Annotated in this window: 55 protein-coding genes, 1 tRNA gene and 1 riboswitch (1 of these 57 running past the window's edge); of the genes, 25 read left to right on the forward strand and 31 right to left on the reverse strand. The window is 70.5% G+C overall.

What is annotated here, in order from left to right:
* Positions 1-129: 129 nt before the first annotated feature.
* The 4 genes from ACYVF3_RS31430 to ACYVF3_RS31445 all read right to left on the reverse strand — a co-directional run bounded on the left by ACYVF3_RS31430 (position 130) and on the right by ACYVF3_RS31445 (position 4,560).
* Positions 130-825 (reverse strand): class I SAM-dependent DNA methyltransferase, encoded by a 696-nt coding sequence (locus ACYVF3_RS31430; RefSeq protein WP_461157912.1) that lies wholly within the window; start codon positions 823-825, stop codon positions 130-132.
* 45 nt (positions 826-870) lie between these two features.
* Positions 871-2,043 (reverse strand): 4-hydroxybenzoate 3-monooxygenase, encoded by a 1,173-nt coding sequence (pobA, locus tag ACYVF3_RS31435; protein ID WP_461157913.1) that lies wholly within the window; start codon positions 2,041-2,043, stop codon positions 871-873.
* A gap of 178 nt (positions 2,044-2,221) precedes the next feature.
* Positions 2,222-2,428 (reverse strand): YbdD/YjiX family protein, encoded by a 207-nt coding sequence (locus ACYVF3_RS31440; protein ID WP_461157914.1) that lies wholly within the window; start codon positions 2,426-2,428, stop codon positions 2,222-2,224.
* Positions 2,425-4,560, reverse strand: coding sequence for a carbon starvation CstA family protein (locus ACYVF3_RS31445; protein WP_461157915.1), 2,136 nt, complete (start codon positions 4,558-4,560; stop codon positions 2,425-2,427). Before ACYVF3_RS31445 ends, ACYVF3_RS31440 begins: the two co-directional genes overlap by 4 nt.
* A 422-nt stretch (positions 4,561-4,982) precedes the next feature.
* Between ACYVF3_RS31445 and ACYVF3_RS31450 the strand changes: the two genes are divergently transcribed.
* From ACYVF3_RS31450 to ACYVF3_RS31460, 3 genes are all read left to right on the forward strand, one after another.
* Complete coding sequence (locus ACYVF3_RS31450) at positions 4,983-5,474, forward strand: SigE family RNA polymerase sigma factor (RefSeq protein WP_461157916.1); 492 nt, start codon at positions 4,983-4,985, stop codon at positions 5,472-5,474.
* Positions 5,471-6,475 carry a hypothetical protein gene (locus ACYVF3_RS31455; protein ID WP_461157917.1) on the forward strand — a complete coding sequence of 335 codons (1,005 nt, stop codon included), beginning with the start codon at positions 5,471-5,473 and terminating at the stop codon, positions 6,473-6,475. Before ACYVF3_RS31450 ends, ACYVF3_RS31455 begins: the two co-directional genes overlap by 4 nt.
* 123 nt (positions 6,476-6,598) lie before the next feature.
* Positions 6,599-7,201 (forward strand): hypothetical protein, encoded by a 603-nt coding sequence (locus ACYVF3_RS31460; RefSeq protein ID WP_461157977.1) that lies wholly within the window; start codon positions 6,599-6,601, stop codon positions 7,199-7,201.
* Positions 7,202-7,378: 177 nt separating this feature from the next.
* Here the strand turns inward: ACYVF3_RS31460 and ACYVF3_RS31465 are convergent, their stop codons facing one another.
* Positions 7,379-8,623 (reverse strand): hypothetical protein, encoded by a 1,245-nt coding sequence (locus tag ACYVF3_RS31465; protein WP_461157918.1) that lies wholly within the window; start codon positions 8,621-8,623, stop codon positions 7,379-7,381.
* A 420-nt stretch (positions 8,624-9,043) separates the two neighbouring features.
* Between ACYVF3_RS31465 and ACYVF3_RS31470 the strand changes: the two genes are divergently transcribed.
* Positions 9,044-9,520, forward strand: coding sequence for a DUF3145 domain-containing protein (locus tag ACYVF3_RS31470; RefSeq protein WP_425474199.1), 477 nt, complete (start codon positions 9,044-9,046; stop codon positions 9,518-9,520).
* 60 nt (positions 9,521-9,580) lie between these two features.
* Positions 9,581-10,156: a hypothetical protein gene (locus ACYVF3_RS31475; RefSeq protein ID WP_461157919.1), complete on the forward strand. Its 576-nt coding sequence runs from the start codon at positions 9,581-9,583 to the stop codon at positions 10,154-10,156.
* Between the two features lie 173 nt (positions 10,157-10,329).
* On the opposite strand, the gene ACYVF3_RS31480 is transcribed toward ACYVF3_RS31475, so the two are convergent.
* From ACYVF3_RS31480 to ACYVF3_RS31505, 6 genes are all read right to left on the reverse strand, one after another.
* On the reverse strand, positions 10,330-11,769 hold the full coding sequence (locus ACYVF3_RS31480) for an acyl-CoA carboxylase subunit beta (protein WP_461157920.1): 1,440 nt from the start codon (positions 11,767-11,769) through the stop codon (positions 10,330-10,332).
* A gap of 292 nt (positions 11,770-12,061) precedes the next feature.
* Entirely contained in the window at positions 12,062-13,306 is a 1,245-nt protein-coding gene (locus ACYVF3_RS31485) for a beta-ketoacyl-[acyl-carrier-protein] synthase family protein (protein WP_461157921.1), read from the reverse strand.
* Positions 13,303-13,542 (reverse strand): acyl carrier protein, encoded by a 240-nt coding sequence (locus tag ACYVF3_RS31490; protein WP_145745623.1) that lies wholly within the window; start codon positions 13,540-13,542, stop codon positions 13,303-13,305. The genes ACYVF3_RS31485 and ACYVF3_RS31490 overlap by 4 nt, the downstream gene beginning before the upstream one ends.
* A gap of 80 nt (positions 13,543-13,622) precedes the next feature.
* Positions 13,623-14,603, reverse strand: a complete 981-nt coding sequence (locus tag ACYVF3_RS31495) for a beta-ketoacyl-ACP synthase III (RefSeq protein ID WP_461157922.1) — start codon at positions 14,601-14,603, stop codon at positions 13,623-13,625.
* Entirely contained in the window at positions 14,600-15,520 is a 921-nt protein-coding gene (locus ACYVF3_RS31500) for an ACP S-malonyltransferase (RefSeq protein WP_461157923.1), read from the reverse strand. Before ACYVF3_RS31500 ends, ACYVF3_RS31495 begins: the two co-directional genes overlap by 4 nt.
* A gap of 214 nt (positions 15,521-15,734) precedes the next feature.
* Positions 15,735-16,949, reverse strand: a complete 1,215-nt coding sequence (locus tag ACYVF3_RS31505) for a PucR family transcriptional regulator (protein ID WP_461157924.1) — start codon at positions 16,947-16,949, stop codon at positions 15,735-15,737.
* 244 nt (positions 16,950-17,193) lie between these two features.
* Between ACYVF3_RS31505 and ACYVF3_RS31510 the strand changes: the two genes are divergently transcribed.
* Both ACYVF3_RS31510 and ACYVF3_RS31515 read left to right on the forward strand, forming a co-directional pair.
* Complete coding sequence (locus tag ACYVF3_RS31510) at positions 17,194-17,946, forward strand: mechanosensitive ion channel family protein (protein WP_461157925.1); 753 nt, start codon at positions 17,194-17,196, stop codon at positions 17,944-17,946.
* A 124-nt stretch (positions 17,947-18,070) separates the two neighbouring features.
* A complete protein-coding gene (locus ACYVF3_RS31515; RefSeq protein WP_461157926.1) occupies positions 18,071-18,925 on the forward strand; it encodes a peptidoglycan recognition protein family protein in 855 nt (284 codons plus the stop codon).
* An 80-nt stretch (positions 18,926-19,005) separates the two neighbouring features.
* Here the strand turns inward: ACYVF3_RS31515 and ACYVF3_RS31520 are convergent, their stop codons facing one another.
* Positions 19,006-19,233, reverse strand: a complete 228-nt coding sequence (locus ACYVF3_RS31520; protein ID WP_093420858.1) for a DUF3263 domain-containing protein — start codon at positions 19,231-19,233, stop codon at positions 19,006-19,008.
* Between the two features lie 163 nt (positions 19,234-19,396).
* A riboswitch (FMN riboswitch) is annotated at positions 19,397-19,524 on the forward strand.
* A gap of 99 nt (positions 19,525-19,623) precedes the next feature.
* Between ACYVF3_RS31520 and ACYVF3_RS31525 the strand changes: the two genes are divergently transcribed.
* Positions 19,624-20,274, forward strand: a complete 651-nt coding sequence (locus ACYVF3_RS31525; RefSeq protein ID WP_461157927.1) for a nicotinamide mononucleotide transporter family protein — start codon at positions 19,624-19,626, stop codon at positions 20,272-20,274.
* Here ACYVF3_RS31525 and ACYVF3_RS31530 read toward each other — a convergent pair.
* Together ACYVF3_RS31530 and aceE are read right to left on the reverse strand one after the other, a co-directional pair.
* Complete coding sequence (locus tag ACYVF3_RS31530; RefSeq protein ID WP_461157928.1) at positions 20,258-21,259, reverse strand: isocitrate/isopropylmalate dehydrogenase family protein; 1,002 nt, start codon at positions 21,257-21,259, stop codon at positions 20,258-20,260. The genes ACYVF3_RS31525 and ACYVF3_RS31530 overlap by 17 nt on opposite strands.
* Positions 21,260-21,422: 163 nt before the next feature.
* Positions 21,423-24,197 carry a pyruvate dehydrogenase (acetyl-transferring), homodimeric type gene (gene aceE, locus ACYVF3_RS31535; protein ID WP_461157929.1) on the reverse strand — a complete coding sequence of 925 codons (2,775 nt, stop codon included), beginning with the start codon at positions 24,195-24,197 and terminating at the stop codon, positions 21,423-21,425.
* Positions 24,198-24,497: 300 nt separating this feature from the next.
* On the opposite strand from aceE, the gene ACYVF3_RS31540 reads away from it, so the two are divergent.
* From ACYVF3_RS31540 to ACYVF3_RS31550, 3 genes are all read left to right on the forward strand, one after another.
* The gene (locus ACYVF3_RS31540; protein ID WP_145742553.1) at positions 24,498-24,932 is read left to right on the forward strand and encodes a DUF3052 domain-containing protein; all 435 of its coding nucleotides are present in this window, start codon (positions 24,498-24,500) and stop codon (positions 24,930-24,932) included.
* Between the two features lie 109 nt (positions 24,933-25,041).
* The gene (locus ACYVF3_RS31545; protein ID WP_461157930.1) at positions 25,042-25,506 is read left to right on the forward strand and encodes a peroxiredoxin; all 465 of its coding nucleotides are present in this window, start codon (positions 25,042-25,044) and stop codon (positions 25,504-25,506) included.
* Positions 25,507-25,599: 93 nt separating this feature from the next.
* Positions 25,600-25,671 (forward strand) — tRNA-Val (locus ACYVF3_RS31550).
* 32 nt (positions 25,672-25,703) lie between these two features.
* On the opposite strand, the gene ACYVF3_RS31555 is transcribed toward ACYVF3_RS31550, so the two are convergent.
* A complete protein-coding gene (locus ACYVF3_RS31555; protein ID WP_461157931.1) occupies positions 25,704-26,225 on the reverse strand; it encodes a DUF2165 domain-containing protein in 522 nt (173 codons plus the stop codon).
* Between the two features lie 105 nt (positions 26,226-26,330).
* On the opposite strand from ACYVF3_RS31555, the gene ACYVF3_RS31560 reads away from it, so the two are divergent.
* The gene (locus ACYVF3_RS31560; protein WP_461157932.1) at positions 26,331-26,864 is read left to right on the forward strand and encodes a putative immunity protein; all 534 of its coding nucleotides are present in this window, start codon (positions 26,331-26,333) and stop codon (positions 26,862-26,864) included.
* Between the two features lies 1 nt (position 26,865).
* Here the strand turns inward: ACYVF3_RS31560 and ACYVF3_RS31565 are convergent, their stop codons facing one another.
* The 3 genes from ACYVF3_RS31565 to ACYVF3_RS31575 all read right to left on the reverse strand — a co-directional run bounded on the left by ACYVF3_RS31565 (position 26,866) and on the right by ACYVF3_RS31575 (position 28,410).
* The gene (locus tag ACYVF3_RS31565) at positions 26,866-27,450 is read right to left on the reverse strand and encodes a dihydrofolate reductase family protein (protein ID WP_461157933.1); all 585 of its coding nucleotides are present in this window, start codon (positions 27,448-27,450) and stop codon (positions 26,866-26,868) included.
* Between the two features lie 83 nt (positions 27,451-27,533).
* Positions 27,534-28,166 (reverse strand): LysE family translocator, encoded by a 633-nt coding sequence (locus ACYVF3_RS31570; RefSeq protein WP_461157934.1) that lies wholly within the window; start codon positions 28,164-28,166, stop codon positions 27,534-27,536.
* Positions 28,167-28,182: 16 nt separating this feature from the next.
* Complete coding sequence (locus tag ACYVF3_RS31575; protein WP_461157984.1) at positions 28,183-28,410, reverse strand: MerR family transcriptional regulator; 228 nt, start codon at positions 28,408-28,410, stop codon at positions 28,183-28,185.
* On the opposite strand from ACYVF3_RS31575, the gene ACYVF3_RS31580 reads away from it, so the two are divergent.
* Positions 28,357-28,998 carry an SDR family oxidoreductase gene (locus ACYVF3_RS31580; RefSeq protein WP_461157978.1) on the forward strand — a complete coding sequence of 214 codons (642 nt, stop codon included), beginning with the start codon at positions 28,357-28,359 and terminating at the stop codon, positions 28,996-28,998. The genes ACYVF3_RS31575 and ACYVF3_RS31580 overlap by 54 nt on opposite strands.
* A 54-nt stretch (positions 28,999-29,052) precedes the next feature.
* Here the strand turns inward: ACYVF3_RS31580 and ACYVF3_RS31585 are convergent, their stop codons facing one another.
* The 3 genes from ACYVF3_RS31585 to ACYVF3_RS31595 are packed head-to-tail and all read right to left on the reverse strand — an operon-like array spanning position 29,053 to position 31,057.
* Positions 29,053-29,550, reverse strand: a complete 498-nt coding sequence (locus tag ACYVF3_RS31585; RefSeq protein WP_461157935.1) for a DUF1059 domain-containing protein — start codon at positions 29,548-29,550, stop codon at positions 29,053-29,055.
* On the reverse strand, positions 29,547-30,062 hold the full coding sequence (locus ACYVF3_RS31590; protein ID WP_461157936.1) for a class I SAM-dependent methyltransferase: 516 nt from the start codon (positions 30,060-30,062) through the stop codon (positions 29,547-29,549). The genes ACYVF3_RS31585 and ACYVF3_RS31590 overlap by 4 nt, the downstream gene beginning before the upstream one ends.
* Positions 30,059-31,057 (reverse strand): DMT family transporter, encoded by a 999-nt coding sequence (locus ACYVF3_RS31595; RefSeq protein WP_461157937.1) that lies wholly within the window; start codon positions 31,055-31,057, stop codon positions 30,059-30,061. The genes ACYVF3_RS31590 and ACYVF3_RS31595 overlap by 4 nt, the downstream gene beginning before the upstream one ends.
* A 59-nt stretch (positions 31,058-31,116) precedes the next feature.
* Here ACYVF3_RS31595 and ACYVF3_RS31600 point away from each other — a divergent pair, with 59 nt between their 5' ends.
* The 3 genes from ACYVF3_RS31600 (at position 31,117) to ACYVF3_RS31610 (ending at position 33,769) form a co-directional block, all read left to right on the forward strand.
* Positions 31,117-31,692: a TetR/AcrR family transcriptional regulator gene (locus ACYVF3_RS31600; protein ID WP_461157938.1), complete on the forward strand. Its 576-nt coding sequence runs from the start codon at positions 31,117-31,119 to the stop codon at positions 31,690-31,692.
* A gap of 333 nt (positions 31,693-32,025) precedes the next feature.
* The gene (locus ACYVF3_RS31605) at positions 32,026-32,829 is read left to right on the forward strand and encodes a thioesterase family protein (RefSeq protein ID WP_461157939.1); all 804 of its coding nucleotides are present in this window, start codon (positions 32,026-32,028) and stop codon (positions 32,827-32,829) included.
* Between the two features lie 193 nt (positions 32,830-33,022).
* The gene (locus ACYVF3_RS31610) at positions 33,023-33,769 is read left to right on the forward strand and encodes a D-Ala-D-Ala carboxypeptidase family metallohydrolase (RefSeq protein WP_461157940.1); all 747 of its coding nucleotides are present in this window, start codon (positions 33,023-33,025) and stop codon (positions 33,767-33,769) included.
* Positions 33,770-34,463: 694 nt separating this feature from the next.
* On the opposite strand, the gene ACYVF3_RS31615 is transcribed toward ACYVF3_RS31610, so the two are convergent.
* Positions 34,464-34,679 carry a hypothetical protein gene (locus tag ACYVF3_RS31615; protein WP_461157941.1) on the reverse strand — a complete coding sequence of 72 codons (216 nt, stop codon included), beginning with the start codon at positions 34,677-34,679 and terminating at the stop codon, positions 34,464-34,466.
* A 289-nt stretch (positions 34,680-34,968) separates the two neighbouring features.
* Between ACYVF3_RS31615 and ACYVF3_RS31620 the strand changes: the two genes are divergently transcribed.
* The 3 genes from ACYVF3_RS31620 to mshB all read left to right on the forward strand — a co-directional run bounded on the left by ACYVF3_RS31620 (position 34,969) and on the right by mshB (position 37,681).
* Positions 34,969-35,697, forward strand: coding sequence for a Clp protease N-terminal domain-containing protein (locus tag ACYVF3_RS31620; RefSeq protein WP_461157942.1), 729 nt, complete (start codon positions 34,969-34,971; stop codon positions 35,695-35,697).
* Positions 35,698-35,803: 106 nt separating this feature from the next.
* The gene (locus tag ACYVF3_RS31625) at positions 35,804-36,760 is read left to right on the forward strand and encodes a DUF3048 domain-containing protein (protein ID WP_461157943.1); all 957 of its coding nucleotides are present in this window, start codon (positions 35,804-35,806) and stop codon (positions 36,758-36,760) included.
* Positions 36,761-36,838: 78 nt separating this feature from the next.
* On the forward strand, positions 36,839-37,681 hold the full coding sequence (gene mshB / locus ACYVF3_RS31630; protein WP_461157979.1) for an N-acetyl-1-D-myo-inositol-2-amino-2-deoxy-alpha-D-glucopyranoside deacetylase: 843 nt from the start codon (positions 36,839-36,841) through the stop codon (positions 37,679-37,681).
* A gap of 77 nt (positions 37,682-37,758) precedes the next feature.
* On the opposite strand, the gene ACYVF3_RS31635 is transcribed toward mshB, so the two are convergent.
* Positions 37,759-38,472, reverse strand: coding sequence for a maleylpyruvate isomerase family mycothiol-dependent enzyme (locus tag ACYVF3_RS31635; RefSeq protein ID WP_461157944.1), 714 nt, complete (start codon positions 38,470-38,472; stop codon positions 37,759-37,761).
* 209 nt (positions 38,473-38,681) lie between these two features.
* Here ACYVF3_RS31635 and ACYVF3_RS31640 point away from each other — a divergent pair, with 209 nt between their 5' ends.
* The 3 genes from ACYVF3_RS31640 to ACYVF3_RS31650 all read left to right on the forward strand — a co-directional run bounded on the left by ACYVF3_RS31640 (position 38,682) and on the right by ACYVF3_RS31650 (position 42,424).
* A complete protein-coding gene (locus tag ACYVF3_RS31640) occupies positions 38,682-40,250 on the forward strand; it encodes an alpha/beta hydrolase (protein ID WP_461157980.1) in 1,569 nt (522 codons plus the stop codon).
* A 469-nt stretch (positions 40,251-40,719) separates the two neighbouring features.
* Positions 40,720-41,301 (forward strand): TMEM165/GDT1 family protein, encoded by a 582-nt coding sequence (locus ACYVF3_RS31645; protein ID WP_461157945.1) that lies wholly within the window; start codon positions 40,720-40,722, stop codon positions 41,299-41,301.
* A gap of 76 nt (positions 41,302-41,377) precedes the next feature.
* A complete protein-coding gene (locus tag ACYVF3_RS31650) occupies positions 41,378-42,424 on the forward strand; it encodes a saccharopine dehydrogenase family protein (protein WP_461157946.1) in 1,047 nt (348 codons plus the stop codon).
* A 4-nt stretch (positions 42,425-42,428) separates the two neighbouring features.
* Here ACYVF3_RS31650 and ACYVF3_RS31655 read toward each other — a convergent pair whose 3' ends face one another.
* A complete protein-coding gene (locus ACYVF3_RS31655; RefSeq protein WP_461157947.1) occupies positions 42,429-42,980 on the reverse strand; it encodes a VOC family protein in 552 nt (183 codons plus the stop codon).
* Between the two features lie 84 nt (positions 42,981-43,064).
* On the opposite strand from ACYVF3_RS31655, the gene ACYVF3_RS31660 reads away from it, so the two are divergent.
* Positions 43,065-43,550 carry a GNAT family N-acetyltransferase gene (locus ACYVF3_RS31660; protein ID WP_461157948.1) on the forward strand — a complete coding sequence of 162 codons (486 nt, stop codon included), beginning with the start codon at positions 43,065-43,067 and terminating at the stop codon, positions 43,548-43,550.
* 42 nt (positions 43,551-43,592) lie between these two features.
* On the opposite strand, the gene ACYVF3_RS31665 is transcribed toward ACYVF3_RS31660, so the two are convergent.
* Genes ACYVF3_RS31665 through ACYVF3_RS31680 form a run of 4 tightly spaced genes read right to left on the reverse strand, consistent with a single transcriptional unit; the run spans position 43,593 to position 51,798 of the window.
* On the reverse strand, positions 43,593-44,816 hold the full coding sequence (locus tag ACYVF3_RS31665) for a DUF2399 domain-containing protein (RefSeq protein ID WP_461157949.1): 1,224 nt from the start codon (positions 44,814-44,816) through the stop codon (positions 43,593-43,595).
* A gap of 27 nt (positions 44,817-44,843) precedes the next feature.
* Entirely contained in the window at positions 44,844-48,959 is a 4,116-nt protein-coding gene (locus tag ACYVF3_RS31670) for a TIGR02680 family protein (protein WP_461157950.1), read from the reverse strand.
* The gene (locus ACYVF3_RS31675) at positions 48,956-50,155 is read right to left on the reverse strand and encodes a TIGR02678 family protein (RefSeq protein ID WP_461157951.1); all 1,200 of its coding nucleotides are present in this window, start codon (positions 50,153-50,155) and stop codon (positions 48,956-48,958) included. The genes ACYVF3_RS31670 and ACYVF3_RS31675 overlap by 4 nt, the downstream gene beginning before the upstream one ends.
* Entirely contained in the window at positions 50,152-51,798 is a 1,647-nt protein-coding gene (locus ACYVF3_RS31680; protein ID WP_461157952.1) for a TIGR02677 family protein, read from the reverse strand. Before ACYVF3_RS31680 ends, ACYVF3_RS31675 begins: the two co-directional genes overlap by 4 nt.
* Positions 51,799-51,935: 137 nt before the next feature.
* Here ACYVF3_RS31680 and ACYVF3_RS31685 point away from each other — a divergent pair, with 137 nt between their 5' ends.
* The gene (locus tag ACYVF3_RS31685; protein WP_461157953.1) at positions 51,936-52,871 is read left to right on the forward strand and encodes a cobalamin biosynthesis protein; all 936 of its coding nucleotides are present in this window, start codon (positions 51,936-51,938) and stop codon (positions 52,869-52,871) included.
* Between the two features lie 128 nt (positions 52,872-52,999).
* Here ACYVF3_RS31685 and ACYVF3_RS31690 read toward each other — a convergent pair whose 3' ends face one another.
* The 3 genes from ACYVF3_RS31690 to ACYVF3_RS31700 form a co-directional block, all read right to left on the reverse strand.
* Positions 53,000-53,908 (reverse strand): SURF1 family cytochrome oxidase biogenesis protein, encoded by a 909-nt coding sequence (locus tag ACYVF3_RS31690; RefSeq protein WP_461157954.1) that lies wholly within the window; start codon positions 53,906-53,908, stop codon positions 53,000-53,002.
* A 70-nt stretch (positions 53,909-53,978) separates the two neighbouring features.
* Positions 53,979-54,842, reverse strand: a complete 864-nt coding sequence (locus ACYVF3_RS31695; protein ID WP_461157955.1) for a fructosamine kinase family protein — start codon at positions 54,840-54,842, stop codon at positions 53,979-53,981.
* A complete protein-coding gene (locus ACYVF3_RS31700; RefSeq protein WP_461157956.1) occupies positions 54,839-55,294 on the reverse strand; it encodes a low molecular weight protein-tyrosine-phosphatase in 456 nt (151 codons plus the stop codon). Before ACYVF3_RS31700 ends, ACYVF3_RS31695 begins: the two co-directional genes overlap by 4 nt.
* Before the next feature lie 70 nt (positions 55,295-55,364).
* On the opposite strand from ACYVF3_RS31700, the gene cobC reads away from it, so the two are divergent.
* Positions 55,365-55,493, forward strand: the beginning of a protein-coding gene (gene cobC, locus ACYVF3_RS31705; protein WP_461157957.1) for an Rv2231c family pyridoxal phosphate-dependent protein CobC. 918 nt of this gene lie beyond the right edge of the window; the window shows 129 of its 1,047 coding nt (coding positions 1-129); it begins with the start codon at positions 55,365-55,367; its stop codon lies off the right edge, out of view.

The following is a 55,493-nucleotide window of genomic DNA, read 5'->3' on the forward strand; positions in this document are numbered from 1 at the left end:
CAACCGATACGCTTCCCACCGAGGTCTCCGGATAGATGTCGATCTTCTTGGTCGTTGACCCATCTACCGGAGACCTCACTACGTCCAACCACCCGCCAACCGCGTACCTAACCTCGCAGGTCAGTACACCTAGTCCTTGCGCCAGGTGTAGGCCGCGGAGAACGGGTGGTTGCGGAAGCGCTCCCACTTGGGCTTGATCTTCAGCCAGGTGTCGTCGACGACGTTCTCGTGGAGCTCCGCCAGGCGCCAGCCCGCGCCCAGTCCCGCAGCCACGTGGTCGCTGATCAGGTGCACGGTGGTGGCGATGGCGACCGGTTCACCGTCGGCGTTGGTGTAGTGGGTGGGCATCCCGGAGGTCATGATGAAGTGCGGGTGGTAGGTGACGAGCACGAACGCCGCCCCGGGGGCAGCGAGCCGGTGCGCCTCGGTGTAGAGCGGGCGCAGGTCGTCGAGGTGCTCGTCGATCAGCGAGCAGATCACCAGGTCGTACGCGCCGCCGGGCAGCCCGGTCGTCGACGCGTCGGCGACCTCCAGGCGATCGTAAGCGCCCCTGCGGCGCGCCAGCTCCAGCATCTCCGGCGTGACGTCCACGCCGTCGACGTGCGCGACGCCCCGGTCGCGCAGCCACTGCCCCGTGCGGCCGGTGCCGCACCCCAGGTCGGCAGCCCTGCTCACCTCCGTCCAGGACGGCTCGGCCAGGCGCTCCAGCAGCGCGAGGTCCATCACGTCCTCGACGGTGTCCTCGTAGTGGGCGACCCACTCCCCGTACCCGGTGCGGACGTCAACCGTCCGGTATCCACGCGCGTCAAACGTTTCGAAGTCCACTCATCGCATCCTTCCGCCGCGGGTGGTGGTCGCGAAACCGGTTTTTCACCGCAGCGGCATGCCCACGTAGTTCTCCGCCAGGGTGGTAGCGGCTGCCTGCGAGGTGCGCAGGTAGTCGAACTGGGAGCGCTGGAGGCGGCGTTCGAAGTCGTGGTCGGGTCCGTCGAAGCGGTGCGTCATCGAGGTCATCCACCACGAGAAGTGCTGCACCCGCCACACCCGTTCCAAGCACTTCGCCGAGTACTCGTCGAGTCCCGCGTCGCTGCCGGTGCGGTAGTGATCGACGAGCGCTTCCGCCAGCCGGTCCACGTCGGCGACCGCGAGGTTGAGGCCCTTCGCGCCGGTCGGCGGCACGATGTGGGCCGAGTCGCCTGCCAGGAAGAGCCTTCCGTGCCGCAGGGGTTCGCTCACGAAGCTGCGCATCGCGGTGATCGACCGGTCGATGATCGGGCCCTCGCGCAGCGTCCAGCCCGGAGTCCCCAGACGCGTGCCCAGCTCGTCCCAGATGCGCGCGTCGGACCAGTTCTCCAGCGATTCGTCCGGCGCGCACTGCAGGTAGAAGCGGCTGATGGTGGCCGAGCGCATGCTGTGCAGGGCGAAACCGCCCGCGTGGTTGGCGTAGATCAGCTCGTCGGTCGAGGGGGCGACCTCGGCGAGGATGCCCAGCCAGCCGAACGGGTAGATCCGCTCGTAGACCCGGCGGACGTCCGGCGGGATGACGTCGCGGCACACGCCGTGGAAGCCGTCGCAGCCTGCGACGAAGTCCGCGCGCAGCACCTGCTCCCGCCCGTCCTGGGTGAAGGTCACGCTCGGGGCGTCGCCGGTGACGTCGTGCACGGCGACGTCGTCGACCTCGAAGAGCACCCGGCCCCCGTCGGCCCGCCGGCGCTCGTTGAGGTCCTTCACCACTTCCTGCTGGCCATACACGGTGATCGCCCGGCCGGTGAGCTCCGTGAACGGGATGTGCAGCCGCTCGTCGTCGAACTGCAGGTGGACGCCTTCGTGGCGCTCGCCCTCGCGCAGCATCCGCTCGCCCACGCCGACCTCGCTCAGCAGGTCGCAGGTGCCCTGCTCCAGCACGCCCGCGCGAACCCGCTGCTGGACGTGCTCCTGGCTGCGCCGTTCCAGCACCACCGAGTCGACGCCCTGCAGGTGCAGCAGGTGGGACAGCAGCAAGCCGGCGGGTCCACCGCCGATGATCGCGACCTGGGTTCGCACAGCAGAGCCTCACTTCCTCGGGGCCTCGGACGAGCAACACCATCGGGCCCGAGCCCCCGTCGAAGGATGCCTCCGCTCCCGCTGAACGGAAAGTCCCAGGCCGGTAGCGGGTCGCCGAAATGGCGGAGGGCGGGAGCTCCGATCGGAACTCCCGCCCTCCGCGGTCCTCATCTCCTGGTCAGCAGCAGCGCGAGCCGGGGTTGGCGTCCTGGCGGTCGATGTGGGCTCGCCAGAACTCGCGCTCCGGCATCGGCTGCTCGCCCGGGTGGTGAGCGCGGTGGTGCGCCAGGTAGTCCTCGTAGGCGGTCTCGCCCACCACTCCGCGCACGATCTGCCAGGCCGCGCGGACGGATCCGCGCAGCCTGGACAGAGTCGTAGGAGTCAACTACCGCTCCCCGCCGAGGTGAGCTCCTTCTGCTTCTGGCGCTCCTCCGCCGTCGGGATGAGGCCGGACGGAGCCCACAGCTGCGACTTCACGTACTCGGCCTCGGTGCTCGGCAGCGGGTCGGTGGTGCGCAGCGCCTTGATCCAGACCCGGACCGCGTCCACCAGCACGATGATGATCAGCACGGCGAACAGCACGCTCAGCACACCGTCCACAGTGGAGTTCACCACGACCTTCTGCATCTCCTCCACGGTGTCGGCCGTGCCCTTGCTGGTCTGCCCGGAGTTCAGCGCGGCCTGGTACGACGCCCGCTGGGCGAAGAACCCGATCTTGGGATCGGCGGAGAAGATCTTCTGCCAGCTCGCCGTCAGCGTCACCGCCGCGTCGAACACCAGCGGGATCAACGTCACCCACGCGTACTTGGCCTTGCCCGCCTTGATCAGCAGCGTGGTGGCCACCGCGAGCGCCACCGCCGCCAGCAGCTGGTTGGCGATGCCGAACAGCGGGAACAGCTGGTTGATGCCGCCCAGCGGGTCGTTCACGCCCGCCCACAGGAAGTAGCCCCACGCGCCGACGATGATCGCGCTGGCCAGCCAGTTGCCCGGCTTCCAGCTGACGTCGCCGAAGCGCTTCCAGGCGTTGCCGACCGTGTCCTGCAGCATGAACCGGCCCACGCGGGTCCCGGCGTCCACCGTGGTCAGGATGAACAGCGCCTCGAACATCACCGCGAAGTGGTACCAGAACGCCCTCATCGCGTCCCCGCCCATGACCTGCGAGAACACTTCGGACAAGCCCAGTGCGAGGGTGGGTGCGCCGCCGCTGCGGCCCACCAGCGTCTCCTCCTCGACCGCCGCCGCGGCGGCCGACAGCTGCTCTGGGGTGACCTGGAAGCCGATCCCGGCCACCGCCTGCGACGCCGACTGCACGGTGTCGCCCAGCGCGCTGTCGGGCATGTTCATCGCGAAGTAGATGCCCGGATCGATGATGCAGGCCGCGGCCAGCGCCATGATCGCCACGAACGACTCGGTCAGCATCCCGCCGTAGCCGATGACCCGGACCTGCGACTCCTTCTCGATCATCTTCGGCGTGGTGCCCGACGAGATCAGCGCGTGGAACCCGGACAGCGCACCGCAGGCGATCGTGATGAACACGAACGGGAACAGCGCGCCGGAGAACACCGGGCCCTTGCCGTTGAGCGCGAAGTCGGTGACCGCCGCGGTCTTCATGCCCGGCATCGCGACCAGGATCGACACCGCCAGCAGCGCGATCACGCCGACCTTCATGAAGGTGCTCAGGTAGTCGCGCGGAGCCAGCAGCATCCACACCGGCAGCACCGAGGCCACGAAGCCGTAGATGATCAGCGCGAAGGTCACCTCGTTGCCGGTGAGGGTGAAGAACTCCGCCATGCCCGACTCGGCGACCCAGCTGCCGCCCGCGATGCTCAGCAGCAGCAGCGCGACGCCGATCACCGACACCTCGACGATCTTGCCCGGCCGCAGGTAGCGCAGGTAGAAGCCCATGAACAGGGCGATCGGGATCGTCATGCCGATCGAGAACGCACCCCACGGCGAGCCCTTGAGCGCACCGACCACGACCAGCGCCAGCACCGCCAGCAGGATGACCATGATGAGCAGCACGGCGATCAACGCCGCCACACCGCCCACCGGGCCGATCTCCTCGCGGGCCATCTGGCCGAGGCTGCGGCCGTTGCGGCGGGTGGAGAAGAACAGCACCACCATGTCCTGCACGGCACCGGCGAAGATGACGCCGATGATGATCCAGATCGTGCCGGGCAGGTAGCCCATCTGCGCGGCGAGCACGGGGCCCACCAGCGGCCCGGCGCCGGCGATCGCGGCGAAGTGGTGGCCGAACAGCACCCGGCGGTCGGTCGGGTGGAAGTCGGCCCCGTTGTTGAGCCGTTCCGCCGGAGTCGCCCGGTCGTCGTCGGTCTTGAGCACCCGGTTGGTGATGAACCGGGCGTAGAACCGGTACGCGATGGCGTAGGAGGCAAGCGCTGCGAAGACCAGCCAGGCGGCCGAGATCTCCTCACCGCGCACCAGCGCGATCACGCCCCAGCTGACCGCGCCGACCAGCGCGACCAGCACCCAGATGATGATCTCCTTGGGATTCATCCTGCGCTTCCGAGCCGCTCCACCGCTCGGGGCCGTTGTCGTAGCCACCGTCTCGGACTCCAATCCTGCTGTGCGAGATGCGGTTGCACAGCAGTTCTAGAGCATCGGCTCGCGCGTCTGGAATGTCCAGCCCGTTTCGCGAGCGTAATCAGGATGTGAAGAGGCCAGGCAGAGGCGGTGGGGCGGCCTCCGCTACCCGTCCGATCCGGCCCCACCGGGACCTGGGCCGGTGGCGTGAACTCGCCGGACGGTCTGATCAACAGCGCCCGGCGTCGGTAGAGTCGCCGCCGTTGATCGCAGCCGATTCGGTAACGACCGAGAACCGGCCACAACCCAGGAGGGGGTCCCGGGCGTCGTGCACAGATGTGACGGTGTCGATCGCAATGCCTGTGACCGTCCGGCCGGGTGACGGGTCGGCGGCAATGGACGAACTGACGAACAAGCTGACCGACCTCTACCAGGAGCACTACGCGCAGCTGCTGCGCATCGCGGTGCTCCTGGTGGACGACCGGGCCTCCGCCGAAGACATCGTGCAGGACGCCTACCTGCGGGTCTTCGACTCGCGAAGCAAGCTGCGCGATCCCGACAAGGCGCTGGCCTTCCTGCGGCAGGCGGTGCTCAACCGGGCGAGATCGACCCTGCGCAGGCGGCTGGTCGCCCGCAAGTACCTGCCGAAGCTGGCCGTGGCCGACAGCCTGCCCGACGACACCGGGCGCGGGCTGGATCGCGCCGTGCTCGCCCAGGCCCTCGCGCGGCTTCCGCGGCGGCAGCGCGAGGCCATCGTGCTGCGCTACTACGCCGACCTCAGCGAGGTCCGCACCGCAGAGGTGATGGGGTGCAGCCAGGGCTCGGTGAAGTCCTACTGCTCGCGCGGGGTGTCGCGGTTGTCGGAGCTGCTGGGGGAGCGGGTGTGAACGAACTCGATCGCGACACCGAACTGGTGCGCGCCCGGATGCACCGGGCCGTGGACGACGTCGAACCGGCGCCGGACTCGTTGCCGAAGCTGCTGGCCGCTGCCCGGCGCCGCCGGGCCGCCTACCGCAGGCCGACCTTCCTGATCGTCGCCGCGGCCGCGGTGGTGGCCGTTTTCGCCGGTGTGGCAGTGGGCTTCCAGACCCCGAGCCCGCAGCCGGTGAGCGTGCGGCCCGGCAACTACGTCGCGGTCGTGGGGGATGGGGTCATCACGTCCTTTGACGTGGCGTCCGGGCGCAGTCAGGGCGAGGTTGGCCGGATCGCCGGTGGCGAGGTGACCGACCTCGCAGGCGACGGGGGACGCGTTTTCGCGCTGGTGTCCACATCGGAGGGTGGCAGGGCGGTCGAGGTGACCGCCGGTGGTGAGCGGGTTCTCAGCGGTGCCCGTGACGGGCGCGCGTTGACCGCTGCCGCCGGCCGGATCGCCTATGTCGACGGAGATCGGATCGCGCTGTGGTCGGGTGGAGTGCGCCGCGATCTGCACACCGCGGGGGTGAGGGTGCTCGACCTGGCGCTGTCCGGGGACGGGAGGCTGGCGCTGCTCGTCGAGCGCGCAGGTGAGGTGGAATTCCTGCTCACTCGCCCGGATCCCGCCAGCCTGCGGGGAATGCGCCCGGTTGCGGCGGGAACGTGCGGACCGCTCGCCGTTGCCGGATCCGGAGCGGATTTCGCCGTTCTGGAACCCGTTGACTGCGACGCCCCGGGACGCGCCCGGGTCGCCACTTACGCTGCCGACTCGGGCCGGAAGCTCGCTGCCGGTGCCCCGTTCGCCACCCCGCCGCTCGTCCCTGGGGGTTTCGGGCTCTCCTCCGACCCGCAGGGCCGGGCGCTGGTGTCCCTCCCGGGCCGGGCGCAGTGGTTGGTCGACGGTCCCGAGGTCCTGCCGATCCCGCAGCCGTGCGCCGGTTCCGAGCCGTGCACCGCCGTTCCAGCGACGTTCTGACCGGCCCCGCTTCACCCAAGCGGGCGAGACATCGGCGATCTGCTGGTCGGGCGGCCCGGGTTGCCCCATTCTCGGAAGGTCGTCCGACGGTGTGGGGTGTGCGTGCGGGGATTGCGGCGGTTGGTGCTCGTTGCTCTGGACCGGCCTCGGTGGCAGCAGGTGGTCGCGTGCTGCGTGTCGCTGTGGGCCCTCGCTTGGATCGTCGGGCAGTTCCTCGCCCCGGCGCACGGACCGAGCGCCCTGGGCGTGCTGGGCGAGCTCGCCGCGCGCGTGGGCCTCACCGGTGGCGGCTGGACGCAGCGGGTCACCGAGACCTGGCAGCACAGCGGCGGGGGACTCGCGATCTTCGGCGGGCTCCTGTGGTCGGCCACCACCGAACGCGGTCAGCTGCCCGCCCTGCTCGGGTGGGTCGCGGTGATGCTGGGAGCCGAACGCCTCGGCTACCGACCGGCGATGCTGGTGGCCGTGGGGAGCATGGTCGGTTTCGTCGTGCTGCTGTGGATCACCGCGCAGATCTCCCGCCGGCTGCTGGAGCAGACCACGCTGCTGCCCGGCGACGTGCTGCGGGCGGGCGTCACGGCCGCCGCGCTGTCCGCGGTGGTGCCGCTGTTCGCGCCCGCGCTGTTCCTGACCAGGCTCGGCAATCCCTACCTCACCAAGGGGCCACGCCCGATCCCGGCCCAGCGGCGCGACGAGTCCGGCATCGCGGACCGGGAACGGTCTTAGGGGTCCCCTTGCAGGATCACCTTGCTTGGCGGTGCGGGTGGCGGAACCTCACAGGCCGTCTGGACTCCGTGCGCCACTCCTTTTGTATGCCAATACACGGCGTCGCGGCGTACTCGCCAGACGGCGTGTGAGAAACCGCGGCGGGCTCCGCCGCATCCTGAAACGATCCCTTGGCCCTCAGACCTTGAGGCGCAAGCCTCGTTCCGTCATCGCTCGCAGCTCCGGGTCGTCCGGCTGGGATCGGCGTTGCGACCAGACCGCCTGCACGACCCGGACCTGGTTCGCGGTCTGCTGGACCGATTGCGCCGAGTCGCCGAAATCGCGCGGTCCGCCCGGCCAGCCCCGGCCCTGCGAGATCAGGTCGCTGATCCCGCCGGTCCCCGCCGATTCCAGCAGCTTGCGCAGCTCGGTCGCCGACCCCGCGTCCGGCAGGTCCACGACCGCGACCGAGACCGCCACCGAGGATGGGCCCAGGTGGGACTCGAACACCCCGCGCCGCAGACCTCGGCAGGGTTGCTGCTGGAAGAACCGCTGCACGTCGCCGTAGGAGCCCGGTCCGCACTCGCTGACCCGGTCCGTCGCGTGCTGCGCGAACTCCACGCCGTCGACCCGCTGCGACGGCATCTCCGGAGGGCTCGCCGACGGCGAACCCAGCACCACGGCGCCGACCAGCGCGAACACCACGGCCAGCGCCGCGACCGCACCGATCACCTTGCCGCGCGGGAAGGACCGGGAGACCGCGGTGGCGCGCGGCCGGTCGAAGGGGCGGTCCTCGGAGTACTTCGGGATGAGCATCGTGTCGATACCGGCGAGATCGACCTCGGGCGAAGCCGGGAAGCCCTCCTCGACGAGCGTGTTCCCGGGCACCTCGGCGTCCAGGACGCGGAGCAGCTCCAGCGCGGACGCCGCGTCGCACGGGCCCTCGTAGGTCGCCAGTTCCCGGGAGGCCGACAGGACGGACGTCGTGTTGGGTGAGACCACCCGGACTCCGCGGTGCAGGTCGGCGGTCGGTTGCGTGACCTGCCCGACGTACGGGCCCACCGCCACGACCGCTGCCACCGGAAGTGGTTCGAGCCCGCGGGATTGCAGGCTGCGGGCAAGCGCAGCGGCCGATTCGAGGCCTTCCTGCGCCGGGTTGACCTTGCCCTCGGTGCGCACCAGCGGCCAACCGTCCACGGTCCACGGCGTGCCGACCGGGGCGTCCAGCTTCAACGCCGGTTCCGGCAGGTCGACGCCGAGCACTACGATCACCCCGCGAGGCAGCACGATCACCGCGTCGAGCTCGCGCGGGCTCCCCGGAGGCCGGCAGCCGAGCACGGCGACGCCGCCGAGCACCGAACGGCCGGCGCCCCACGCGGCGATGGCCGCCCGGATGTCGGCACCGACCTTGGTCGGTTCCGCTCCGAGCCGCACCAGGTGCATCAGGCCTCCTCGAGAGTTCTGGTGTGCCGGGTCCTTTCGGGCCGACCGGACGACCGTAGCGGGGGCGCGCGGACGACGTGATCCGGATCGATGATTAATCCGTTCGAGTGGTAATCGCCACTCGTCCGCCGAGGCGGCGTTGGTGCGTCCGAGGGACGTCGATCACCCGGTGCGGGGCTCGGAACAGCGATTTCATTGAATCCGCGTCCGTGGTGACGTACTGGTCTCGGCTGGTACCGGGCGTTTCGGGAGTTGACCGCGAGACGATCTCGCGGTGGCGGAGATCTCCACCGGCGATGCAGAATGGCGCCGCAACTGGTGATCGCCGGGTTCGCGAGGTCGTAGGGGAAGACGTCCCTCGTCGAATAGCGGAGGTCAGCAGTGAGAACCCGTGGCAGCGACAGTGGCCTCACCAGCGGTGTGGTCTACATCCACTCGTCGCCGTCTGCGGTCTGCCCGCACGTCGAGTGGGCGATTTCCGGCGCACTCGGCACACGGACGGAACTCCGCTGGACGGCGCAACCGGCAGCCCCAGGGCAACTCCGATCGGAGTGCACCTGGACAGGCGAGCCGGGTACTGGAGCACGCCTGGTGACCGCGCTGCGCGCGTGGCCCATGTTGCGCTTCGAGATCACCGAGGACCCCAGTCACGGGGTCGACGGGCAGCGGTTCTGCCACGCGCCCGGGCTCGGTCTGTGGCGTGCGTGCACGAGCGCCAATGGTGACATCGTCGTGAGCGAAGATCAACTGAGGACGCTCGCGGCGAACGCCAAGGGGCCGGAGGCCTTCTCGCACCGGGTCGGCCAGCTCCTCGGCGCGGAGTGGGATGACGCCCTGGAACCGTTCCGCCGCGCCGGCGACGGCGCTCCGGTGACGGTGCTGCACCGCGTCGGCTGATTTGCGGCGGATCGCGGGGAACCGCGCAACCGATGATCGGTGTTGTGCGAAGCTGGGCGCGTGCGCACTTGGCTGAAATGGGGGATTCCGCTCGCCGTCGTCGTGCTGCTGGCCGCGGGTGGTGGGGGAGTCCTGCTCGCCCAGCAGGTCTACGACGACCGGTACGGGCAGCGGGACTCGGGTGTCGTCCCCGTGCAGGGCACCCTCCAGAAGACGGTGTCGCGCTCGGGCGTCGAGTACTCGCCGGACGCTGCCGCTTACCCCGACCAGAAGATCATCGAAGGTCTGCTGGACAACTACTTCGACGGCATCAACCGCAAGAACTACGAGCTGTGGAAGTCCACGGTCCCGCCCAGCAAGTGGCGGGAGCTCCCGCAGAGCAAGTGGACCGACGCCTACGACTCGACGCGGGACTTCGAGATGAAGGTGCACCGCATCGACCCGGGTCAGGACCGCTCCGCGCTGGTGATGCTCAGCTTCAAGAGCGAGCAGGACCTGGAGGACGCGCCGCCGCAGGTGAAGGCCGAGTGCGTGCACTGGGACGTCGTCTACCCGGTGGTCGTCGACGAGAACGGCAACGCGGTCCTGGACATCAGCAAGCTGCCCAACAGCGCCATCGCAGCCCGCTGCTCCTGACCCCAGCACCGCTCGGTGTTGATCCCGAGCGCCACTCCGGAACGGCATCTCAAGGCATTTCCCAGTTTTAGTCCAAACCGAGAGCCTTCGGTGCCCGAAATGTCGGCTCAGTTTGGACTAAAACTGGGAATGAGGGCGGTGCTCGGAGGCGCCGCCCTCATTCCCGTCGTCGATCAGAGGGGGATGTTGCCGTGGGCGCCGCGGCCCGCGGGGGCGGCTGCCAGCGTCTCGGCGATGCGACGGCGGGTGGACGCCGGGTCGATGACCTCGTCGACCACGCCGATCGACATCGCACGTCCCACGCCACCGGCGATCCGCTCGTGCTCGGCGGTCAGCTCATCGACCAGCTGCTCGCGCTCCTCCTCCGGAGCGGCGGCGATCTTCTTGCGGTGCAGCACGCCGACGGCGGCCTTCGCACCCATCACCGCGACCTCGGCCTCCGGCCAGGCGAACACCGTGGTGGCACCCAGCGCGCGGGAGTTCATCGCGATGTACGCGCCGCCGTAGGACTTGCGCAGCACCAGCGTCACGCGCGGCACGACGGCCTCACCGAAGGCGTGCAGCAGCTTCGCGCCTCGGCGGACGACCCCGCCCCACTCCTGGCCGACGCCTGGCAGGTAGCCGGGCACGTCGACCATCACCAGCAGCGGAACGCCGAACGAGTCGCACATCCGCACGAATCGCGCCGCCTTCTCAGCCGACAGCGAGTCGAGGCAACCGCCCTTGCGCAGCGGGTTGTTGGCGATGATGCCGATGCTCCGACCGCCGAGCCGGGCGAAGCCGACCACGATGTTCGGAGCCCACTTGGCCTGCAGCTCCTCGAAATCGGCCTCGCCGTCGGGACGCGCGTCCACGATTCCGCGGATGACCGGCTTGATGTCGTAGGCGCGCTGCGGGCGGTTCGGCAGCAGGCTGCGCAGCTCCGCCTCGTCCTGCACCGAGCGCAGGTCGAACAGCCCGGGCTTGGCCAGCAGGCCGGTCAGGCGGCGGGCGCGGACGTAGGCGTCGGACTCGTCCTCGGCGATCACGTGGACCACGCCGGACTTCGTGCCGTGCGCGGGGATGCCGCCGAGCCCTTCCTGGTCGATCTCCTCGCCGGTGACGCTGCGGACGACGTCCGGGCCGGTCACGAACACGCGGCCCTTCGGCGACATGATCACCACGTCGGTCAGCGCCGGGCCGTAGGCCGCACCGCCGGCGGCCGGGCCGACGACGACCGAGATCTGCGGGACGCGGCCGGACGCGCGGATCATCGCCGCGAACATCTGGCCCATGCCGTCCAGGGATTCGACGCCCTCGGGGATGCGGGCACCGCCGGAGTGCCACACGCCGATCACCGGGCAGCGCTCGCGCACCGCCATGTCGATGGCGTCCACGATGTGCGCGCAGCCCTCGGAACCCAGCGCGCCGCCCATCTTGGTGGCGTCGCTGCAGTACACGATGACGCGCGTGCCGTCGATGCGACCGCGCACCGCGAACATCCCGCTGTTGTCGCGCGGATGCAGCGGTTCGATCGAGTCCTCGTCGAGCATCTGCTCCAGCCGCACTTCGGGATCGCGGAAGTCGCGCTGCGCCTGCTCGGTCTCCGGCGATGTGGTGGCGAGAGCGGTCATGGGGGTCCTCCGGGATTTCGGTGTCAGCAGACGTCTGTGAGATCGCGCAGTGGTGGTGTGCGGTCTTCTCGACCGGCGAGGCCGGTCTTCCGCCCGATGGGCGACGCGCACCGCGGTTTCGAGTGGTGTTCTCCTGTGAAGGCGTCCCGACGGCCTGGACGGGCCGAATCGGGACGCTCGGGGAGCAGGAGAACCGCCTCAGGTTCCGCTGCTCGCGACGCTGCGCACGTCGATCAGCACGAGCTCGACCGGGCGGGGACGGGTGATCGCACCCGGCCCCCGCCGATCGCGGTCATGCCGTGGCGAAGGCGAGCGCGACGTTGTGCCCACCGAAGCCGAAGGCGTTGTTGATCGCGGCGGTCTGCTCGACGTGGCGCGGCTTGTCGGCCACCACGTCCAGCTCCACCTTGGGGTCGATGTTCTCGAGGTTCTGCGTCGCCGGGATGACGCCGTGGTGCAGCGAGAGGATCGTGACGATGCTCTCCACCGCGCCGGCCCCGCCGACCAGGTGTCCGAGAGAACCCTTCGGAGCGGTCACCACCGCACCGTCCCCGATGGCCTTGCGCACCGAGTTCGCCTCGCCCACGTCACCGACCACTGTGGAGGTGGCGTGCGCGTTGACGTGCCCGATGTCGGAAGGCTGGAGATCGGCCGCGGCCAGCGCCTTGCGCATCGCCGCGACCTGGCCCAGACCGTCCGGGTGGCTACCGGTGATGTGGTAGGCGTCGGAGGTGATGCCGGATCCGGCCAGGCGGCCGTAGATCCGCGCTCCGCGCGCCTTGGCGTGCTCGGCGCTCTCCAGGATCACCACTCCGGCGCCCTCGCCCATCACGAACCCGTCGCGGTCCACGTCGAACGGGCGGGAGGCGTGCTCCGGCGCGTCGTTGCGGGTGCTCAGGGTCCGGGCCTGGGCGAAACCGGCGATCGTGATCGGGTGGATGCAGGACTCCGCACCACCGGCCACGACGACGTCGGCGTGCCCGTACCGGATCATCTCGGCGGCCTTGGCCAAGCCCTCGGCACCGGACGCGCAGGCCGAAGCCGGCGAGTGCACACCCGCGCGAGCGCGCAGCTCCAGGCTGACCATCGCGGCCGGACCGTTGGGCATCAGCATCGGCACCGTCAGCGGCGAGACCTTGCGCAGGCCACCCGCTTCCAGCTGGTCGTCCTGCTGGAGCAGGGTCAGCGGGCCGCCGATCCCGGTGCCCAGCGCAACGCCGAGCCGGTCGGGGTCGACCGGTTCGGCCTCGTCGGTGGGCAGTTCGAAGCCGGCATCCGCCCACGCCTCGCGGGCCGCGATGACCGCGATGGCCTCGCAGCGGTCCATCCGGCGCAGCTGCACGCGAGGCAGCACCTCGCTCGGGTCGACCGCCAGCGGCGCGCCGATCTTGGCGGGCAGCTCGTAGGTGTCGAGCCATTCGGCTTCCAGCCGGCGGATGCCGGAGGCGCCGTTGAGCAACCCGTCCCAAGTGGACGCGACGTCACCGCCCAGCGGTGTCGTCGCGCCCAGCCCGGTGATGACGACTTCGGTGGTCATGCGTTCTTGGTGATGTAGTCCACCGCATCACCGACGGTCTTGAGGTTGGCCAGCTCGTCGTCCGGGATCTTGACGCCGAACTTGTCCTCGGCCTGCACCGCGATCTCCACCATGGACAGCGAGTCGATGTCCAGGTCGTCGACGAAGGACTTGTCGACGGTCACGTCGGCCGCGTCGACACCCGCGACCTCCTCGACGATGGCGGCGAGACCCTTGGCGGTTTCTTCGTTCGACACTGGTTCGTTTCCTTCCTGGTTCTTACGTCCCTACCGCTGGGTCGCGCGACCCGCGGTGGCTTTGTGGTTGTGGCAGAACATCAAGGGCAGATGGCGACCTGGGCCGCGTAGGACAGCCCGGCTCCGAAGCCCACCAGGAGCATCACGGCACCGCTGGGGATCTCCCCGGCCGCGCGCATGTGGTCGATGGACAGCGGGATCGACGCCGATGACGTGTTGCCGGAGTAGACGATGTCACGCGCGACCACCAGGTCGTCGCGTGCACCCTTGCTCTGCAGCTTCTTGCCGATGGCCTCGATGATGCGCAGGTTCGCCTGGTGCGGCACGAGGACGTCGATGTCGGAGAGCTGCAAACCGGCGGCCTCGACGGCTTCGATGGCGACCGGGGCGATCTGGGTGGTCGCCCACCGGAAGACCGACTGGCCCTCCTGGTAGATGTACTTGTTCTCGCGCAGGTAGATGGTGTCCACCAGGTCGCCCGCGCTGCCCAGCACGCCCGGGCCGAGCTCGGGCTCCTCGGCCGGACCGACCACGGTGGCACCCGCGCCGTCGGCGAAGATGATGACGTTGGCGCGGTCCTCCCAGTCCAGCCACTCCTGGAAGCGCTCGGACCCGATCACCAGCACGTTGCGGGCCGAACCGGAGCGCACCGCGTCCGAGGCGGTGTTGAGGGCGTAGACGAATCCGGCGCAGGCGGCGTTGAGGTCGAAGGCGCTCTTGGCCTTGATGCCGATCTGGTCGGCGACCTGCGCGGCGGCGTTGGGGATGCCGCCCTGCATGGTGCAGGTGGCCACGATGACCTGGTCCACATCGGACGGTGCGAGGCCGGCGTCGGCGATGGCCTTGGCACCGGCCTCGACGGCCATGCTGACCACCGTCTGGTCGTCGTCGCCGAACCGGCGGTGCACGATGCCGACCCGCTGGCGCACCCACTCGTCGTTGGTGTCCACCAGCTTCGCCAGGTCGTCGTTGGTGACGACCCGGTTTCCCTGGGTGCTGCCGAAGCCGAGCAGCTTGGTGCCCGCGACGGCTGGCTTCGATGCGATGCGGGGCAGGCTCACGCGGCGCTCCCGAGCTGGTCGGCGACCTTGTCCAGGTCGGCAGGGGTCTTGAGGGCGATCGTCTGGACGCCCTTGAGCGCGCGACGCACCATGCCGGTCAGCGCACCGGCGGGCGGGAACTCGACGACGGCGTCCACACCGCGCTCGCCCAGGGCGCTCATGCAGCTGTCCCAGCGCACCGGGTTGGTGACCTGGTTGACCAGGCGGTTCAGGATGTCGTCGGCGGAGGAGACCACCGCACCGTCCGCATTGGACAGCAGCGGCAGCACCGCGTCGCCGGCGTCGACGTCTTCGGCGTGCTTGGCCAGGGTCTCCTGCGCGGACACCATGAAGCGGGTGTGGAACGCGCCGGCGACCGGCAGCGGGCGGACCCGGGCGCCTTCCGGCGGCTCCGCGGCCAGCATCTCCAGCGAGCCCGTCTTGCCCGCGGCGACGATCTGACCTGCGCCGTTGCGGTTCGCGGCGTCCAGGCCGAGACGTTCCAGCGTTTCCAGCACGATCTGCTCGTCACCGCCGAGCACCGCGGACATGCCCGTGGGCTCCAGGGCGCAGGCGGCGGCCATCTCCCGGCCGCGCACCGCGGCCAGCGCCACGGCGTCGTCCGGGCTGAGCGCACCGGCGATGGCTGCCGCGGCGAGCTCGCCGACCGAGTGCCCGGCGACCGGGGTGTCGGCGGGGACCTCGAAGCGGCGGCGCAGTTCCTCGGCCGCGATCAGCGACAACGCCACGACCAGCGGCTGGGTCACCGAGGTGTCCTTGATCTCGTCGGCCTCCGCAGTGGTGCCGAGTTGGATCAGGTCCAGGCCGGTGAGCTCCGACCAGCGTCCGAGGCGGTCCTCGACGCCGTCGAGCTCCAACCACGGGTTGAACATCCCTGGGGCCTGAGACCCCTGTCCGGGGGCGAGAAGCGCGATCACTCTTGCTACTGAACACCCGGTGGCCGGGTCGAGGTGATGCCGACGGGGACTAAGTCCGAGGCGCAAAGTTGTGGAGTGTCTACAAGCGCCACCTGGAGCACGGGGTCTTAACTGGGGAATCGTTGTTGGCTGTGTCCGGTTGATGACGGTGGGGTGAACCCCGCACCACTCGGTTCGCCCGGTGTTCGCGAGCCCGTTCCCGCATCGGGACCCGTCACCAGAGGCCGCGAGACTTGGCCAGCCGGCCGACCGCGAGCCCGACTCGCAGCACGTGCGCGTCGCGGGCGTTGGAGGGAGTGCGCCCGGTCAGCTCGGCGACGCGGCGGAGTCGATATCGGACCGTGTTGGGGTGGACGTAGAGCTGGCGGGCGCAGTTCTCCAGGACGCCGCCGACCTCCAGGTAGGTGTCGACGGTCTCCATCAGCGCGCCACCGGCGTCCACGATCGGGAGCATGATCCGCTCGACGAGCTGCCGCTCGGCCTCGGGATCTCCGGCGAGCGCGCGCTCGGGCAGCAGATCGCCGGAGGGGACCGGGCGCGGTGCGGTCGGCCAGGCGACGACCGACCGCAGGGCCGACATCGCGTCGGCCGCGGAGCGGTGCGCATCGGCCAGGCTCGGCATGCTCGGACCCGCCACCACCGGCCCCTCGCCGAACGCCTCGGTCAACCCGAGCGCGATCTGCTCGTTGTCGCGATCGTCGCCCGCGCCGCCGAAGACGACCACGAGCCGCGAGCCCTGCACGCCCAGGAGCACGGGGCAGCCGACGCGGGCCGCCCGGCTGCGCACCTGGTAGACGACGGTGGGCGGGTCGTCGGAGGGCGCGTTGCCGACCAGCACGGTGGCCTCGGACGCGGGGTCCCAGCCGAGCGCGGCCGCCCGGGACAGCAGTGATTCCTCAGCGTCGCCGCGCACGATGCCGTCGACGACCAGCGCTTCCAGCCGCGCGTCCCACGCACCCCGCGCTTCCGCGGCGGCGGCGTAGGAGGTGGCTGCGGCGAAGGCGATCTCCCGCGTGTAGCGCAGGATCGACTCCAGCAGCACGAACCGCTCGTGCTCCTTCTCCGCGAGCTCCGGCAGCTGCTGCTCGAAGATGTCGATGGCGACCCGGACGAGTTCCAGGGTCTGCCGGAGGCTGACCCAGCGGGACAGGTCTCGGGGTGCGTTGCGGAAGGCCTCGGCGGTCAGGCGGATCGACTGGCTGGGGTCCTGCATCCAGGAGACGAAGTTGGAGACACCGGTCTGGGTCACCAGCTGCACGCTCGCCCGCTGGTCCGCCGGGAGCCGCTGGAACCAGGGGAGTCGTTGCTCCATCGCGGTGATGCTGGCGCCCGCGAGTCCGCCGGACGCGCGCTCCAGCCGCCGCAGCGTCGCCGCGCACACCTGATCTTGCGTACCGGTGTCCCGCTCACCAGCGTCTTCGGTACTCATGCGGACAGAATCGCATGTCTGAGATCGGCGCGGACGCGGGGAGCGCGGGGGCGAGGGGATGCGCCCCGGGCGGACATTCGTATTCACAGAGTCATCAAAGGTGTCGAACAATTCACTCGTGCGAATTACAAGAGTCGTCCGAACGTGGCGCCTGTCGGAGTTGCCGCGCTGTTGATGATCGAGAACGATTCGCCGGACGCGAATTAGTCGTACATTTTTCTGGTTTTACTGAGGAGCGAGAAATATGGGAGCCCTCCAACAAGGATTGTCCGCGGCCTGGTCCGCCGTGGCCACCTTCGTGCCGAAGCTCGTCGTGTTCCTGATCATCCTTCTGGTCGGCTGGCTCATCGCCAAGGCCGTTTCCAAGGCCGTTCAGATGGCGTTCAACAAAATGGGTTTCAACAAGCTCCTCGCGAAGTCCGGGCTGAACGACATGACGTCCGGTTCGGGAATCGACATCGGCGGAATCCTCGTCAAGCTCATCTACTACTTCATCCTGCTGATCTTCTTGCAGCTGGCGCTGAGCGCGTTCGGCCCCAACGCGGTGAAGGACCTCATCGACCAGGTCGTGCTGTTCCTGCCGCGCATCGTCGTGGCCGTGGTGCTGGTCCTGGTCGCCGGTGCGATCGGCCGTGCGGTCGGTGACCTGATCACCAGCTCGCTGGGCAACCGCTCCGTCGGCCCGGTGCTCGGCAAGATCGCCTTCGGTTTCATCCTGGCGCTGGGCGTCATCTCGGCGCTGAACCAGATCGGCATCGCGGTCACCGTCACCACGCCGGTGCTCGTGGCCGTGCTGACCGCGGCCGCGGGCGTGATCATCGTCGGCGTCGGCGGCGGTCTCATCCAGCCGATGCAGCAGCGCTGGCACCGCTGGCTCGACAGCGCGGAGTCGCAGTTCGGCGGGAAGGCCGACGGCGGTGCGCAGCAGGCGGGCGCCCCGCAGTCCGGTTCGGCGCAGCCCGGCCCCGGTGCTCAGGGGCACAGCGGAACCCTCTGAACCGACGCTGAGGAATCGGGGCTCACCCATCGGTGGGTCCCGATTTTTCACGCTCTTGGCCGTTCCGGGCGGGTGCCCGGAACGGCCACCATGGTCATCGGGATCTCATTGGGGGTGATCACCGGTGGCACTACCGCTCGTGTGGCTCGCCGACGTGCTGCGCGCGGCCGGCCTGACCGTCGTGGAAACGCCCGGCTGGCAGGAGCGCACCGCCTCCGGCGTGCAACCCGCAGCCCCGGTCGGCGTTCTGGAGCACCACACCGCCACTCCGGCTTCCTACGAGAACCCGGCTCCCAGCGTGCAGCTGTGCATCGACGGGCGGAGCGACCTCAAGGGTCCGCTGTGCCACGCGGTGATCGGTTTCGACGGCTCCGTCCACGTGATCGCCGCCGGTCGCGCCAACCACGCGGGCGAGGCGAAGGCGTCCGGCCCCAACCCGGCCGGTGACGGCAACACCCTCTACGTCGGGTTCGAATGGGACTACCAGGGCGTCGAGCAGGGGCCGAGCCCCGAGCAGCACGCCGCCGCGCTGTCCGCGACGGTCGCCGTGCTCCGGCACCTGGGCAGGCCGTTCGAGGCGGCGCGCGGGCACAAGGAAACCAGCGTCACCGGCAAGATCGACCCGGGCCACGTCGACATGGATCGTTTCCGCGCCGACCTCGTGACCAAGGACCAGGAGGACGAGATGACCCCGGAACAGGACGCGATGCTGCGCCGCCTGGAACACGAGCTGCTCGGCCCGCGCGGCCCCCAGGGGGAGATCCAGGGCTGGCAGACCGCAGCCGGTCCGCGCACGATCGTCGCGATGCTCGTCGACCTGGTCAACAAGATGGCCGCCGGTGACCAGCCCGCCGCACAGCAGCAGGGGCCGGAGCAGATCAAGGCCGCTTTCGAAGCCCTGCCCGCTGATCAGGCCGCACCGCTGCTCGCCGAGCTGGTGCGCATCCAGCAGCAGCGCCAACCGGCTCCGGGAGCGTGAGCTCGCGGCGCACTGAGGCCAGACGGCGTGTGAGGTTCCGCTACCCGCACCGCCGAGCAAAGTGATTCAGCAAGAACCCCTCAGACCGCGCGGCGCCGCTGGGCGCGCTGGTCTCGGCGGTTGAGCAGGCGCTTCACCAGCGCGGGCTGCTGGGCTAAGGCCTCGGGCTCGTCCAGCAGCCGGTTCAGGCGCTGGTAGTAGCGGTTCGGGGAGAACCCGAAGCGCTCCTGGATGACCCGCTCCTTGTTGCCCTGGTACTGCCAGTGCTCCAGCTCGAAGGCGAGGATGGCGCGGTCGGTGTCGTTCATCCGGCGTTACCCCCTCGTTCAGCTGCGGACGATCAAGTCTAGGCGATCGGGGTACGGGTGTTCGATCGGCCATCGGTGGGTGTCGGGGCGATGTGATCCGACCCACGTACGCCTCGCGGAACAGATCGACAGGCGCAGGATGTTGCTCAGTGCAGTACGAACTCGTGCGCTCCGGGGTCGGTGAAACTCCGAACCGGCGGTGAAAGTCCGCGAACCGGCACCACGTTGGTGCCGGCCGATCCGGTGGAACTCCGGAACCGACGGTCAAAGTCCGGATGAGAGGCGCGCACGGGCCATCGCGGTGCGCGACCCTCGGCAGCCTCCTGCCGCGCCTCGCCCCCTCCGCGGTCGCCCGCGCACACCCCGGCGCACCCGGCGGGAGGAGCGGGCGTGCAAGTGGTGGCCGAATGGCTGCTCGGCAACGGGATCACCGTGCTGGGCCAGAAGATCTCCTGGGCCGAACTCGTCGGCCAGCTCTGCGCGCTCGCGGTCGTGTTCCTCGCGCAACGGCGCTGGGTGGCGACCTGGCCCGTGCAGGTGTCGGCCACGGTGCTGCTGTTCGCCGTCTACGCCTCCGCGCACCTCGGCGGGCTGGCTGTCCGGCAGGTGGTGATCCTGCTGATCTCCGTCTACGGCTGGTGGGCCTGGACCCGCCGCAGCGACCCGGTCTACGGCGTGGCGATCCGCAAGGCCACCGGCGTCGAGCGGTTGGTGCTGGTCGCGGTCCTGGCCGCGGGCACCTCGGCGTTCGCGCTGCTGCTGACGGCGCTGGACGCCTCCTGGGCGCCCTGGCCGGACGCGTGGATCTTCATCGGTACCGGCGTCGCGTTCTGGGCGCAGGGCAGGGGACTGGTCGAGTTCTGGCTGGTCTGGCTCGCGGTGGACGCCGTCGGCGTGCCGCTGCAGATCGCCTCCGGGCTCTACTTCAGCGCGGCCATCTACCTCGTGTTCGCGGCGTTGGTGATCCACGGCTGGTGGAGCTGGACCCGCACCGCCCGGGCCCAGCGCGACCGGACCGAAGCCGTCACCGCAGCCGACTGAGCACGGCCGCGGTGACGCCCTTGGTCCCGCAGCCGGGGGTGCCGTCGGGGTTGAGCTCGACGGCGCGGTCGGCGTAGGCGGATTCGACGGCCCTGGTGATCCTCGCGGCGGTGTCGGCGGCCCCCACGTGGTCGAGCAGCAACGCCGCGGTGAGCAGCTGCGACGTCGGGTTCGCCTTGTCCTGCCCGGCGATCGACGGCGCGCTGCCGTGCACGGGTTCGAAGTAGGCGGCGGTCTCGCCGATGTTGCCCGACGGGCACATCCCGAGCCCGCCGACCGTCGCCGCGCCCAGATCGCTGAGCATGTCGCCGACGAAGTTCTCGGTGACCAGGACGTCGAAGCGGCTGGGAACGGCGACCAGGTCGTGCGCAGCGGCGTCGGTGTAGCGGTGATCGGCCTCGACATCGGGGTAGCCGGCGGCGATCTCGTCGAAGATGTCGCGGAAGAACGCGAAGCTGCGCAGCACGTTGCTCTTGTCCACGCAGGTCACCCGCCGAACCCCGTCGGCGGGGGCGCCGTTGCGGGCTCGCGCGGTCTCGAAGGCGAACCGCACGATCCGCTCGACGCCGACCCGCGTCATCAGCAGCTGGTCGCTGGCCGCCCGCTCGTTGCGCACCCCGCTGCCGCGCGAGAGGTACAGGCCCTCGGTGTTCTCCCGCACGACGACGTAGTCGATCGGGTCGGCGGCGTCCCGGACTCCGGGCAGCAGCCGCACCGGGCGCACGTTGGCGTAGGTGTCGAGGCCGTTGCGCAGCACACCGCCGAGGACACCGGCCTCGGTCCCGTCGGCCTTGCGCACCTCGGGCAACCCGACCGGGCCCTTGAGCACGGCGTCGTACTCGCTCCGGAAGCGCTCCAGAGCCCCTGCGGCCAGCGGTTCACCGGTCTCCAGGTAGGTCCCGGCGCCGCCGGCCTCGGCCCCGAACTCCACGGTCAGCCCGTCGAGTTCGGCCGCTGCCGCCACCACCTCCCGAGCGCTGGTCATCAGCTCGGGCCCGATCCCGTCCCCATCAACACACGCGATACGCACGTCCTCACCCCACCACACCCGACCAGCGGCCACCCCTCCCCGGGAGGTGGGGGGAAGTTTTCATGAAAACTTCCCCCCACCCCACGAAGGAGTCACCGTCCCGCGCGTCTAGCGGAGGTCAGGCGTCTCCGGGGTCCGAGGTCTGCGGGCCCGCGGCCTGGACGTCGTCGATGCGGTACTTGCGGGCCGCGTCGACGACGGTGGCCTGGTCGACCTGCCCGGCCCGCGCCAGCGCGGCCAGCGTCGCGACCACGGTGGACTCGGCGTCGACGAGGAACACCCGCCGCGCCGCCGGGCGCGTGTCGGAGAAGCCGAAGCCGTCGGCACCGAGGCTGACCATCTCGCCGGGCACCCACGGCCGGATCAGGTCGGGAACCGCCCGCATCCAGTCGCTGACGGCCACCACCGGGCCCTCGGCCTGCGCGAGCGCGCTGGTCACGTACGGCACCTGCGGTTCGGCGCCCGGGTTGAGCAGGTTGTGCCGGTCGACCTGCTCGGCCTCCCGGCGCAGCTGCGCCCACGACGTCGCCGACCACACGTCGGCCCGCACGCCCCAGTCCTCCGACAGCAGGCGGGCGGCCTTGATGACCTCCGGTAGCAGCACGCCCGAGCCCATCAGCTGGGCCCGCGGCCCGGAACCGGACGGCGCCTGCTGATACCGGTAGAGCCCGCGCAGCAACCCGTTCACGTCCAGGTCGGACGGTTCCGCCGGCTGCTGGTACGGCTCGTTGTAGATGGTCAGGTAGTAGAAGACGTTCTCGGCGTCCTCGCCGAACATCCGCCGCAGGCCGTCCTTGACGATGTGCGCGACCTCGAACGCCCACGCCGGGTCGTAGGCCACCACCGCGGGGTTCGTCGCGGCGATGAGCTGCGAGTGCCCGTCGGCGTGCTGCAGGCCCTCACCGGTCAGCGTCGTGCGTCCTGCGGTGGCGCCCAGGACGAACCCGCGCGCCATCTGGTCGGCGGCCGCCCAGAACCCGTCGCCGGTCCGCTGGAAGCCGAACATCGAGTAGAAGATGTAGACCGGGATCATCGGTTCGCCGTGCGTGGCGTAGCTCGTCCCGGCGGCCGTGAACGACGCGGTGGAGCCCGCCTCGTTGATGCCCTCGTGCATGATCTGCCCGGTCTCGCTCTCCCGGTAGGCCAGCATCAGCTGGTAGTCCACCGGCGTGTAGAGCTGGCCGTTCGGGTTGTAGATCTTCTGCGACGGGAACATCGAGTCCATGCCGAAGGTCCGCGCCTCGTCCGGGATGATCGGCACGATCCGGCCGCCGATCTCGCCGTCCTTGGCCAGGTCCTTGAGCAGCCGGACGAACGCCATCGTGGTGGCGACCTCCTGCTTGCCGGAACCCTTGCGGATCACCTCGTAGACCTTGTCGCCGGGCAGCACCAGCGGTTTCGCCTTGGTCCGGCGCTCCGGCAGGTATCCGCCCAGCTGGCGGCGGCGGTCCTGGAGGTACTGGATCTCCGGGGAGTCCTGGCCGGGGTGGTAGTACGGCGGTTCGTAGGGGTCGAGCTGGTCGTCGGTGATCGGGATGCGCAGGCTGTCGCGGAACTGCTTGAGGTCGTCCAGCGTCAGCTTCTTCATCTGGTGCGTGGCGTTGCGGCCCTCGAAGTGCGGTCCGAGGCTGTAGCCCTTGATCGTCTTGGCCAGGATCACCGTCGGCTGCCCGTGGTGCTCGGTCGCTGCCTTGTACGCCGCGTAGACCTTCCGGTAGTCGTGGCCGCCGCGCCGCAGGCCCCAGATCTCGTCGTCGGTGAGGTGCTTGACCATCTCTTTGGTGCGCGGGTCGCGACCGAAGAAGTGCTCGCGCACGAACGCGCCGTCGTTGGCCTTGTAGGTCTGGTAGTCGCCGTCCGGGGTGGTGTTCATCAGGTTGACCAGCGCCCCGTCGCGGTCGGCGTGCAGCAGCGAGTCCCACTCGCGGCCCCACACGGCCTTGATGACGTTCCAGCCCGCGCCGCGGAAGAACGCCTCCAGCTCCTGGATGATCTTGCCGTTGCCGCGCACCGGGCCGTCGAGCTGCTGCAGGTTGCAGTTGACCACGAAGGTCAGGTTGTCCAGGCCCTCGTTGGCGGCGACGTGCAGCAGGCCGCGCGACTCCGGCTCGTTCATCTCGCCGTCGCCGAGGAACGCCCACACCCGCTGCTGCGAGGTGTCGGAGATGCCGCGGTCGTGCAGGTAGCGGTTGAAACGGGCCTGGAAGATCGCGTTCATCGGGCCGAGGCCCATCGAGACGGTCGGGAACTCCCAGAAGTCCGGCATCAACCGGGGGTGCGGGTAGGACGGCAGGCCGCCGCCCGCGCCTGCGTGCGAGTGCTCCTGGCGGAAGCCGTCGAGCTGGTGTTCGGAGAGCCTGCCCTCCAGGAACGCGCGCGCGTAGATGCCGGGGGAGGCGTGGCCCTGGATGTAGAGGTGGTCGCCGCCGCCCGGGTGGTCCTTGCCGCGGAAGAACCAGTTGAACCCGACCTCGTAGAGGCTGGCCGAGGACGCGAACGACGAGATGTGCCCGCCGACGCCGATGCCCGGCCGCTGCGCGCGGTGCACCATCACCGCGGCGTTCCAGCGCATCAGCGCTCGGTAGCGGCGCTCGGTCTCCTCGTCACCGGGGAACCACGGTTCCTGCTCGGTGGGGATGGTGTTGACGTAGTCCGTGCTGGTCAGCGAGGGGACGCCGACGCCGGTTTCCCGGGCGCGCTGCAGCAGCCGCAGCATCAGGTAGCGAGCGCGCTGCTGACCGTTGGCCGACAGCGCCGAATCGAAGGACTGCAGCCACTCGTCGGTCTCCTGGGGATCGATGTCGGGCAGGTGGGAGGCCAGCCCCTCCCGGATGACCCGGACCCGCTGGGTGGGGGCGGTGTCGTTGGTGGCGTCGTTGTTGTGCGCGGACAAGGGAACTCCTCGACTACGTCGGGATTCGTGGCAGGGTTCGAGGCCGGGCGTGATGTCCGACACCTCCCATGTTCCCCCATGTCCGTGCCTGATGGGCGCACCCCGAGACCTACGACGACGCACCGCAGGCTGTTGGTGCGGGCGAAGCCCGTCTAGAGTCGGACCTCAACGCGTTGCTACGGCGTGTCGTACGCCCAGCAGTTGCGCCGGTAGCGGTCCGCAGTGTTCGCTATCGGCCAGGTTTGAAAGTCGTGCGGGGCCAGAGGCCACCGCACCTGTGCATTGGAGGAGTGACAAACCGTGGTCGCCGCGGGAGACGCCGGTAAAGGCGAAGCCGACGTCGCCGAGAGGCTCGACATCGAGCCGGAGATGGTTGTCCAGGAGATCGGCTGGGACGAGGACGTCGATGATGACGTCCGTGCCTCGATCGAGGAGCGTTGCGGGAGCGATCTGCTCGACGAAGATGCCGACGAAGTGGTCGATGTCGTGCTGCTCTGGTGGCGCGAAGAAGATGGCGACCTCACGGACACGCTTCTCGATGTGATGACGCCCCTGTCCGACGATGGGGTCATCTGGGTGATGACCCCCAAGACCGGCCGCGACGGATACGTCGAACCGGCCGACATCGCCGAGGCCGCCTCTACGGCGAACCTGGCGCAGACCGCGAACGCAAGCGTCAGCGATGGCTGGATGGGAACCCGGTTGGCATACCGCCGGGCCAAGGCTCGTCGCTGAGCGGTTCGTGTTTCGAAACGTGGGCATCGATGTCGCCATCGGTGCCCACGTTCGTCGCGCCGTGTAGGTTCGGCCGGGACAAGGTCATGTCGAACAGGAGGGTGCGCTCATGACTGTCGAGGTCGGTGCACAGGCGCCGGACTTCACGTTGCCCGACTACAACAAGGAAAAGGTCTCGCTGGCCGATTTCCGGGGCAAGAAGAACGTCCTGCTGGTGTTCTACCCGTTCGCCTTCAGCGGTGTCTGCCAGGGCGAGCTCTGCCAGGTCCGCGATGACCTGAGCGACTTCGAGAACGACAAGGTCCAGGTCATCGGTGTTTCGGTGGACACGCCGTTCTCGCTGAAGGCGTGGGCCGAGCAGCAGGGCTACACCTTCCCGCTGCTGTCGGACTTCTGGCCGCACGGCGAGATCGCCAAGGCCTACGGCGTCTTCAACGACGCCGCCGGAATGGCCAACCGCGGCACGTTCCTCATCGACACCGAGGGCAAGGTCCGCTTCGCCGAGGTCAACCAGCCCGGCGAGGCCCGCGACCAGGACGTCTGGAAGAAGGCGTTGGCGGAACTGACCGCCTGACCTGCTCACGGACGGCCGACCGGTCACCGAGCCGGCCGCGACGCACCGGTACTGTTACCGATGTGTTCGACTGGCCCGGCCGTTCGGCCACCAGGGCGCATAGCTCAGCGGAAGAGCACCTGCCTTACAAGCAGGGGGTCGTTGGTTCGAACCCAACTGCGCCCACCGTTTTGGAGATCCGAACCCGCGTCGACCTGCTAGTGGTCGGGTGGGGTTGCGTGCCGGGGTAGGTGCGCGAGGATCAGCGGGATCGACGCGATGATCACGTTCTGCAGGGCGGCGTCGAGTCCGTTCCAGTCCGAGGATTGCCACATCTGGAACCATTCGCCGCCGATGGCGATGAAGCCGCCGCCGAACAGGGCGATCCACATCAGCCATCCGATGCTGGACAGCGAGCGAGCGGTTTCGGTGCCGCGACCCGTTGCCGCGCCGCGGATCCACGCGGCGGTGGCGGCGATCAGGACGATCGCGGCGAGGGTCTCCCACGCGATGATGAGCAGGTACGCGGCGGTGACCAGGTTCGGGTCGGTGATCGCTCGCCACATCACGTTCGGTGATTGGAACGTGGTGTCCATCGCGAAGACGTGCGCGACGAACTCGTGGTTGGTCGCGTAGTCGGTGATGTTGCCGAACGCGATCAGTGACATCTGCACGGCGGTGATGGCGGTGATCAGGGCTAACGCGGCGCCCAGGCCGCTCAGCCGGCGGATCAAGATCATGGTCCGGAGCGTACGCGGCGAAGTTCGTGCGGTGGGCCGATTTTGCGATCGGCGACGTGCGCACGAGAGCTCTGGTCGCGCTTGGTCAGCTGGCAACATGGGCCCATGAGGATCGGGCCGGGTGACGTCGCGTTGAACGCGGAGGAGTTGCGCGCGGTCGCTCGCTTCGCCGTGGAGTGCGCCGAAGAAGCGCTGCCGATCTTCGAGGAGACGCACGACGATTCGCGTCCCCGGGCGGCAGTCGCGGCCGCGTGGACCTTCGCCGACGGCGCTGATCGGACGACGGCGCAGCGGACCACCGCGCTGGACGCGCACCGGGCCGCCAAGGAAGCGACCTCAGAGGCCGCGGAGCACGCCGCTCACGCCGCCGGTGATGCCGCCGCTGCCGCGTACCTGCACCCGCTGGCCCGGGCGACGCAGGTCGGGCACATCCTGCGGGCCGCCGCGCACGCGGCGCGGGCGGCCGAACTCACCGCCGGTGACGTTCCGAGCGTGGGGGAGCAGCACATCGAGCTCGCGCGGCTGCGGGCCACGCCCGTTCTCGTCGACGTCCTCAACCGCTACCCGCGCGCTCCCGCGGGCCGGGGCAGGGTCGCGCAGCTCATGACGATCCTCGACGACGCCCTGCGGTCGCCCTGATTCACCGGGGCACGTGCGGTGTCGGCCGGTAGGTGAGTTCTTCGATGCTGCCGTCGAGGGTTCTGCGGTCGAGGAGTTCGAGGTCGAAGTCCTCCGCTTTCCGGAAGATCGGGTCCAGCCCGGTACGGCCGGTGATCACCGGGAACAGCGTGACCTGCACGCGGTCGACCTGGCCGGCGGCCATCAGAGCTCGGTTCATCGAGAGGCTCCCGTGCGACCGGAGCGGGACCTCCGACTCCTGCTTCATGCGAGCGACGACGTCCGCGGCATCGCCTCTCGCGACCCGCGCGTCGGGCCAGTCCAGGGGTTCCTCCAGCGTGTTGGACACGACCGTCGCGGGCGCGTGGCGCATCTTCTCGACCCACGGGTCGCGGACGTCGGAGTTCTCGTCGCCGGCGGCCAGCATCTGCGCGAACACCCGGTAGGTGTTGGCGCCGAACACCATCCGCTGCGGCTCGGCGTAGAGGGTGAGGCGGTGAGCGAGGAGCTCGGGGCCCTGCTTGCCCCAGTACCCGGTCCAGTCCCCACCGGCGGCGCCGAAGCCGTCGAGGCTGGAGAAGACGTCGAACGTGTAGGTCGTGGTCATGTCAGTCCTCCCAGCGCGGTCATCACGCGTCCTGGTGTGCAGACTCCCCAACCGCCCGGAACTCATCGGGCCTCGCCGCGACCTCAGCTCTGGACCGCGAGCCCTGCGCCGAGGGTGAGCAGGGCGGTGCCGGAGACACCGGTGATCGTGCGCTGCACCCTCCGGCGCCGCAGCCAGGCCTGGACCCGGCCCAGCACCGCGATCAGCATGACGTACCAGGTCAGCGAGAGCAGGCAGAACAGCGCCGCAAGCAGCGCGTGCTGCGCCAGGGTCGGCATCCCCGGCAGGGCGAACTGCGGGAAGAGCGCCAGGTAGAAGGCGGCGACCTTGGGGTTGAGCAGGTTGCTCAGCAAGCCTTGCCGGAACGCCTGCGCCGACGGGATGTGCGGGAGCGCGGGTGCCTCCGCGGCGTCCCGGGGTTGCCCGTTCCGGCGGGTGAGGCTGATCAGCGCGCGCACGCCCAGGTAGATCAGGTACCCGGCACCGATGAGGCGGAGGGCGTCGTAGAGCGGTCCGGCAGCGCGCAGCAGCGCGGTCAGACCGGCCACGGCCGCGGTCGCCAGGATCGTGTTGCCGGTCATGATCCCGCCCGCCGTGGCGGCTGCCGCCGGTCGGCCGCCCACGGCCGCGTTGCGCAGCAGCAATGCCAGGTCGGGACCCGGCACGATGATCACGGCCAGGCTCGCTCCGATGAACGCCAGCAGTTGCCCCGACACCCGGTCCCTCCTCGTCCTACCCGCTGTCCGCGGACTCGACGTCCCAGGGTCCCCGGTGGTCGGGCGAGGCCGGATCCCAGATCCCCCGAGCTGTTCCCCGGCTCACGTGCTGCTCGTAGATTCCGGTCTTCCACGAGATCAGGTCGAGGCATTTCTGCAGGTCGGCCATCTGCGCCCGGACGTGCTCCTCGTGCTCGCGCAGGAGGGCCAGCCGCTGGTCCTCGTTGCCCGGCCCCTGGCGCACGAGCGGGCCCGCGTGCTGGCGAACGACGCTGCAGACCCCGCCGCGGTGGACCCCCTCGCGTCCGCGGTCGCCGACGGTGGCGGGCTGGACGGGCTGTGGCTCAACGCCGGGTACGCGGACGTCGCCGAGGTCGCAGAGGTCACCGCCGAGTTCTTCGACCGGATGAGGAACGCCAACGTGCGCGGTCCGGTCCTGCAGCTCGCCCGGCTGGCCGGGCACCTCAACGACGGCGCGTCGGTGGTGGTGACGTCCTCGACCTCGACCTACGAGGGGTCGTCGATGGCCACCGTCTACGCGGCGACCAAGGGCGCTCTGGTGGCGGTGTCACGGGGTTGGGCGAGCGCGTTGGCCGGTCGGGGGATCCGCGTCAACGTCCTTGTCCCGGGCGCGATCGACACCTCGTTCCGCGGCTTCATGACCGACGAGGTTCGCACGAGCTTCGAGCACGACGTCGTCAGCAGGGTCCCTCTCGGCCGTATCGGCACGCCGGAGGAGGCCGCGGCCGTCGCGCTCTTCCTCCTCTCCGACGACGCCGGTTACGTCACCGCGGGCCAGTACGCGGTCGACGGCGGCCTGACGAAGTGGTAGTCGGCGCGAACCGCCTCCGCCCGGGTGGCCGGGGCGAAGGCGGTTCGCGCGATGTCACAGCGCTTCTGCGCGGACGACGTCGAGGTTGTGGAACGTCGGTTCGCCCTCGCAGAGGCCGCGCATCCGCTGCGAGAGCTCGTCGGTCTCGGGCAGGTGCGAGTTGCGGACGGCTTCGTCGTAGGACGGGAACTCGACGAACTCGTAGTAGGTGTTGGGTTGTTCGTGGTCCTCGGTGAGAACCGCGCGGGTCGCGGTCCGCTTGCCTCCGGTGCGGTCCTCCCACTCGTCCATCAGCTGGTTGAGCTCCGCGCGCTTGCTGGTCTTGAACTCGATGAGCTGGACGAACTGCATGCCCTTCGGCACCGGTCCGGCCGCCTCGTCCCGGAGCATCCCGCGAACCTGCTCGCGCAGCTCCGGTGTGTCCTCGTGGCCGTGCGCGGACGCCGCGTGCTCGGCGGCGGCCCGCACCACCTCTTCTTCCTCGCCGGTGATGGTGAGGGAGCAGTTGATCTCGCTCGGGGTCTCTCGGCAGTCCGCTGCTTTCCTCGTCATCGTCCTTCCCTCCTCGTGCTGCTCAGCCACGCGGTCTCGCGCTCGTACTGCGGATTCGGGTGCGCCGCGACGCCCTGCACCAGCGGCGTCAGCGCGTGCGAACCGGGCCAGGTCCACTCGACGTCGTGGGTGATGAGCCCGCTGCGGTGGAGGTGTGCCAGGACGAGCGGCCGGTGATCCCACTTGGTGTCGCCCGCGATCTCCAGGAACAGCAGGTGCCCGGTCCGGCGCAGCACCCTGGCGATCTCCGAGGCGGTGCGTTCCGCGCGTCCCAGCGCGAACCGGCAGACCACGACGTCGAACGCCCGGTCCGGGAACGGGAGCTGTTCCGGCTCCGCATAGACCTTCTCCGCCGGAAGCGGCAACTCCGCTTCGCGCAGTTCCGGACCGGATCCCACCAGTGCCAGGTGGCTGACGTGCTGGTACGCGGGCAGGTCGCTGAGACGGCGGGACCCGATGTCGAGCACCCGGCCGGATGCCCGCCGCTCGGCCCGCGCGCGGAAACGGTTCAACGGCCCGGACGGATGCTGTCCGCGCTCGTCCAGGCTCGTGCTCGACCGGAGTTCCGACATGGCCGCAGCATGGGCCGGTCTCCGGCAGCGAACCAGGGGCTTTGGTCCGGTGCGTCGCCGCTCGCGGAGGTCTTCTCCGGGGAGGGCTTGCGGAGGGCGAGGACTCCGATCAGCGCCAGGGCGAAGCCGGGGATCGTGGTGAGCTGGAAGGGCTGATCGAGCGCGAGGGCGCTCCAGGCCGCGGCGACCGCGGGGGTGAGGAAGAGCAGCGCGCTGACCGCCAGCGACCCCGAGCGGTCCAGGACGAGCAGGTAGCAGCCGTAACCCCCGACGAACGGGAGCAGGACGAGGAAGACCACGGCGGTCCAGAACGCGGGCGTGGCCGGCGGGGTGACATCACCACCGCCCGCCGCGGCGACGACGCCGAAGCCCGCCAGGGCGGCGGCCGACTGCACGGTCAGCGAGTCGAGCAGGTCGTGGCCCTTCGGGCGGGGCTTGCGGTCGCCGAGCAGCGTCGCGGCGGTCAGGCCGATCGTGCCGGCGACGACCGCGAGCGCGCCCAGAGCGCCGCCGCCCGTGCCGAGGTCGGCGACGACGACCAGACCCACCCCGGTGATCCCGGCCGCGAGCCCGAGAACCCTTCGCTTGCCCAGGGGTTCGCGCGCGATCCTGCTGGTGATCACCGCGACGAGGACGGGTTGCAGGGACGCGATCAGCGCGCTGGTGCCCGCGGGCACGCCCAGGGACGCGCCGTGGAAGACGCCGGAGAGGTAGACCGCCTGGCCGAGGACGCCCAGCACGATCTCGTGGACGAGGAACGCGCGCCCGTACCTCCGGCGCCTCACGATCGCGATGACCAGCAGGACCGCGGTCGTCACGGCGTAGCGCCAGAACAGGGAGGTGTTGGCGTCGGCGCCCGTGCCCGCGGCCATGCCCGCACCCACGAAGCCGGAACTCCAGAAGACGACGAAACCGAGCGGAAGCAGTGCTCTCATGCTCGCCAAGTAACCATACCGGTCGGTATACTCGCAGTATCCAGTTTCCGGAGGGAGTGATGGTGGTGCGGACGGCGAACCCGGACACCCCGGCGGGCAGGAAGATCCTCGAAGTCGCCGGAGTGCTGTTCTACGAGCGGGGCATCGGAGCGGTCGGGGTCGACCTGATCGCCGAGGAGGCGGGCACCACCAAGAAGACCCTCTACGACCGGTTCGGGTCCAAGGACGCGCTGGTCGCCGCCTACCTCAAGCGCCGCGAGCAGCGCTGGGAGGAATTCCTCGACGAGTGGATGCGCGCCCGCGCGCCGGAATCGGGGGTCGGCCGGGTGCTGGCCGTTCTCGATGCGGAGGAGGCGTGGTGGGGCGGCAGCAGGCGCGGCTGCGCGTTCGTCAACGCCCACGCGGAGCTGGGGGAGGGCGATCACCCCGGTCGCGAGGTGCTGCGCGGGGCCAAGCTCCGGGCCCGCGCGAAGTTCATCGCCCTGCTCGCGGAGGCGGGCTTCCCGGACGCCGAAGTCCTGGGTCCGCGCGTCCACATGGTCTACGAAGGCGCGATGGTCAACCTCACCGTCGGAGGAATGCCCGAAGCCTTCGACGAGGCCCGAGAAGCGATCCGGGCCCTGGTCCAGCCCTGAACGTCAGTCCTGGAGGCCCTGTGAGGCAGGGTCCGGTTTTGGGTGATGTCCGGGAGGTTGGTCAGTGGGGTGGGGAAGTTTTCATGAAAACTTCCCCACCCCACTCACCAACCTCCCGGACACGAGATGTCCTCGGTTTGGACTGAAACTGGGAGGTACCGGAGGTTTCAGTCCTTCAGGTGGCCAGCGGTGAACGTCTGCGTTGGGGCGTTCCGTCGCGTCCGGGGAGGTCGGCGGGGTGCGGCCGTGATCCTGCTCCTGTTCTGGTTCTGGTGATGCGAAGGACTCATATGCTGGGGGTGCACATTCCGCTGAACGGAGGAGCGCAGTTCGTTGGTCGAGACAGTCGAGCCCAGGCCCGGTTACTTCGAGAAGATCGGGGAGGGCCGGTACAAGCCGACCGCGCACGTGGGCGGAGCTTGGCGCACCGACGAGCAGCACTTCAGCCCGCTGGGCGGGCTCATCGTGCACGCCATCGAGCAGGCCCGGGCCGCTGCCGGACGCCCTGACCTGCTGCTGAGCCGGATCAGCTTCGACATCCTCGGTCAGATCGGGCTGGAGGACTTCGACATCCACGTCGAGACCGTCCGCCCGGGCAAGACCATCGAGCTCACCGAGGCCACCGTCGTCATCGGCGGACGGGCGGTGGTGCGGGCTCGCGCATGGCTGCTGGCGGCAGTGGACACCGACGTCGTCGCAGGCGGTGGGCCCGCCTCGTTGACCCCGCCGGAGCAGGTGCAGCCCTGGGCGATGGATTCGGTGTGGTCCGGGGGCTTCATCGAATCGCTGCGCACCCGGGTCATCGGCGAACCCCGGCCGGGCCGCACGACCGCGTGGGTGAGCACCGGGCACGACCTCGTGGCGGGGGAGCGGGTCAGCTCGCTGGCCTCGTTCGTCGCGCTGATCGACACGGCCAACGGCATCGCCGTGCGGCAGGATCCCACCGAGTGGATGTTCCCCAACGTCGACCTCACGATCCACCTCCACCGCCAGCCCGAAGGCGAGTGGACCGGCCTCGACACCTCGGTCACCTTCGGCGGCACCGGTCAGGGCCTGACCACGACTGAGCTGCACGACGTCGGCGGGCCGGTGGGCCGTGCGGAGCAGATCCTCACGGTGCGCCCGTTCGCGATCTGAACCCGGGTTTCCTAGGGGTTGTTGCGGGGCGGCGCGCGGGCGGTGGGTGCCGCTCGAATCGGCCGTCTGGTCGGCGGGATTCGACCGGTGCGCGGCTTTTTTGGTGAATTCCTGACAAGGTGGCGAGTTCGAGGGTTCCTTGCGGGAACATCCGCAGCTGCAGATGATCCTTCGCAGCGAGAGGTGTTCTCGGATGAAGACCCGATTAGCCGGCGTGACCGCCGCGCTCCTGGCCGGGGCCGTCACGTCCTTCGTCGCACCCGCGGCGGTGTCCGCTCCTGCCGCGCCCGCTCCGGCAGCCGATGGTTGCTACAGCTGGAGCAAGACGCTCAGCGAGGGCGCGTCCGGCGATGATGTGCGCAACCTGCAGATCCGCGTGTCCGGTTATCCCGGCAGCGGCGGAAGTCTGGCCATCGACGGCGCTTTCGGCCCCGGCACCAGGGACGCGGTCGCGCGGTTCCAGGAGGCCTACGGGTTGCCCGCCGACGGTGTGGCCGGGGAGTCGACCTTCGCCAAGATCTACGAGCTGCAGGACGACGACTGCACGCCGGTCAACTTCGACTACTCCGAGCTCAACAACTGCAACTCCGACTGGTCCGGCGGCAAGCTCTCCGCGGACGAGGCCAAGTCCAACGCGTTGGTGACCATGTGGAAGCTGCAGGCCATGCGGCACGCGATGGGCGACGCGCCGATGCAGGTCAACGGCGGGTTCCGAAGCGTGTCCTGCAACGACTCGGTCGGTGGCGCCCCGAACAGCCGCCACCTCTACGGCGACGCCGCCGACCTCGGCGCGGGATCGCAGGGCTTCTGCGCGCTGGCCCAGCAGGCGCGCAACCACGGCTTCGGCGAGATCCTCGGACCGGGCTACCCGGGGCACGACGACCACGTGCACGTCGCCGGCGGTGCTGACACCTGGTCAGCGCCGGACTGCGGTATCTGACAAGTGCTTTCGCGTCGCGGGCACCCGGGGTGACGTGGTGGGGGTGGGGAAGTTCTCATGAAAACTTCCCCACCCCCACCACTCGCCGGGTGCCCGCAGTGCGCGGGTAGGTGAACGACAGGTGTTCGCCCCATGATCGCGAGGTGTTACGCGGGTGTGGCGGGCATGACGTGTGACGCGACTATCCGTTGTCGCCGCTAACAATCGGGCTCCGCGTGCGACATACTGGTTGAAGCTTCCACGGGTTGTGGGAAGCGTTTCGCGGGAAGTCGGCCACCAGAACAGGTGCGCATCGCCGAACCCGCTGCTCCTGCGAGAACCACCGACCCGGTTCGCCGCGCCCCGAAAGCGGCGGACCGGTGCACCACCCTGCTTTCGAGCACGACCTCCGCCGACCGCCGTCAGCAGCGGGCGCGGGGGTGGCAGACGCGGGCCGCACCCGCTCCACATCGCGGCCCGCCCCTGGCCGGGCGCGGACCGAACCCCCAGTCGGACCCCCGGTCAGCGAGGAAGCGGGCCGGGACCCTGTTCCCCCTGGGTCCCGACTCGTGAATCCCCCAGTGGGGATTGAGCGGGTCGGACGGAGTGAATCCCCCAGCCTCCGTTCCGGCCCGTTCACCTGGTTCGCCGATCGCGCGAGCGGTGGTGCGGAAAAGGGCAATGGGCTCATTCCGCATCGGTAGTCCGGGAATTGCTAGGCGGGCGGTTCGATTCCGCGGAGATACCCCTTGCCGGTGCATTGGGGGCAGGTGCGCCATTCGGCCATGGTCATGCCGGCTTGCATTTCCTCGGTGGCCTGGATCATGTAGAGGCGCGGCTCGCTGATCTTCTTGAGGCCGCCGCAGGTGAAGCACAGGGCGTTGGGCCCGTTGGCCTCGATACCGGCGTTGTCGCCACCCTCGTCCGACATGCCGTTGATCCTCACACGGGCGGCCCGCCGCCTCGCTGTCGGCCCGGGTTTTCCCTGCAGTACGGACAGCGCGCGAGGGACATGACAGTGGACACCTCGCCGGTGTCGAGCGAGATGAACCGCCTGGCCACCCTGATGTTGCCGGTGCCGTCGCACCCCCGGCATTCCGAGTCCTCTTCCTCGGACATCGCCACCTCCGTCGACTCGACGCTACGCCGGGCGCCCGATCCCGTCGATTCGCGTCAACCCAGAGTTGACTCAACATGGAACGTCAACCTATGGTTGACGTATGACCGAGAAGCAGGTTCCCCAGAACATCCGTCTCGGCGACCTCATCGCCGGCATCAAGAAGAGCAACGGCGACGAGCTCGCCCAGCTGGAAGGCGCTGTGATCGTCGCCGACCACCTCGGTGAACTCGCCGACCACCTCATCGGCCACTTCGTCGACCAGGCCCGCCGATCGGGCGCGTCCTGGACCGAGATCGGTCACAGCATGGGGGTCTCGAAGCAGGCGGTGCAGAAGCGCTTCGTGTCCAAGGGGTCCGATGACTCCGGACTCGAATCAGGCGCCGGATTCGGCAAGTTCACCCCCCGCGCCCGCAACGTCGTCGTGCTCTCGCAGGAGGCCGCGCGCGACGCCGGGAACGACCAGATCCAGCTGGAGCACCTCGTCCTCGGCCTCCTGGGCGAGCCGGATGCGTTGGCCGCCAAGGCCATTCGATCTCAGGACGTGAGCCTCGACGCCATCCGGGACGCCGCGACCGCGGCCCTGCCCGAGCGGGTCGAGGACATGCCCGCGCTGGTGCCGTTCGACGCGTCCGCGAAGAAGGTCCTGGAGCTGACCCTGCGCGAAGCCCTGCGCATGGGGCACAACTACGTCGGCACCGAGCACATCCTGCTCGCACTGCTGGAGAACGAGAACGGCGAGGGGGTCCTGTCCGGACTCGGCCTCGACAAGCGGACCTCCGAAGCCCACATCACGGCCGCCATCGAGGAGATCATGCGCCAGCAGCCCTGAGAGCCCGGCCGCGGGCAGCGGGTGGGCGGTGCGCGCGACCGAAGCTGGGCCATTCGGCCGCTTGTTCTCCTCCTCCTTGCGGGTGAGGCTACGCGGTGGAGGGGTGATGTGGCTTTTGCGCGCGGTCGGCACCTTGGTGTCGGCAGTTCTGCTGGTCGTCGCAGGTTTGGCGTTGCAGCCGAGCGAGACGGTGTCGTTGCCGATCGTCGACCCGGTGCCGCAGCCCGCACCTGAACCTCCGCCCCCTCCGCCGCCCGGGCCCCCGGTGCTCGCGGTCAAGATCGACAACGCCCCGCAGGCCCGCCCGCACACCGGAACCGGTGCTGCGGACGTGATCTACGTCGAGCCGGTCGAAGCCGGGATCAGCCGCTTGATCGGCATTTTCGCCTCGCACACGCCACCCGTCGTGGGCCCGGTGCGCAGCGCCCGCCAGACCGACCTGCGGCTGCTGCCCCAGTACGGCAGGCCCACGCTCGCCTTCTCCGGGGCCGCGCCGGAGCTGCTGCCCGAGATCGGGCGCTCCTCGGTCAACAACGCCTCGCAGCAAACGATCCCCGGTGCCTTCTACCGGGGTGCGGGGGTGGCGCCGCACAACCTGTTCGCGCGGACCGACCGGCTGCCGCCCGGATCCGGCTGGTCGCCCGCCTCCCCGCTGGCGTTCGGGCCCGCCCCGGCCGCCGGCGGAGTGCCCACCGGGCACGAGGAGATCGCCTACCGGTTCGCCCGCGTCGGCTTCGACTGGGACGGGGGGCGCTGGCTGGTGTCGATGGACGGCGAGCCCTACGTGACCACCGACAGCGGTCGCGGCGCTGCGAGCACCGTGGTGCTGCAAGAGGTTCCGGTGTTCAGCTCGGCGTTCCAGGACATCTCCGGGAACGTCTCGCCGTTCGCCGAGACCGTCGGCGGTGGCCGGGCGGTCGTGCTGCGCGACGGGATGAAGTTCAACGCCTTCTGGAACCGCCCCGCACCGGAGTCCGGCACCGCGTTCACCACCGAAGCCGGCGAGCCGATGCAGTTCGCGCCCGGCCAGGTGTGGGTGGTCCTCGTGCCGAAGGCGCCGTGAGAGGGCGAGAAGCACCACACCGCCAGCCTTCGTCGGTGCCAGTCGCTACGCTCGACGGACATGAGCGATCGCCGTTTGCTGCTGGTTCACGCCCACCCCGATGACGAGGCCACCGGGACCGGCGCCACCATGGCCCGCTACAGCGCCGAAGGCGCCACCGTCAGCCTCGTGACCTGCACCAGCGGGGAGCTCGGCGAAGTCGTCGACGACGAGCTCGCGCACCTGCGCGGCGACCCGCAGGCGCTCGGGGAGTACCGGCGCGGCGAGATCGAGCGCGCCCTGGTCGAGCTCGGCGACATCCGTCAGCACTGGCTGGGAGGCCCTGGCCGCTTCCACGACAGCGGCATGGCCGGTGAGGACGCCAACAACGCCCCGGGCGCCTTCGCCACCGCCGACCCGGCCGAGGTGACCCGCGCCATGGTCGCGGTCCTGCGCGCCGAACGGCCGCAGGTCGTCGTCACCTACGACCGGAACGGCGGCTACGGCCACCCCGACCACATCGCCGCCCACAAGGCGCTCATGGGCGCTCTCGAACCCGCTGCCGACCCGGCCTACGAGCCGGAGCTCGGCGAAGCGTGGGAGGTGCCCAAGGTGTACTGGACGGCGATGCCGCGCTCACTGCTCAAGCGCGCGGTCGAGGAGGGTTTCCTGGACGCCGACTCGGTCGCCGCGTTCGAGCCGAGCACGGTTCCGGACGAGGAGCTGACCACGCAGGTCGACGGGCGGGCGTTCCACGCCAACAAGCTCGCTGCGCTGCGCACCTACCGCAGCCAGGTCAACGTCGACGACGACGGCTTCTTCGCGAAGATGGTCAGCAGCGAGGAGTTCGGCCGCGAGCACTACCTGCTGGTCCGGGGCGAGCGCGGCCCGGGAGAAGGGCCGTTCGGCTGGGAGACCGATCTGTTCGCGGGCCTGAGCTGATCAGGACCCCGGAGGGGAGCTCAGACGTCTTCTGGCGGCGGTGAGTTCGCCAGAAGACGCCTGCGCGGAACAGATCCTCAGCCTGCGGCGAGCCGCGAGCGGTCGGCGGGTGCCGGCGGCCGCGGCCACGGGCCGAGCTCCGGCAGCTCACCGGCGGGCAGGCGCTGGGCGGGACGTCCGGTCAGCCACGCGGCCAAATCCCGTGCCCGGCCGGTGATCTCGACGTCGGCCACCGGGCTGATCTCACCGTCGGGAGACCAGCGGCGCGGACCGTCGGTCTGGCGCAGCGCGACACCGGTGGGCAGGCGTGGCAGCAGGAATTCGATGATGTGGTGGCAGAACTCCTCCGTCCACTCCTGCGGCCCGACGCCCAGGTCGAGGTCGACCAGGTGGATCCACACCTCGCGCCAGCGCATCAGCACGATCCCGGCGAGGTCGCCGTTGCGGAAGCGCACCGGTCGTTCCCAGTCAGCGGGGGAGGCGTGCGACCACACGGCTTCCAGCACGCCGATGTGGCGGTTCAGGCCGTCGTGGTGGGAGAAGGCGTTCCCGCCGGAGAGCCCTTCGATGATGGCGTCGCGCTCGGCCTGGCCGCCCTCGTAGGCGTCGACGAGTTCACCGTTCAGCGCCAGCGAGCAGACCCGTGCGAAGGCCCGGGCGTTGTCGGTCAGATGTGCCAGCACGTGCCCGCGGGACCAGTCCGGCAGCAGTGAGGGGGCGGCCACCTGCTCATCGGTGAGCGTGGCGGTGAGGCCGAGCAGCCGCCGGTGGCCCTCTGCAACAGCTTTCAACGGAGGCATCACGCGGCGTGATCCTAGGTGCGGATCGGCGATTTGAAACCACTCAGGCTCGATCGGTACCCGAAAGAGGACTTCCGGGCGGTTATACAACCGTGTTGTGCGGAAACAGGATTCGTGCGTTCTGCGGTGTCCGGGCCTCGCGCCGGATTGTTTGATCAGCGAAAGGTCAAGCAACCGAGCAGAGGAGGCTGCGCGTGGCGATGCGACGCGTGCGATTACGGAGGACGCTCGCCGTCGCGGCGAGTGTGCTGGTCACGGGCACGGCAGTGGTCGTCGGAACGTCGACGGCGCAGGCGTCTCCGGTGGCCTGGGGGTCCTGTGATGACGCCGCGCTGGAGGAAGTGCCCCTCACCGAGCGGTACCTGTTCAGCTGCGCCGAGTACCCGGTGCCGGTCGACCACGCCGATCGCAGCAGGGGAACCGTCGACATCGCGATGATGCGGCGGGCCGCGACCGAGGAGTCCGGGCGGATCGGCTCGCTGTTCCTCAACCCCGGTGGTCCCGGCGGTGCCGGGTTCGACATGCCGGTCGGCGCCGTCGATCGCTTCGACCCGGCCGTGCTGAAGCGCTTCGACATCATCGGCTTCGACCCGCGCGGCATCGACCGCAGCGCCCGGATGCGGTGCTTCCGCAACGCCGAGCAGGCCGAGAAGGTCCTCGGGCGCATGTCCTCGGTGCCGGTCACCGAGAAGCAGATCAGCACCACCATGGACGCCTACGGCGATTACGGCGAGGCGTGCGCGAAGAACGCCGGCGAGCTCCAGCGGCACATGAGCACCGCCGACGTCGCCGAGGACCTGGACCTGATGCGTTCCGGAGTCGGCGACGAGCAGCTGAACTTCGTCGGCTTCTCCTACGGAACGCTGCTCGGCGCGACCTACGTCAACATGTTCCCGGAGCGCAGCCGCGCGATCGTGCTCGACGGCAACGTCGATCCGGCGCTGCGCACCGCTGACGGCGTGCAGTACGACCGCGAGCGGGCGGGTGGTTTCGAGCACGCGCTGGAGGGCTTCCTCCAGCGCTGCGCCGCCGAGGGGGCCCGGTGCGCCTTCGGTGAGGGGGATGTGCGGGCGAAGTTCGACGAGATCCGAAACACCCTGCGGCGCGGGCCGATCACCATGCCGGACGGATCGCAGATCACCCTGGGCCAGTTCACCGACGGCGTCAGCAGCGCGCTCTACGACCCGGAGGAGTTCCGGCAGCTGGCGAGCGATCTGCAGGCGCTGCACCTGCAACTGCACCCGAAGGCCGGGCTGGTCCCGGAGCTGCTGCGAGTGCTGAAGCTGCCGTCCGGCAAGCACCGCTTCGACGGTGCCGGTGATGCCGATGAGTCCTACGTCGACGACTCGTACTTCGCGGTGAACTGCACCGACAAGCCGATTCCGAAGAAGCCGGAACGGGTTCCGGCGATCGCCGCGCAGTGGGAGGAGGAGTCGCCCACCTTCGGGCGCAACCAGGCGTTCAGCGACCTCGCGGCGTGCTCGCAGTGGCCCCGGACCAGTCCCGGGGTGCACCGCGGCCCGTGGGCGCACCAGGCCGCCAACCCGGTGCTGCTGTTCGGCAACTACTACGACCCGGCGACCCAGTACGAGTTCTCCCAGCGGATGGAGAAGGAATTGGGCAACGCGCGGTTGGTCAGCGTCGACGCGTTCGGGCACTGCATCCTCGGCGACAGCTCGTGCGCCGACAGCCGTGCCGCCGACTACCTGATCAACCTGCGGGTTCCGCGGCCGGGCGAGGTCTGCCGGCCGGATTCGCAGCCGTTCTAGCGAAAACCGCGCGAGGCCGTCGCTCCGAGGAGAAGGAGCGACGGCCTCGCATCGGTGTGGGTCGATGCGCCGGTCGCCTCTCGGCGATGTGCGCGACGCGGCTCCAGCCGGACGGTGTTCCGCGAAGGCAGTGGTTGAGGCCCGGGGACGCAGTGCGCATCGACCAGTGGTGTCAACGGCGAACGGTCTCCGGCTGTTCCGGGCACATCGGTGAGCTCGCTCTCATCGCTGCGACTCATTCGATTTTGCGGGTCACCGAAAAGAGCATTTGGCGAAATGGAAAGGCTAATTCCTCCGCGCCCCGCCCTTTTGTGCATTCGACGTCGTCGGTAGTGTCGTTTCCAGTTGAAGGGGAGTAGTCCGCGAATTCGCGGTCGACATGCTGGTGCGCCGTTTTCGCACCCGGTCGCGAGCCTTGGGGTTCGAGGTGGGCGAGACCTTCGGAATTGCCGGAAGGTGTGTTCCCATCATGCTGGGCAGTGTTGCGCTGAGTTCTGCCGCCATTTTCGTCGCCGAACTCGGTGACAAATCGCAATTGCTGGCGATGACGTTCGCCACCCGATACCGCTGGTGGCAGGTGCTGCTGGGCATCACCGTCGCCACCGCCGTCGTGCACGCCCTCTCGGTGGCCCTCGGGTTCGGGCTCGGCGAGCTCATGCCGACCGAGTGGATCGCGCTGCTGGCCGGCGTCGCGTTCCTGTTCTTCGCAGCCTGGACGCTGCGCGGCGACCACCTCACCGAGGACGACAAGCGCAAGGCGTCGCGGAAGTTCGGTTCCGCGGTGCTGGTGGTGACGCTGGCCTTCTTCCTCGCCGAGCTCGGGGACAAGACGATGCTCGCGACCGTCACGCTCGCGACCCACCACGACTGGCTCGGCATCTGGATCGGCTCGACGGTCGGGATGGTGCTTGCCGATGGGCTGGCCATCGGGGTCGGCCTGCTCCTCGGGCGTCACCTGCCGGAGAAGGCCATCCGCTACGGCGCCAGCGCCCTGTTCGTCCTCTTCGGCGGCTGGCTGATCATCGACTCCCTCCTCGTGCTGAACGGGTGATCGCGGATACCCGGGGCAACCCGTGACTCCCGCGGACGGTGTTCGTTAGCGGGGTGAGCACGGCGAAGGGACCGCGATGACCTGGATGATCTACGGCGCGAACGGCTTCACGGGTCGGCTCGTGGCCGATCTGGCGGTCGAACGCGGTGAACGCCCGGTGGTCGCCGGTCGCGATCCCGGCAAGGTGGCCGCTTTCGCGGCGCCGCGCGGACTGGAATCGCGGATCTTCGACCTCTCCGAACCCGCCAGGGTCGCCGAGATGCTGCACGACATCGACGTCGTCGCGCACTGCGCGGGACCGTTCTCGGCGACGTCGGCGCCGATGGTGCAGGCGTGCCTGCTGTCCGGCACCCACTACCTGGACATCACCGGTGAGATCGACGTCTTCGAATCGATCTTCGCCCGGCACGACGAGGCCCGCGACGCCGGTGTGGTGCTGCTGCCCGGTGCGGGCTTCGACGTGGTGCCCACCGACTGCCTGGCCGCCATGGTCGCCGCAGAGCTGCCCGGGGCGACCAGCCTCGACCTCGCGTTCCAAGCGGGCGGGCGGATCAGCCCCGGGACGCTCAAGAGCGCCCTGGAAGGCGCCGCCCTGGGTGGGCGCGCCCGCGTCGACGGCGAGCTGCGCGCGGTCCCGCTGGCGTGGCGGCGGCGCGAGGTGACGTTCCCGTCCGGCTCGCGGCAGGTGACCTCGCTGCCCTGGGGAGATGTGGCGTCGGCGTACCGCAGCACCGGGATCGGCACGATCACGACCTTCACGCGTCTCCCCGTGCCGGACTTCGGCGACAGACCGAGCGAGCTGACCCGGGCGCTGCTGGGCTCCGGTCCGGTGCAGCGCGCGGGCAAGGCGGCGATCAGCGCCTTCGTCAAGGGACCGGGACGCGCGACCCGCTCCCGCAGCTGGGTCGAGGTCTTCGCCGAAGCCACCGATGGTCGGGGCAAGTCAGTGTCGGCGGCCCTGATCGGCCCGGACACCTACGACATGACCGCCGATTCCGTGCTGCGCGCGGTCAGCGCGCTCGCAGCCGAGTCGCCGGCCCCCGGCGCCCACACGCCCTCCACGGCCTTCGGCCGCGACTTCATCCGCCGCCTGCACGGGGTCAAGATCATCGAACCCGCCTGAGCGCTCACGCGGGCAGGACGCGGAGCATTCCCGGGTTGGGGTTCTCGTGGTGCAGGAACTCCAGGTGCGGGCCTTCGCCGGTGGGTGGGCGCAGGGAGGCGAACTCGGCGTGCTCGGCGACGATGTCGTAGTCGAGCTCCTCGGCCCACGCCCTGGCCTGCTCGCGGGGGTCGGTGGCGTCCACGACCACGGCGGCGAGCGGGCCCGTGCAGGCGTAGGCCTTGCGCGGTTCGAGGACGCACAGCTCGTTGTCCTCGATGTCGCTCATCACCACCCACGGCACCTCGGTGCTCTGGCCGATGTCGGCGAACCGGGCGCCGTGGTTGAACAGCCGTTCCACGGTGTGGGTCTGGTCGCCGTGCGTTTCGCTGCGCAGATCCAGGTGCACCGCGTTCTGCCCGCTCTTGGGCCCGGTCGCGGGCACGAATCGCAGGTGAGCGCCCGGTCCGTCGGGGCGGACCTCCGCCTCGCCCTCCACGGTCCAGCCGAGCACCTCGGCCCACCAGCGCGCCAACCGCTCCGGCTCCTGCGCGGCGAACTCCACCACCAACGCCATACCGGCAAACTACCCGAAGCGGACGTGAGCGCCGTCTCGAAAATGCGGTTGGCATCCGGTCGAACGATCGCCGAGGCTGGACGCATGGAGATCAGGGAGGCCGGGACGGCCGATTGGGGCGCGATCTGGCCGTTCATGCGGCAGATCGTGGCTGCGGGGGAGACCTTCTCGTGGGAGCGGGACCTGGACGAGCAGCGGGCCCGGGAGCGCTGGTACCCGCAGTCACCGGGGCGGACCGTGGTGGCCGTCGAGAACGGGGAAGTGCTGGGAACCGCGATCTCCGCGCCCAACCGGGAAGGTCCGGGAGCGCACGTCGCGACCGCGAGCTTCATGGTCAACCCGGCTGCGGGTGGTCGCGGGGTCGGCCGTGCGCTGGGGCGGCACGTGCTCGACCGGGCGCAGGCCGACGGCTTCCGGGCGATGCAGTTCAACGCCGTCGTCGAGACCAACACCCGGGCCGTCGAGCTGTGGCGCTCGCTGGGCATGGAGATCGTCGCGACGCTGCCCGAGGCCTTCGACCACCCGGCGCACGGGCGCGTCGGCCTGCACGTCATGTACCGCCTGTTCTGACGGCTCCCGGTCGGTCGATCCCCCCTTGGTGGCCGGGTGAGGTCAGAGGCCGTTGCGGAGGTCGGTGAGGAGGGGCTCCAGCGCTTGTTCCTCCTCGACTGCTCTGGCGGTGTTGGCCATGAGGTCGGCGAGCTGCGGGTCCCAGGGCGTGGGGACCGGGGAGCCGATGAGGTTGGGCAGGTCCGTGCGGTGCTCGGCCGCGTGGTCGAGCGCGGCGCGGTAGTCGTCCGCTGACATCCGCCACGGCCTCGCGCCGTGGCGTTGCGCGGTGAGCGCCGCGGCGATCCCCGGCCAGTCGAAGTCGGTGTGCACGTGCAGCGCCGCGCCGTCGCGGGTCAACCGCTCCAGCAGCTCCCGCGCCGCCGTCGTGGGCGCGCCGGACAGGCAGATCACCGGGTGGCGCAGGCCCTCCCGGATGGCCGCCTCCAGGAGACGCGGGTGCTCGCAGACCGCGATCGCGGTTCCCTCCGCGACCAACCTCGCCGGGGCCGCCTCCAGGTCCAGGTGCGTCAGGTGCGCCGGGAGGCCCACCTCGGTGCGGGCGCGGATCCCCGCCGACCAGGCGTCGTCGCCCTCCAACGGCAACGCCCAGGTCAGGGCGGTGGCCGATACCGCGTCGGGGGCCACGCCGCAGCGCTCCCACAAGGTCCGCCGATCGCGGTCGTTGCCGGGTGATTCGACGCCCTGCGCCAGCGCGGCGGCCTTGAGCACGACCCTGCTCAGGGTCGTGCCGTCGTCCAGCGAGTGCGGGAAGCCGGTTCGGCCGGCGAGCGTCGCGCGCGAGGTCCAGTCCTGCGGCGGCTCGCTCAGCGACATCGCCGTCAGCACGCGGGCTGCGGCGTGCGTGATGCCGGTCAGCTCGGGCTCGGCGACCCGCCCGTACTGACGCATCCACCGCAGCCACGCCCCGGCCCAGGACGCGCTCGCGAGTCCGTGCTCGTCGAGCACCCCCAGCAGCTCGTCGGGCTCCTCGGAGGTGGGCTCGGCCGCCACCACGGCCGAACCGTGCAGGACCTCCAGCGCCGGGGAAAGCCCGACGCCGAAGCGGTTTCGCAGTGCTTCGTCCAGTTTGGACACGCTGATCCGGGTTCCCTCGCCCCACATCGGACGCCCGTAGAGCTCGCCGACCGCCGCGCGCGTCGCGTCGTCCGGAAGCTCCAGCCGGAACGTCGGCTTCGAGCCCGAAACCGCTTCGCGCGCGGCGTCCCACAAGCCCCGCAACTCCGGAACGCCCAGCGCGTCCCGGATCTCGTCCGTGCCTGCCACGGTGCGACCTCCGATCGAGATGTCCGGTCAGGAGTTGGGGCGCTGCAGGTCAGTGCCCGTCCAGGTGGTGTGCGTGGTCGCGATCCCGTGCCCGCTGCGCGGCCGCAGCACGTCGTAGATGTGCATCTTCGGGATCTTCGGCGACACGCCCCAGCCGGAGGGCCACGTGATCAGCCAGTCCATGTCCAGGTCCACCAGCAGCCCCAGCATCCGCGCGATCGTCGGATCGTCGAGCCGCTCGAACGCCTCGTCCAGCAGCACCAGACGCAGCGGACCGCGCCCGTCGGAGGCGACGCTGACCGCGTCGTAGAACGCCGCCGCGGCCGCGAACAACGTCACGTAGGAGATCAGCCGGGTCTCACCGGAGGACAGCTGCCGCAGGCGGCGCACCCGGGGCTTGCTGTCCGGGCCCGTGTCGCGGACCCGGACGGTGAAGGCGAACCACGACCGGTAGTCCAGCGCGCGGGCCAGGATCTCGGCGTAGCCGCCCGAAGCGCTGTCGCGCTCGGACTCGATGAGATCGGTGAACACCCTGCGCAGCAACGCGTCCTGGTCGTCGCTGCGGTTCGCGAACGGGGTCCGCACCAGGTCGATGGCCTGCTTGATGTCGTCGCCCAGCGCCGCCGACGGCTGCCAGTCCAGCTGGACGTGCACGCCCTGGCTGGAACGGGCGCCGTCGAGGACCTCGTTCATCCGCTTGCACAGGTCCTCGGCGATGGTCATCTGCCCGCGCAACCGCTCCGCCAGATCCCGGATCAGGTAGTCGGCGAAGATCGACTGGTACCGCTCGTTGAGGTATCCGCGCTGCTCGCCGAGCCGCTCGGACACCCGGCGGGCGGCCTCCGCGACCGGCTGCGGGCCCTCCTCGCCGGTGACCGTCACGGTCAGCAGGCCGTGCTGGTCGGCGGCGGTGATGTCGTAGTTGCCGCTGAGCGAGTGCTGCAGCGTCTGCAGCCGGTTGAGCACCGTGGACTCGGTCGAGCCCTTCCGGTCGGAGCCGGCCAGCAGCTCCGCGGCCTCATCCAGCTCCCCGGGCTCCTCGGCGACGTCCGCGGCCGCCCACAGGCCCGGGATGTCGAGGGCGCGGCGGAAGGCCGTGGTGGCCGACTCGGCGTCCTGCTCCCGGCCCGCCAGCTGGGACTGCTTGTTCTCCAGCTGCGTCTCCAGCCGCGCCGCGGCCTCGCGCAGCGAGCTGATCCGCTCGCGCTCCTGCGGCAGCTTCTCCCGCAGCTCGGCGCGTTCGCGCTCCAAACCGCTGACCTTGTCGGCGACCTCCTGCGCCGCACCACCAACGGCCGAGGTCAGCTCGGTGAGACCGCTTGCCTGCTCGGCGTATTCGGCGCTGCGGCGCTCGGCCTGCGACTCCGCTTCCATCCGGTCGGCGACGGCGACGTCGTGGTGCAGCGAGATCTCGCGCAGCTCCGCCAGCGTGGGCAGGCAGCGCGACTCGATCGCCTCGCGGAGCGCGTCGATGCCCGAGCGGGCTTCACCGGCCGCCCGGTGCGCGGCGTCGAGGGCCTGGGTCTCGGCGGGCAGCCCGACCTCGCCCGCGGCGCGGACCAGTTCGCCCTGCGCGGCCTGCCAGCGCTGCTCGACCTCCAGGTGCTGCTCGCGGAGCTGCACCACCTGGCGCTCGGCGTCCTCGGCGGTCTCGATGGCGGTGGTCAGCTTCGCCTGGGCGGTCAGCAGATCACCGTCGTCGGGGAACCCCTCCAGGTGCTGCTCCAGCGCACTGGCGTGCTCACCGGCTTCGCGCTGCCGGCGCTCGGCCTCGCCGATCGCCTCGCGCAGCCGCGCCAGCTCGTCCTCCAGCTCCGCGATCCGGCGCGACCGCGCGTCCTCGCGCGCTCCCGCTCCCACGTACTCGGCGGCGTCCTTGCGCCAGGCGCCGGTCAGGACACCGGCCTTCCACGAGCCGTCGGTGGACACCGAAAGCCCTGTGCCACCACCGGTCGACACGGTCGCGAGCAGCCCGGCGACCCGCTCGCGCGGTACCGGGGACTCGGCCACCGCGGCGGGGGAGAGCAGGGCGGCGAGCGTGCCGCCGGAGTTCGGGTCGACCGGAGCGGCGGGCGAGGCGAGCAGGTCGGCCAGGCCGGGCACCTGCCCGTCGGCGGTGACCCAGGCGTTGAGCAGGCCGCTGGACTGCAACGCGGCTTCCAGACCCGCGCGATCGGCGTCGTTGAGCGACGAGGCGAAGTCGACCAGCTCGTAGAAGGCGCGGCCCCGCGACGGGTCCCGCTCGGCCTCCGCCCAGGAGGGCAGTTCGGGGCGGCGTTCGTGGCCGGCCCGGAGCTCGGCGAGCTCGCTCTCGCGCTCGCGGCTCTCGACCTGGAGCTCGGAGATCTCCTGCTCCACGGCCGACACCGCGCGCCGCGCCTCGTGCAGCTGGGGACGGGCCCACTGCCTGGCCTGCTCGCGGGCCTTGCGGCTCGCCCCGCGGTCGTTGCTCAGGTCCTCGGCGTTCGGCGGTTCCGGGGCGGGCTGCTCGGTCGCGGCCGGCCACTCGGTGGCCCACTTGCGGGCCAGTTCCACCCACACCGCGGCGGCATCGGCGAGCTCCTGCTGCGCCTGGTTGCGGCGGCCGGAGGCTTCGGTGAACGTCAGCTGCGCCTGCCTTGCGTTCCGCTGCAGCTCGGTGACCTGCGCCTGCTCGTCGTCGAGCTCGCGGGCCTGCTGGTGCAGCGCGAGGGTCAGCGCGGCGCGCTCGCGCGCCTCCGTCGCCGCCTGGGCCGAACTGCCCACCACGCCGCGGAACTGGGCGGCCAGCGCGTCGGGGTCCAGCTGCGGCGGCTGGTAGCGGTCCACAGTGGTCGGTTCGGCGTCGGCTTCCGGTGAGGTGCGCACCGAATCGCTCTCGGAGACCAGCTCGGCGGCCGGAACCGGTGGGGGCTGCGGCACTCCCGAACCGCCGAGCCCTGCGGTGCCCAGCTGCTGACCGGCTCGCGTCGCGGCCTGCCCGGCCGCCTCGGCGTCACCGGCGAGCCTGCGCAGCACGCCCAGCACGGACTCCGCCGAGCGGTTCTCCTGCGCCCGGTGCCGGGTCGCGGTGTCCAGAGCGGAAACCGCTGCGACGCGGGCACTCTCGACCAGCTTCTCGCGGTCGCGCAGGTTCTGCAGCTCCGAGTACGCCGGGTGGGAGCGCAGCGCGTCGATGCTCGACTCCAGCTCGCCCTCGCGCTGCTCCAGCTCGGAGATGGTGCGCTGCGCGGTCTCCCGGGCCTCGCGCTTGCCGGTGAACTGCTCGTCCAGGCTCCCGAGCTCCTTGCGCAACGAGGCCAGCTTCTGCTGCGCGGTGCGCATCGACTCCGCGCGGTCGCGCAGCGCGCCGAACGCGTAGCCGGAGTAGGTGGTCAGGAACGCCGTCAGCGCCTTGTCCGCGCCGGTGAGCCGGACGATGTTCTCCCGGATCGACTCCAGGTCGTCGAACGAGGTGGCCAGCCGCTCGATCAGGCCCGCGTCCAGCGGCGGGAGCGCGTCGGAAAGGATCTGCTCCAGCTGCCCCTCCAGCACCTTCAGGCCCACGTCGGGATTGCGCAGGGTGCGCTGCAGGTGCAGCAGGTCGCCGTAGCGGGCTGCGGGCACGCCGTAGACGGTGGCGGCGACCTTCGCCCGGAACGACTGGTCGTCGAGCACGCAGTCCGCGCCCAGCAGCTCGCGCAGCTGCGCCGTGCCCAGCGGAACCCGGTCCGCGCCGACGAGGTGCAGGTTGATGCCGACCCGGCGGCCGGTGATGAACCGCCACGAGTCGCTGATCGACTGGGACGTCTTGGACGCCTTGACCCCCAGGCCGCAGGTGAGGAATTCCTCGCCGCCTTCAGGGGTTTCGCGGCGCAGCTCGATCCAGGCGTAGCCGATGCGGTTCGGTCCGCCCGGGTACTCGTCGAGCATCAGACGCCGGATGCTCACCGTGTCGAAGCCCTTCGAGCCCAGCTGGCGCAGGTCGCCGTCCAGGCACAGCGGCAGCAACAGCTCCAAGGTCCGGGACTTGCCGGAACCGTTGGTGCCCTGGAAGATCGCCCGTCCGCCGTCGAGGTCGAACGTCGTCTCCGCGTACTGCCAGATGTTGACGATCCCGCCGCGGTGCAGCCGCCACCGGTGGGCGGACTCCGCAACGGCGGCTTCGGTGTCGTGTGCGCTCACCGGGCTGCCTCTTCCATCTCGTCGAACAATGACCAGCCCGGTGCTTCGGGCGCGGGTGGTTCCGATTCGCGTTGCTGCTGCGATGGTGTCGCGTCCGGCTGCGGGAGCCAGCGGTGCGCGGCCGGGCTCAGCAGCCACGCCCCCTCGTGCTCGCGCAGCAGTCCGAGCCTGCCCAGCAGCTCGATGACCGAGCGCACCAGGTCCTGGTGGTCTTCGGTGGCCTGCCGCGACCAGGCCGACGGGTAGTTGTCGACCAGCTCCTGGCAGACGTCGGCGAAGTCCTGCCAGGTCACCGGATGCCTGCCCGCGGAATCGGGTTCGCCCCGGTCGAGCAGCTCCGGCAGCGCCAGCAGCGCGATGCGCGCGACCGTGCCGGGGCCCGGGAAGGCCAGGTCGGTGAGGTAGTCCTCCGGGTCGCACACCACCACGCCCTCTGCGCGCGCCTCGCCGACCAGGCCGAAGAAGCGCTCCAGCAAACGGGATTCGTTGATGACGTGCTCGCGCAGCCAGCTCGACTGCTCCGGCGGCAGATCCGCGTAGAGCACCACCGGGTCCTCGATCAACTTGCGCCGGACCGCCTGCTCGACATGGCGCGGGCCCGCGGCCGACGCCAGCTCCACCAGCTGCTGCGGGTCGTTCGCCTCGGCCAGCGGACCGGCGACCAGCTGGCCCAGCATGTCGGTGTCGATGGTGATCAGCGCTTCGGCGGCGGACTCGGCCGTCACCGACCCCTCGGTCTCGGTGATCACGCCCAGCGAGACCAGGTGCCGCAGCGCGGCCGTCAGCGCGCGCCGGTCGGCCGGGTCGTCGGCGATCTCGACACCGGCCTCGGAGGCCGCCGCCCGCACATCGCTGACCAGCCGGGACAGCAGCACCTGCCTGCCGATGCCGGTGAGCGCCGCCAGGGTCAGCGCGAAGTAGGCGTAACCGCGCGGGCTCAACGCCTCCACGCCGCGCCCGGCGTCCTCGCCCGGACCCGCCTTGTACAGCCGTGCGAAGCGGCGCTCCACGACCAGCCGGTAGCCCAGCAGACCCGAGAAGACGTCCTGCAGGGCGGCGCGCTGGCGGTAGATCATCGGCAGCAGGTCGCCGTCCGGGCCGTCGGCCCGCAGCAGCGGCCTGCGCAGCAGGACCCGGGCGCAGCGCACCACGTTGGCGGCGTCGATGTCGGGCAGCTCTTCGAACGTCGAGATCATCGGGCGGCTCCTCGGGCGGGTTCCTCCGACTCGGGCACTCCGCCGTCGCCGAGGAGTTCCAGGACCGTGTCGCGCAGCGTCAGCTCACCGGACGCGCTGCTGATCCGGGTGTCGTGACCGGGTTCCGGGCGGATGGTCACGCGCAGCCGGTGCACCGGGTCCAGCGCCGAGCCCTGGTCGTCGGAGCCGTCGCGCTGCGCCATCGCCAAGGTCAGCAGTTCGCAGAGCACGTCCAGCGCGTCCTGCGACAGCGTGCGGGCACCGACGTCGGCACCCGCCTCGGCCAGTTCGGCGACCGCCGCGCTGCGTTGCTGATCGGCCTGGCGGGCCTGCTGCAGCAGCGTTTCCTCGGTCATCGGGTCGTCGAGCACCCGCGACGTCCGCCCGCGCGCGCCCCGGTCACCCCTGGTGCGGACGCTGACGGTCACGTCCTGCACCGGCCCGTCGCGCCACGGCACCTTGTCGTTGTCCGAGTCGTAGTCCGGCGCGGGCTGCAGGTGCCGTGCCGAGTGCAGGCCGAAGGCCGCCGCGTAGAGGCGGTGCGAGGTGCGCTCGTCCGCGCCGTCGAACCACTTCGCCAGCTTCAGCAGCTCACCCCGCCTGCCCGGCACCAGACCGCCGCCGGAGGTGGCGCGCTTGACGCTGGCCAGCAGCGAACCGATGGCGCGCGCAGTGGCCTCGCGCAGCGCGGCGACCTGGCTCGGACGGCCGGGGGCGTCGACGAACCAGTCCGTCAGCTCCTGCCAGTCGGCGGGCGTGCGGCCGCGGGCCCGCTCGACGTCGGTGCCCAGCTGGTCGGCCGGGCCGAGCAGCCGCAGCAGCTCGCTGCGCGCCCCCGTCAACCCGGCCAGCGAACCGGCGATGGTCTCGGTGTGCCGCAGCACGTCCTCCACGACCATCTGGATGTACTCGACGAGCAGGTTCCGGAACCCGGAGATCTCGTCCGGCGCCAGCTGGTGGCGGGTCACGACCTGACCCAGGTAGGCGTAGAAGTCGCGGACGGTGGCGGCGAGCTCGGCGTGCTGCAGGAACACCGTGGTGACCTGCTCGGCCAGCCGCTCGCGGGCCTGCCGCGCGGGTTTGGCGCTCGGATCGCGCCGCTCGGCGGCCAGCGCGTCGGAGAGCGCGGAGCCGATGCCGGCCAGACCGCGGTCGATGGCGGGCAGCAGCTCGCGGGAGACCTCGCGGGCGCCCTCGGGCACGCGCAGCAGCGCGTCGACGTCCCGCTGCACGCGCACGGCGAGCTTGCTGACCTGGTAGCGGACGCTGCCGTGCTGGAACTCGGCGATGCTGGAGGCGATCGTCTCGCGCCGGCCGACGACCAGGTTCCCCCACTTGACCAGCTGCTTGAGCCGGTCGATCACCGTGTCCACATCGGACTCGCCGAGGGCCACCCTGCCCTCGCGCTCGGCGGCCGCCAGCGCTGCGGCGACCTCACCGGCGGACAGGTCCGCCAGCAGCGTCGAGGTGAACAACCGCATGATCGCCAGGTAGGTGCGGTGCTCCGGGGCCTGCAGGTAGGCGAACAGCTGCAGGCGCTGGGCGTCGTCCAGCGTCGTCTCGGCAGCAGCCGGCAACGCGTCGGTCGCGTTGCCCGCGACACCGGCGCGCAGCACATCGGCTTCGTGATCAGGGGCCGTCACGGTCCGCCACGATATCCCGTCGCCCGGGCACAGCCGGTCACCTGGCAGGCGGTGATCGGTCGACGGGGCTCGCGGGGTAGCGTGCGGTGCTGATTTCGAGGCTTTCGAGATCCTTTGTCCGGGTGGTGGAGGTGCCGGTGAGCGCGGGACGAGCGGTCGGGCTGCTGCTCGGCGTGGCGGCGGACGCGGCGTTGGGCGATCCGCGGCGCGGGCATCCCGTCGCCCACTTCGGACGCGCCGCCCAGGCCGTGGAGAAGGCGCTCTACCGGGACGACCGCTCCGCAGGAGTTCTGCACGTCGGCGTGCTCGTCGGCGGCACCGCCGTGCTCGGCGCCCTCGTGCAGCGCACCGTCCGCCGCAGCCCCGTGCTGGAGGCGGCCGCGACGGGCGTGGTCACCTGGGCCGTGCTGGGAGGGACGTCGCTGGCCGACGAGGGCACCGCGATGGCGCGGCTGCTGGACGCCGGTGAGATCGACGCCGCCCGGGAGCGGCTCGGCAACCTCTGCGGTCGCGACGCCGCGATCCTCGACGGGCAGGGGCTGGCCCGCGCCACCGTCGAGTCGATCGCCGAGAACACCTCCGACGCCGTCGTCGCCCCGCTGGTGTGGGGCGCGGTCGCCGGGATCCCCGGGCTGGTGGCCTACCGCGCCGCCAACACGCTCGACGCGATGGTCGGGCACCGCTCGCCCCGCTACCGCGAGTTCGGTTGGGCGTCGGCTCGCCTGGACGACCTGCTGAACCTCGTGCCGTCGCGCTTCGCCGCCGCGTTGACCGCGGTGTGCGCACCCGTCGTCGGCGGCTCCGGCGGCGGCGCCTGGTGCACCTGGCGGCGCGACGCCGGGGCGCACCCGAGCCCCAACGCCGGTCAGATCGAGGCGGCCTTCGCGGGGGCGCTGGAGATCCGCCTCGGCGGGCGGACCATCTACGGTCACGTCACCGAGCAGCGCCCGATCATGGGCGAGGGCCGCACGGCCGACGCCGGAGACGTCACCCGCAGCGTCGAGCTCTCCCGCCTCATCGGCACGGTGACCGGGGTCCTCGCCGCCGCAGCAGCTGTCCTCCGCCGCCGCTGAACCTCGTCAAGTCCCAGTTTTAGTCCAAACCGAGCCATGATCATGTCCGAAATGTCGGCTCAGTTTGGACTAAAACTGGGACCTGCCAACGCCGGATCCAACTGAACCTCGGCCGGATCTCCGCAGGCTCAGCTTTCGGAGGGGTTGTTGTTGAGGGCTTCTGCTTCGCGGCGTTCTTCTTCGGCGATCGCTTCGGCCACTGAGGGCTTGCGGCGGCGCTTCGGTGCTCGGGTCTCGGCGTAGCGGGAGCCGGTGGTGGCCTCGGGCGCGTCGGGCTCGTCGGAATCGCGGCGGCGCCAGGCCGGGGCGGCGTCGGGCCGGAGCTCGGTGTAGATCAGGTAGCCGATCGTGATGATCGCCATGATGCCGAAGGCGATCCACTGCAGCGCGTAGGAGAAGTACGGCCCCGACTCCAGCCGCGGCAGCGGCAGCGCGCCCAGCACGCCCGGCTGCTCCTCGGCCAGCGCGAAGTAGCCGGGACGCAGCGCGACCCCGGTGCCGCCGGAGATCGTCCCGGCGTTGACCGCGTAGGCCCAGCGGTGCCCGTCGTGGTCGAACAGCGGCCGCTGCTTGCTGTCGGTCTCGTCGGCCCGGATCCGCGCGGTGATCGTCACCGGGCCCGAGGGCGCGGCGGCGTAGTCAGGAGCCTGCGTGCCGTTGACCGGACGCACGAACCCGCGGTCGACCAGCACCGTCGTCCCGTCGTCGAGGCGGAACGGCGTGAGCACCTCGAACGCGGGCTCGCCGAGGACGGTGCGCTGCCAGGCCAGCGTCTCCGCCGAGGGCAGGTAGTGGCCGGTCAGCAGCACCTGCGACCACTCGGTGTTGACATCCGGCGCGTGCCCGGCGGGCAGCACCTCGTTCAGCGGTTTCGGCGAGGCGTGGAAGGACTCGGTGATCGCGTCGTTGCGGATCTCCGTCTCCTCGCTGCGCCCGAACTGCCACGGCGCGAGCGTGGTGAAGCACAACGCGGCGAACACCACGACCAGCGCGATCGCACCCAGCCACCCGGGCCGCAGCAAAAACTTGAGACGCACACCCCCACGGTAGGCCGCGTGGCAGCGGAGGCGGCTGAGACCCCGTCTCAGTGTGACCCGGTCGCGAGGATCACCCGGCCAGCGCGCGGCGAGCGGCCTGCACGGCCTGCGCGCCGAAGCCCGAGCCGAATAGCACCGCGTGCACCAGCAGCGGGAACAGCTGGTGCAGCGGGATGCGGGATCGCCACCCGTCCGCCAGCGGGTGGACCTCCTCGTAGCCGGCGATCACGCGATCCAGCTGGGGGCATCCGAACAGGTGCAGCATGGCGATGTCGGTCTCGCGGTGACCGCCGTGCGCGGCCGGATCGATCAGCCACGCCCGGTCGCGGCCCCACAGCACGTTCCCGCTCCACAGGTCGCCGTGCAGCCGGGACGCCGGTTCGGCCGGGCCCGCCAGCTCGGTGATCTCCTCGCAGACCCGGTCCAGGACCTTCCCCGACTCCGAGCTCAGCGTCCCCTCGTCGACGGCCCGCCGCACGTAGGGCTGGACGCGGTGGCGCGCGTAGAACGCCGGCCAGTCGTCCTCGGGCTCGTTGCGCATCGGAGCCAGTCCGATCCACGCGTCGGCCGGGCCGCCGGGAGGCGGGCTGCCGAAGGCCGGAGCTCCCGCGGAGTGCAGCCGGGCGAGCCCCCGGCCCAGCTCCGCTGCCGCGCCCGCCGTCGGCGCGCCCTCCGCCACGTGCTCGGTGACCAGGCAGTGCTCGCCGTCGCCGATGACCTCGGGCACCGCCACCACACCGGGCTCGGCGAGCCACCGCAGCGAGGCGGCCTCGGCGGCGGCCGCGCCGGGCATCGACGGCGAGGTGGACTTGGCGAACAGCTCACGGCCGTCGTCGAGGCGCACGGCGAAGGCCGACGCGGTGTCCCCGCCGGAGAGCCTCCGCGTCTCCGCGACCGCCAGCCCGGTGATCCGGGACACCTCGTCGGCGATCACACCCGCTCCCGCACCCACGCCATCAGGCCCGGCATCGCGGCCTCCACCATCGCCAGCACGTCGTCGAACCCGTTCCGCCCGCCGTAGTACGGATCGGGCACCTCGGTGCCGTCGGCGTCCGGGTCGAAGGACCGCAGCAGCCGCACCCGGTCGGGATCAGCGGCCAGCCTGCGCACCGCGCGCAGGTGTCCCTCGTCCATCGCGACCAGGAGGTCGGCTCCCAGGTGCCGCTCGTCGATCTGCGCGGCGACGTGGTCGGTGGGGTAGTCGTGGGCGGCCAGGACCTTCTCGGTGCGCGGATCGGCCGGTTCGCCGACGTGCCACGGCCCGGTGCCCGCGCTGGAGACCTCCACCCGCGAGTCCAGGCCCGCGCGGCGCAGCTCCTCGGCGAAGATCAGCGCCGCCATCGGCGAACGGCAGATGTTGCCCGTACAGATAAAAGACACATGCACGCCCCGAGGGTACGGCCGCGTTCGCCACGCGCCCGGGAACGCTCCGACGTGGACGTTTAAACTTCCCCCGATGAGCGGGGACGATCGGGAGCTGCTGCGCCACCACGGCGATGTGGACGCCGTGCGAGGGCTCGCCGACTTCGCCGTCAACGTGCGGCTGGACCGGCCACCGGAGTGGCTGCGCGACCGCCTCGTCGAA

It is taken from the genome of Saccharopolyspora tripterygii, from assembly GCF_054778355.1.

Coding starts and splice junctions, on each gene's coding strand:
- ACYVF3_RS31445 (WP_461157915.1), bottom strand. CDS start 4,560: ATGAATCCCAAGGAGATCATCATCTGGGTGCTGGTCGCGCTGGTCGGC.
- ACYVF3_RS31450 (WP_461157916.1), top strand. CDS start 4,983: ATGGACGAACTGACGAACAAGCTGACCGACCTCTACCAGGAGCACTAC.
- ACYVF3_RS31465 (WP_461157918.1), bottom strand. CDS start 8,623: ATGCACCTGGTGCGGCTCGGAGCGGAACCGACCAAGGTCGGTGCCGAC.
- ACYVF3_RS31480 (WP_461157920.1), bottom strand. CDS start 11,769: ATGACCGCTCTCGCCACCACATCGCCGGAGACCGAGCAGGCGCAGCGC.
- ACYVF3_RS31485 (WP_461157921.1), bottom strand. CDS start 13,306: ATGACCACCGAAGTCGTCATCACCGGGCTGGGCGCGACGACACCGCTG.
- ACYVF3_RS31505 (WP_461157924.1), bottom strand. CDS start 16,949: ATGAGTACCGAAGACGCTGGTGAGCGGGACACCGGTACGCAAGATCAG.
- ACYVF3_RS31510 (WP_461157925.1), top strand. CDS start 17,194: ATGGGAGCCCTCCAACAAGGATTGTCCGCGGCCTGGTCCGCCGTGGCC.
- ACYVF3_RS31520 (WP_093420858.1), bottom strand. CDS start 19,233: ATGAACGACACCGACCGCGCCATCCTCGCCTTCGAGCTGGAGCACTGG.
- ACYVF3_RS31530 (WP_461157928.1), bottom strand. CDS start 21,259: ATGACCAGCGCTCGGGAGGTGGTGGCGGCAGCGGCCGAACTCGACGGG.
- ACYVF3_RS31545 (WP_461157930.1), top strand. CDS start 25,042: ATGACTGTCGAGGTCGGTGCACAGGCGCCGGACTTCACGTTGCCCGAC.
- ACYVF3_RS31555 (WP_461157931.1), bottom strand. CDS start 26,225: ATGATCTTGATCCGCCGGCTGAGCGGCCTGGGCGCCGCGTTAGCCCTG.
- ACYVF3_RS31560 (WP_461157932.1), top strand. CDS start 26,331: ATGAGGATCGGGCCGGGTGACGTCGCGTTGAACGCGGAGGAGTTGCGC.
- ACYVF3_RS31565 (WP_461157933.1), bottom strand. CDS start 27,450: ATGACCACGACCTACACGTTCGACGTCTTCTCCAGCCTCGACGGCTTC.
- ACYVF3_RS31585 (WP_461157935.1), bottom strand. CDS start 29,550: ATGACGAGGAAAGCAGCGGACTGCCGAGAGACCCCGAGCGAGATCAAC.
- ACYVF3_RS31595 (WP_461157937.1), bottom strand. CDS start 31,057: ATGAGAGCACTGCTTCCGCTCGGTTTCGTCGTCTTCTGGAGTTCCGGC.
- ACYVF3_RS31600 (WP_461157938.1), top strand. CDS start 31,117: ATGGTGGTGCGGACGGCGAACCCGGACACCCCGGCGGGCAGGAAGATC.
- ACYVF3_RS31610 (WP_461157940.1), top strand. CDS start 33,023: ATGAAGACCCGATTAGCCGGCGTGACCGCCGCGCTCCTGGCCGGGGCC.
- ACYVF3_RS31615 (WP_461157941.1), bottom strand. CDS start 34,679: ATGTCGGACGAGGGTGGCGACAACGCCGGTATCGAGGCCAACGGGCCC.
- ACYVF3_RS31620 (WP_461157942.1), top strand. CDS start 34,969: ATGACCGAGAAGCAGGTTCCCCAGAACATCCGTCTCGGCGACCTCATC.
- ACYVF3_RS31625 (WP_461157943.1), top strand. CDS start 35,804: ATGTGGCTTTTGCGCGCGGTCGGCACCTTGGTGTCGGCAGTTCTGCTG.
- ACYVF3_RS31640 (WP_461157980.1), top strand. CDS start 38,682: ATGCGACGCGTGCGATTACGGAGGACGCTCGCCGTCGCGGCGAGTGTG.
- ACYVF3_RS31645 (WP_461157945.1), top strand. CDS start 40,720: ATGCTGGGCAGTGTTGCGCTGAGTTCTGCCGCCATTTTCGTCGCCGAA.
- ACYVF3_RS31650 (WP_461157946.1), top strand. CDS start 41,378: ATGACCTGGATGATCTACGGCGCGAACGGCTTCACGGGTCGGCTCGTG.
- ACYVF3_RS31655 (WP_461157947.1), bottom strand. CDS start 42,980: ATGGCGTTGGTGGTGGAGTTCGCCGCGCAGGAGCCGGAGCGGTTGGCG.
- ACYVF3_RS31660 (WP_461157948.1), top strand. CDS start 43,065: ATGGAGATCAGGGAGGCCGGGACGGCCGATTGGGGCGCGATCTGGCCG.
- ACYVF3_RS31675 (WP_461157951.1), bottom strand. CDS start 50,155: ATGATCTCGACGTTCGAAGAGCTGCCCGACATCGACGCCGCCAACGTG.